At 32.0% G+C, this 57,671-nt stretch carries 68 protein-coding genes, 4 pseudogenes and 1 riboswitch; of the genes and pseudogenes, 62 read left to right on the forward strand and 10 right to left on the reverse strand.

Annotation, left to right across the window (positions count from 1 at the left end):
* Positions 1-430: 430 nt before the first annotated feature.
* The 7 genes from JOC75_RS03205 (at position 431) to JOC75_RS03235 (ending at position 5,119) form a co-directional block, all read left to right on the forward strand.
* Positions 431-832, forward strand: coding sequence for an Rrf2 family transcriptional regulator (locus JOC75_RS03205; protein WP_204952660.1), 402 nt, complete (start codon positions 431-433; stop codon positions 830-832).
* 30 nt (positions 833-862) lie between these two features.
* The gene (locus tag JOC75_RS03210; RefSeq protein WP_204952661.1) at positions 863-1,780 is read left to right on the forward strand and encodes an NAD(P)/FAD-dependent oxidoreductase; all 918 of its coding nucleotides are present in this window, start codon (positions 863-865) and stop codon (positions 1,778-1,780) included.
* Between the two features lie 17 nt (positions 1,781-1,797).
* Positions 1,798-2,370, forward strand: a complete 573-nt coding sequence (locus JOC75_RS03215) for a class I SAM-dependent methyltransferase (RefSeq protein WP_204952662.1) — start codon at positions 1,798-1,800, stop codon at positions 2,368-2,370.
* Positions 2,371-2,575: 205 nt separating this feature from the next.
* Positions 2,576-2,995, forward strand: a complete 420-nt coding sequence (locus JOC75_RS03220; protein WP_204952663.1) for a VOC family protein — start codon at positions 2,576-2,578, stop codon at positions 2,993-2,995.
* 243 nt (positions 2,996-3,238) lie between these two features.
* A complete protein-coding gene (locus JOC75_RS03225; protein WP_204952664.1) occupies positions 3,239-3,859 on the forward strand; it encodes a class I SAM-dependent methyltransferase in 621 nt (206 codons plus the stop codon).
* A 377-nt stretch (positions 3,860-4,236) separates the two neighbouring features.
* On the forward strand, positions 4,237-4,440 hold the full coding sequence (locus tag JOC75_RS03230) for a helix-turn-helix transcriptional regulator (protein ID WP_204952665.1): 204 nt from the start codon (positions 4,237-4,239) through the stop codon (positions 4,438-4,440).
* A 1-nt stretch (position 4,441) separates the two neighbouring features.
* Positions 4,442-5,119 (forward strand): DUF3169 family protein, encoded by a 678-nt coding sequence (locus JOC75_RS03235; RefSeq protein ID WP_204952666.1) that lies wholly within the window; start codon positions 4,442-4,444, stop codon positions 5,117-5,119.
* A gap of 644 nt (positions 5,120-5,763) precedes the next feature.
* Here the strand turns inward: JOC75_RS03235 and JOC75_RS03240 are convergent.
* Complete coding sequence (locus tag JOC75_RS03240; protein ID WP_204952667.1) at positions 5,764-6,207, reverse strand: GNAT family N-acetyltransferase; 444 nt, start codon at positions 6,205-6,207, stop codon at positions 5,764-5,766.
* Between the two features lie 104 nt (positions 6,208-6,311).
* Here JOC75_RS03240 and pdxR point away from each other — a divergent pair, with 104 nt between their 5' ends.
* From pdxR to JOC75_RS03310, 14 genes are all read left to right on the forward strand, one after another.
* On the forward strand, positions 6,312-7,718 hold the full coding sequence (gene pdxR, locus JOC75_RS03245; RefSeq protein WP_204952668.1) for a MocR-like pyridoxine biosynthesis transcription factor PdxR: 1,407 nt from the start codon (positions 6,312-6,314) through the stop codon (positions 7,716-7,718).
* 347 nt (positions 7,719-8,065) lie between these two features.
* Positions 8,066-8,428 carry a hypothetical protein gene (locus JOC75_RS03250; protein ID WP_204952669.1) on the forward strand — a complete coding sequence of 121 codons (363 nt, stop codon included), beginning with the start codon at positions 8,066-8,068 and terminating at the stop codon, positions 8,426-8,428.
* A gap of 517 nt (positions 8,429-8,945) precedes the next feature.
* Positions 8,946-9,356: a VOC family protein gene (locus JOC75_RS03255; protein WP_204952670.1), complete on the forward strand. Its 411-nt coding sequence runs from the start codon at positions 8,946-8,948 to the stop codon at positions 9,354-9,356.
* Between the two features lie 522 nt (positions 9,357-9,878).
* Positions 9,879-10,088 (forward strand): HXXEE domain-containing protein, encoded by a 210-nt coding sequence (locus tag JOC75_RS24160; RefSeq protein ID WP_204952671.1) that lies wholly within the window; start codon positions 9,879-9,881, stop codon positions 10,086-10,088.
* Positions 10,089-10,090: 2 nt separating this feature from the next.
* Complete coding sequence (locus JOC75_RS24165; protein ID WP_204952672.1) at positions 10,091-10,297, forward strand: HXXEE domain-containing protein; 207 nt, start codon at positions 10,091-10,093, stop codon at positions 10,295-10,297.
* 101 nt (positions 10,298-10,398) lie between these two features.
* Positions 10,399-11,100: a class I SAM-dependent methyltransferase gene (locus JOC75_RS03270; RefSeq protein ID WP_239589328.1), complete on the forward strand. Its 702-nt coding sequence runs from the start codon at positions 10,399-10,401 to the stop codon at positions 11,098-11,100.
* 452 nt (positions 11,101-11,552) lie between these two features.
* Entirely contained in the window at positions 11,553-11,969 is a 417-nt protein-coding gene (locus JOC75_RS03275) for a YrvL family regulatory protein (protein ID WP_239589260.1), read from the forward strand.
* A gap of 358 nt (positions 11,970-12,327) precedes the next feature.
* Positions 12,328-12,852, forward strand: coding sequence for a GNAT family N-acetyltransferase (locus JOC75_RS03280; RefSeq protein WP_204952675.1), 525 nt, complete (start codon positions 12,328-12,330; stop codon positions 12,850-12,852).
* A 192-nt stretch (positions 12,853-13,044) separates the two neighbouring features.
* Positions 13,045-13,548: a hypothetical protein gene (locus tag JOC75_RS03285; RefSeq protein WP_239589261.1), complete on the forward strand. Its 504-nt coding sequence runs from the start codon at positions 13,045-13,047 to the stop codon at positions 13,546-13,548.
* A 259-nt stretch (positions 13,549-13,807) separates the two neighbouring features.
* The gene (locus JOC75_RS03290) at positions 13,808-15,880 is read left to right on the forward strand and encodes a hypothetical protein (protein WP_204952676.1); all 2,073 of its coding nucleotides are present in this window, start codon (positions 13,808-13,810) and stop codon (positions 15,878-15,880) included.
* Positions 15,881-15,889: 9 nt separating this feature from the next.
* Entirely contained in the window at positions 15,890-16,747 is an 858-nt protein-coding gene (locus JOC75_RS03295) for an ATP-binding cassette domain-containing protein (protein ID WP_204952677.1), read from the forward strand.
* Positions 16,744-17,394, forward strand: a complete 651-nt coding sequence (locus JOC75_RS03300; protein ID WP_204952678.1) for a hypothetical protein — start codon at positions 16,744-16,746, stop codon at positions 17,392-17,394. Before JOC75_RS03295 ends, JOC75_RS03300 begins: the two co-directional genes overlap by 4 nt.
* Positions 17,395-17,603: 209 nt before the next feature.
* Positions 17,604-18,011 (forward strand): hypothetical protein, encoded by a 408-nt coding sequence (locus tag JOC75_RS03305; RefSeq protein ID WP_204952679.1) that lies wholly within the window; start codon positions 17,604-17,606, stop codon positions 18,009-18,011.
* A 186-nt stretch (positions 18,012-18,197) separates the two neighbouring features.
* Positions 18,198-18,704, forward strand: coding sequence for a MepB family protein (locus JOC75_RS03310; RefSeq protein WP_204952680.1), 507 nt, complete (start codon positions 18,198-18,200; stop codon positions 18,702-18,704).
* A gap of 54 nt (positions 18,705-18,758) precedes the next feature.
* Here the strand turns inward: JOC75_RS03310 and JOC75_RS24450 are convergent, their stop codons facing one another.
* Positions 18,759-19,214, reverse strand: a complete 456-nt coding sequence (locus JOC75_RS24450; protein WP_204952681.1) for a UPF0715 family protein — start codon at positions 19,212-19,214, stop codon at positions 18,759-18,761.
* A gap of 240 nt (positions 19,215-19,454) precedes the next feature.
* Here JOC75_RS24450 and JOC75_RS03320 point away from each other — a divergent pair, with 240 nt between their 5' ends.
* The 3 genes from JOC75_RS03320 (at position 19,455) to JOC75_RS03330 (ending at position 21,354) form a co-directional block, all read left to right on the forward strand.
* Positions 19,455-19,790, forward strand: coding sequence for a hypothetical protein (locus tag JOC75_RS03320; RefSeq protein WP_204952682.1), 336 nt, complete (start codon positions 19,455-19,457; stop codon positions 19,788-19,790).
* 212 nt (positions 19,791-20,002) lie between these two features.
* Complete coding sequence (locus JOC75_RS03325) at positions 20,003-20,902, forward strand: PhzF family phenazine biosynthesis isomerase (protein ID WP_204952683.1); 900 nt, start codon at positions 20,003-20,005, stop codon at positions 20,900-20,902.
* Between the two features lie 131 nt (positions 20,903-21,033).
* Complete coding sequence (locus JOC75_RS03330) at positions 21,034-21,354, forward strand: VOC family protein (protein WP_204952684.1); 321 nt, start codon at positions 21,034-21,036, stop codon at positions 21,352-21,354.
* Here the strand turns inward: JOC75_RS03330 and JOC75_RS03335 are convergent.
* The gene (locus tag JOC75_RS03335; RefSeq protein WP_204952685.1) at positions 21,341-21,790 is read right to left on the reverse strand and encodes a hypothetical protein; all 450 of its coding nucleotides are present in this window, start codon (positions 21,788-21,790) and stop codon (positions 21,341-21,343) included. The two genes, JOC75_RS03330 and JOC75_RS03335, sit on opposite strands and share 14 nt — an antisense overlap.
* Before the next feature lie 179 nt (positions 21,791-21,969).
* On the opposite strand from JOC75_RS03335, the pseudogene JOC75_RS03340 reads away from it, so the two are divergent.
* The 3 genes and pseudogenes from JOC75_RS03340 to JOC75_RS03350 all read left to right on the forward strand — a co-directional run bounded on the left by JOC75_RS03340 (position 21,970) and on the right by JOC75_RS03350 (position 23,120).
* A pseudogene (locus JOC75_RS03340) lies at positions 21,970-22,506 on the forward strand (ATP-binding protein).
* A 121-nt stretch (positions 22,507-22,627) separates the two neighbouring features.
* Entirely contained in the window at positions 22,628-22,903 is a 276-nt protein-coding gene (locus JOC75_RS03345; protein ID WP_204952686.1) for a hypothetical protein, read from the forward strand.
* A gap of 79 nt (positions 22,904-22,982) precedes the next feature.
* Positions 22,983-23,120 (forward strand): hypothetical protein, encoded by a 138-nt coding sequence (locus JOC75_RS03350; RefSeq protein ID WP_204952687.1) that lies wholly within the window; start codon positions 22,983-22,985, stop codon positions 23,118-23,120.
* 279 nt (positions 23,121-23,399) lie between these two features.
* Here the strand turns inward: JOC75_RS03350 and JOC75_RS03355 are convergent, their stop codons facing one another.
* A complete protein-coding gene (locus tag JOC75_RS03355; protein ID WP_204952688.1) occupies positions 23,400-23,855 on the reverse strand; it encodes a VOC family protein in 456 nt (151 codons plus the stop codon).
* A gap of 77 nt (positions 23,856-23,932) precedes the next feature.
* On the opposite strand from JOC75_RS03355, the gene JOC75_RS03360 reads away from it, so the two are divergent.
* The 11 genes from JOC75_RS03360 (at position 23,933) to JOC75_RS03410 (ending at position 33,638) form a co-directional block, all read left to right on the forward strand.
* Complete coding sequence (locus tag JOC75_RS03360) at positions 23,933-24,841, forward strand: helix-turn-helix transcriptional regulator (protein WP_204952689.1); 909 nt, start codon at positions 23,933-23,935, stop codon at positions 24,839-24,841.
* Positions 24,842-25,292: 451 nt separating this feature from the next.
* Entirely contained in the window at positions 25,293-25,655 is a 363-nt protein-coding gene (locus JOC75_RS03365) for a DUF5412 domain-containing protein (protein ID WP_204952690.1), read from the forward strand.
* 222 nt (positions 25,656-25,877) lie between these two features.
* The gene (locus tag JOC75_RS03370) at positions 25,878-26,840 is read left to right on the forward strand and encodes a helix-turn-helix transcriptional regulator (protein ID WP_204952691.1); all 963 of its coding nucleotides are present in this window, start codon (positions 25,878-25,880) and stop codon (positions 26,838-26,840) included.
* Positions 26,841-26,914: 74 nt separating this feature from the next.
* Positions 26,915-27,547 carry a type 1 glutamine amidotransferase family protein gene (locus JOC75_RS03375; RefSeq protein ID WP_204952692.1) on the forward strand — a complete coding sequence of 211 codons (633 nt, stop codon included), beginning with the start codon at positions 26,915-26,917 and terminating at the stop codon, positions 27,545-27,547.
* Positions 27,548-28,004: 457 nt separating this feature from the next.
* Complete coding sequence (locus JOC75_RS03380) at positions 28,005-28,562, forward strand: cysteine hydrolase family protein (RefSeq protein ID WP_204952693.1); 558 nt, start codon at positions 28,005-28,007, stop codon at positions 28,560-28,562.
* A 335-nt stretch (positions 28,563-28,897) separates the two neighbouring features.
* Positions 28,898-29,467: a GNAT family N-acetyltransferase gene (locus JOC75_RS03385; RefSeq protein WP_204952694.1), complete on the forward strand. Its 570-nt coding sequence runs from the start codon at positions 28,898-28,900 to the stop codon at positions 29,465-29,467.
* A gap of 655 nt (positions 29,468-30,122) precedes the next feature.
* Positions 30,123-30,608 (forward strand): hypothetical protein, encoded by a 486-nt coding sequence (locus JOC75_RS03390; protein ID WP_204952695.1) that lies wholly within the window; start codon positions 30,123-30,125, stop codon positions 30,606-30,608.
* A 262-nt stretch (positions 30,609-30,870) separates the two neighbouring features.
* Entirely contained in the window at positions 30,871-31,569 is a 699-nt protein-coding gene (locus tag JOC75_RS03395; RefSeq protein ID WP_204952696.1) for a polysaccharide deacetylase family protein, read from the forward strand.
* Positions 31,570-31,772: 203 nt separating this feature from the next.
* Complete coding sequence (locus tag JOC75_RS03400; protein WP_204952697.1) at positions 31,773-32,339, forward strand: P-loop nucleotide/nucleoside kinase family protein; 567 nt, start codon at positions 31,773-31,775, stop codon at positions 32,337-32,339.
* Between the two features lie 187 nt (positions 32,340-32,526).
* Complete coding sequence (locus JOC75_RS03405) at positions 32,527-32,955, forward strand: GNAT family N-acetyltransferase (protein ID WP_204952698.1); 429 nt, start codon at positions 32,527-32,529, stop codon at positions 32,953-32,955.
* A 77-nt stretch (positions 32,956-33,032) separates the two neighbouring features.
* The gene (locus JOC75_RS03410) at positions 33,033-33,638 is read left to right on the forward strand and encodes a hypothetical protein (RefSeq protein ID WP_204952699.1); all 606 of its coding nucleotides are present in this window, start codon (positions 33,033-33,035) and stop codon (positions 33,636-33,638) included.
* 945 nt (positions 33,639-34,583) lie between these two features.
* Here the strand turns inward: JOC75_RS03410 and JOC75_RS03415 are convergent.
* Positions 34,584-35,492, reverse strand: a complete 909-nt coding sequence (locus JOC75_RS03415) for a LysR family transcriptional regulator (protein ID WP_204952700.1) — start codon at positions 35,490-35,492, stop codon at positions 34,584-34,586.
* 131 nt (positions 35,493-35,623) lie between these two features.
* Here JOC75_RS03415 and JOC75_RS03420 point away from each other — a divergent pair, with 131 nt between their 5' ends.
* Together JOC75_RS03420 and JOC75_RS03425 are read left to right on the forward strand one after the other, a co-directional pair.
* Entirely contained in the window at positions 35,624-36,181 is a 558-nt protein-coding gene (locus JOC75_RS03420; RefSeq protein ID WP_204952701.1) for a flavodoxin family protein, read from the forward strand.
* A 1-nt stretch (position 36,182) separates the two neighbouring features.
* Positions 36,183-37,136, forward strand: coding sequence for a quinone oxidoreductase family protein (locus JOC75_RS03425; protein WP_204952702.1), 954 nt, complete (start codon positions 36,183-36,185; stop codon positions 37,134-37,136).
* Between the two features lie 655 nt (positions 37,137-37,791).
* Here the strand turns inward: JOC75_RS03425 and JOC75_RS03430 are convergent.
* On the reverse strand, positions 37,792-37,923 hold the full coding sequence (locus JOC75_RS03430) for an anti-repressor SinI family protein (RefSeq protein WP_204952703.1): 132 nt from the start codon (positions 37,921-37,923) through the stop codon (positions 37,792-37,794).
* A 27-nt stretch (positions 37,924-37,950) separates the two neighbouring features.
* A riboswitch (cyclic di-GMP riboswitch) is annotated at positions 37,951-38,034 on the reverse strand.
* 241 nt (positions 38,035-38,275) lie between these two features.
* Between JOC75_RS03430 and JOC75_RS03435 the strand changes: the two genes are divergently transcribed.
* The 15 genes and pseudogenes from JOC75_RS03435 to JOC75_RS03510 all read left to right on the forward strand — a co-directional run bounded on the left by JOC75_RS03435 (position 38,276) and on the right by JOC75_RS03510 (position 49,504).
* Positions 38,276-39,100, forward strand: coding sequence for an MBL fold metallo-hydrolase (locus JOC75_RS03435; RefSeq protein ID WP_204952704.1), 825 nt, complete (start codon positions 38,276-38,278; stop codon positions 39,098-39,100).
* 136 nt (positions 39,101-39,236) lie between these two features.
* Positions 39,237-39,686 carry a DinB family protein gene (locus tag JOC75_RS03440; RefSeq protein ID WP_204952705.1) on the forward strand — a complete coding sequence of 150 codons (450 nt, stop codon included), beginning with the start codon at positions 39,237-39,239 and terminating at the stop codon, positions 39,684-39,686.
* 152 nt (positions 39,687-39,838) lie between these two features.
* Positions 39,839-40,195 (forward strand): VOC family protein, encoded by a 357-nt coding sequence (locus tag JOC75_RS03445; protein ID WP_204952706.1) that lies wholly within the window; start codon positions 39,839-39,841, stop codon positions 40,193-40,195.
* A 980-nt stretch (positions 40,196-41,175) separates the two neighbouring features.
* The gene (locus JOC75_RS03455; protein WP_204952707.1) at positions 41,176-41,811 is read left to right on the forward strand and encodes an HAD family hydrolase; all 636 of its coding nucleotides are present in this window, start codon (positions 41,176-41,178) and stop codon (positions 41,809-41,811) included.
* A 631-nt stretch (positions 41,812-42,442) separates the two neighbouring features.
* Complete coding sequence (locus JOC75_RS03460) at positions 42,443-42,706, forward strand: metal-sensitive transcriptional regulator (protein WP_204952708.1); 264 nt, start codon at positions 42,443-42,445, stop codon at positions 42,704-42,706.
* 81 nt (positions 42,707-42,787) lie between these two features.
* Positions 42,788-43,015 carry a sulfurtransferase TusA family protein gene (locus JOC75_RS03465; protein ID WP_204952709.1) on the forward strand — a complete coding sequence of 76 codons (228 nt, stop codon included), beginning with the start codon at positions 42,788-42,790 and terminating at the stop codon, positions 43,013-43,015.
* 47 nt (positions 43,016-43,062) lie between these two features.
* Positions 43,063-43,542: a DsrE/DsrF/DrsH-like family protein gene (locus JOC75_RS03470; protein WP_204952710.1), complete on the forward strand. Its 480-nt coding sequence runs from the start codon at positions 43,063-43,065 to the stop codon at positions 43,540-43,542.
* 43 nt (positions 43,543-43,585) lie between these two features.
* A complete protein-coding gene (locus JOC75_RS03475) occupies positions 43,586-43,948 on the forward strand; it encodes a rhodanese-like domain-containing protein (protein ID WP_204952711.1) in 363 nt (120 codons plus the stop codon).
* 15 nt (positions 43,949-43,963) lie between these two features.
* Positions 43,964-44,260 (forward strand): annotated as a pseudogene (locus JOC75_RS03480) (rhodanese-like domain-containing protein).
* A 49-nt stretch (positions 44,261-44,309) separates the two neighbouring features.
* Positions 44,310-44,885, forward strand: coding sequence for a sulfurtransferase TusA family protein (locus JOC75_RS03485; protein ID WP_204952712.1), 576 nt, complete (start codon positions 44,310-44,312; stop codon positions 44,883-44,885).
* Positions 44,886-45,043: 158 nt separating this feature from the next.
* Positions 45,044-46,172, forward strand: a pseudogene (locus JOC75_RS03490) (MBL fold metallo-hydrolase).
* A gap of 30 nt (positions 46,173-46,202) precedes the next feature.
* Positions 46,203-46,436 (forward strand): sulfurtransferase TusA family protein, encoded by a 234-nt coding sequence (locus JOC75_RS03495; protein WP_204952713.1) that lies wholly within the window; start codon positions 46,203-46,205, stop codon positions 46,434-46,436.
* Positions 46,437-46,482: 46 nt separating this feature from the next.
* Positions 46,483-47,259, forward strand: coding sequence for a sulfite exporter TauE/SafE family protein (locus JOC75_RS03500; protein WP_204952714.1), 777 nt, complete (start codon positions 46,483-46,485; stop codon positions 47,257-47,259).
* A 1,075-nt stretch (positions 47,260-48,334) separates the two neighbouring features.
* Positions 48,335-48,862, forward strand: coding sequence for an SF0329 family protein (locus tag JOC75_RS03505; RefSeq protein ID WP_204952715.1), 528 nt, complete (start codon positions 48,335-48,337; stop codon positions 48,860-48,862).
* 87 nt (positions 48,863-48,949) lie between these two features.
* Complete coding sequence (locus tag JOC75_RS03510; RefSeq protein ID WP_338036544.1) at positions 48,950-49,504, forward strand: histidine phosphatase family protein; 555 nt, start codon at positions 48,950-48,952, stop codon at positions 49,502-49,504.
* 213 nt (positions 49,505-49,717) lie between these two features.
* Here the strand turns inward: JOC75_RS03510 and JOC75_RS03515 are convergent, their stop codons facing one another.
* The 3 genes from JOC75_RS03515 to JOC75_RS03525 all read right to left on the reverse strand — a co-directional run bounded on the left by JOC75_RS03515 (position 49,718) and on the right by JOC75_RS03525 (position 51,991).
* Positions 49,718-50,026 (reverse strand): hypothetical protein, encoded by a 309-nt coding sequence (locus tag JOC75_RS03515; protein WP_204952717.1) that lies wholly within the window; start codon positions 50,024-50,026, stop codon positions 49,718-49,720.
* A 144-nt stretch (positions 50,027-50,170) separates the two neighbouring features.
* Positions 50,171-50,377, reverse strand: coding sequence for a hypothetical protein (locus JOC75_RS03520; RefSeq protein ID WP_204952718.1), 207 nt, complete (start codon positions 50,375-50,377; stop codon positions 50,171-50,173).
* 213 nt (positions 50,378-50,590) lie between these two features.
* Positions 50,591-51,991 carry a PQQ-dependent sugar dehydrogenase gene (locus JOC75_RS03525; protein WP_204952719.1) on the reverse strand — a complete coding sequence of 467 codons (1,401 nt, stop codon included), beginning with the start codon at positions 51,989-51,991 and terminating at the stop codon, positions 50,591-50,593.
* Between the two features lie 384 nt (positions 51,992-52,375).
* Here JOC75_RS03525 and JOC75_RS24530 point away from each other — a divergent pair.
* Positions 52,376-52,468, forward strand: a pseudogene (locus tag JOC75_RS24530) (DUF6199 family natural product biosynthesis protein); the annotation flags it as partial.
* Positions 52,469-52,659: 191 nt separating this feature from the next.
* Here JOC75_RS24530 and JOC75_RS03530 read toward each other — a convergent pair.
* Positions 52,660-53,136: a DUF1648 domain-containing protein gene (locus JOC75_RS03530; RefSeq protein ID WP_204952720.1), complete on the reverse strand. Its 477-nt coding sequence runs from the start codon at positions 53,134-53,136 to the stop codon at positions 52,660-52,662.
* Between the two features lie 336 nt (positions 53,137-53,472).
* Between JOC75_RS03530 and JOC75_RS03535 the strand changes: the two genes are divergently transcribed.
* The 6 genes from JOC75_RS03535 (at position 53,473) to JOC75_RS03560 (ending at position 57,480) form a co-directional block, all read left to right on the forward strand.
* Complete coding sequence (locus tag JOC75_RS03535) at positions 53,473-53,778, forward strand: hypothetical protein (protein WP_204952721.1); 306 nt, start codon at positions 53,473-53,475, stop codon at positions 53,776-53,778.
* 38 nt (positions 53,779-53,816) lie between these two features.
* Entirely contained in the window at positions 53,817-54,734 is a 918-nt protein-coding gene (locus JOC75_RS03540) for a hypothetical protein (protein ID WP_204952722.1), read from the forward strand.
* 365 nt (positions 54,735-55,099) lie between these two features.
* The gene (locus JOC75_RS03545) at positions 55,100-55,339 is read left to right on the forward strand and encodes a helix-turn-helix domain-containing protein (RefSeq protein ID WP_204952723.1); all 240 of its coding nucleotides are present in this window, start codon (positions 55,100-55,102) and stop codon (positions 55,337-55,339) included.
* Positions 55,329-55,685: a DUF2178 domain-containing protein gene (locus tag JOC75_RS03550; RefSeq protein WP_204952724.1), complete on the forward strand. Its 357-nt coding sequence runs from the start codon at positions 55,329-55,331 to the stop codon at positions 55,683-55,685. The genes JOC75_RS03545 and JOC75_RS03550 overlap by 11 nt, the downstream gene beginning before the upstream one ends.
* 174 nt (positions 55,686-55,859) lie before the next feature.
* Positions 55,860-56,480, forward strand: a complete 621-nt coding sequence (locus JOC75_RS03555) for a class I SAM-dependent methyltransferase (RefSeq protein WP_204952725.1) — start codon at positions 55,860-55,862, stop codon at positions 56,478-56,480.
* Positions 56,481-56,514: 34 nt separating this feature from the next.
* Positions 56,515-57,480 (forward strand): quinone oxidoreductase family protein, encoded by a 966-nt coding sequence (locus tag JOC75_RS03560; protein ID WP_204952726.1) that lies wholly within the window; start codon positions 56,515-56,517, stop codon positions 57,478-57,480.
* Positions 57,481-57,671: the final 191 nt, after the last annotated feature.

Below are 57,671 nucleotides of genomic sequence, written 5' to 3' on the forward strand. Positions count from 1 at the left end.
AGAATTGCGGCATAATAAAAAGATGTCAGGGCAAAATTGTGGAGTAACCCTGCATCTCTTTTATATCTTTCTAGTTATTTATTTTCATTGGTTGTCTTCTTTTGTTCGTAATCTGGTATCATCAAAGGACCGATTATAACGAATAAGACAAAGCCTATCCAACGTAAGTACATGAAATCAGGTTTAAGAAACAAGAGATGAATTATAGAAATTAATGCGCCTAAGATAGTAAGGGAAATTCCTGCTGTTTTTCTTGAGAACATTTTCAACTTCCTCCCAATCCAATATTTTACATTCTATTATATATTAACAGAACTTTAAATAAATAGTATTGAACCACTTCTTTGACTTTCTTACTTTCTAGTGATACACTCATTTTATTAAAGACATTAAGAGTCTTTAATATCTTTTATAAACAAGGAGGTTATGTATGAGGTATTCAAACGCGACAAATTACGCATTGCATACGATGGTCCATTTAATGCTGCAGCCAGCGGACAGCTCGGTGGGAGTGCAGGAATTAGCCGAAATGCAGCATCTATCCCCGACTTACCTTTCTAAAATATTAACCAAACTTGCGAAAGCAGGTTTGATCGAGTCGACGCCTGGTGCAAAGGGTGGCTATAAAATCTCCAGAAAAAAACATGAAATATCCTTTTTAGATGTTATTCATGCGACTGAAGGAGATACTAGCTTATTTGACTGCTCCATTCATCATGAAGGCTGCTTGATTGAAAACGTAATGAGGCAGGCAGAGGAAAATATGAAAGCTGAACTGAAATCAAAGCTATTGATCAATATTGCTAAAGAGGCAGAATCCAAACAGAAATAACAATAAAGTAAATTTAAAGGAGTGAACAAGATGATAATAGACTGCGCTGTGATTGGTGGAGGTCCAGCTGGACTTAATGCTACATTAGTTCTTGGAAGATCAAGACGTAACACTGTCCTGTTCGATGACAACAAACCGAGAAATGCGGTTGTTTCAGAATCTCACGGGTTTATCACAAGGGACGGTATTGATCCTCAGGAATTCAAAAGGATTGCCCATGAAGAATTAAGTAAGTATCCAGACGTGAGAATCGAAAAACAACGGGTTCATCGAATTAATAAAGAATACACCTTGTTCCAGGTGGAGACAGAAAATGGGGAAGTATACAGAGCGAAAAAGATCATTATCGCAACTGGTTTTAAGGAAGTTCTTCCGGATATCCCACGAGTGAGAGAGTTCTATGGCAAGAGCTTGTTCAGCTGCCCTTTCTGTGATGGCTGGGAATTAAGAGATCGGCCGCTAGCAGTGATTGCAAATGATCAAAGGGCGCTTCATATGGCGAAAATGGTATCCAATTGGACGAATGATTTAATTATTTTTACCAATGGCAATAAGATACTTTCGCTTGAAGAACAAGAATTGCTCAAAAGCTATGGAATCAGTATAAATGAAAAGAAGATCGTCACTTTCATTGGAGAAGATGGAATACTGAATAAAATCCAACTTGAAGATGGTACAGCAGTGCTCCGTGAAGGAGGGTTTATAACTGCGGAATGGAAACAGGCTGCTTCTTTTGATTCAACACTTAAATATTCATTTAACGAGCATGGTGGAATTGAAACCGACAGCTGGCAACGCACGAATACGGAAGGGGTATTTGCTTGCGGAGATACGCGAATTGCCGGGCCGTCCCAATTAATTGTTGCAGCAGCAGAAGGCTCTTTGGCTGCCATGTCTGTGATTGCAGCACTGATAGAAGAGAAATTTAACCAGGATAAACACGCTTAAAAAAGAGGAGGATCTATATGCATCACCATAATGGAAAGCACAGTAAAGGAAAAGTATCGTACTTGGAAAGTCCCGAACGAAGAAAAGAATTCTCCCCGGAACAGCTGCTAAATATGATTCCTTTAAAGGAAACGTACAGCTTGTTGGACTTTGGCGCTGGTACCGGTTATTTATCCATCCCTGCGGCGAAAAGGATCAAAGGCAATCTATACGCGCTGGATATCGACTCTTCCATGCTAGAAATAATAAATGAGAAAGCCTTGAAAGAAAAGCTCACGAATATTGTTCCGGTTCAGGGAAGCATGGAGGAACTTCCTTTACCTGATGGCTCTATCGATTTGATAATTGCTTCTCTAGTGCTGCATGAAATACAGCCCCTAGCACCGCTGTTACATCAAATGAAAAATGTACTAAAAAAAGAAGGTTATTTAATCTGTCTTGAACTACAACCAAAAGGAAGTTCCGAGAAAGCACCGAGAATTACATTGGAAGGAATGGAGCAGGAAATGAAAGAAGCCGGATTTCAAGTAACAGAGAAGTTTTTCCTAGCGAAATCTCTATACATTCTCATTGCTCAGAAGCCTGATTAAGAGATTAAATTTCTGCTTAATTACAGATATTAAGTATCTTTAATGTATATAATTAAAGTTGATCTAAAGACGTGCATTTCTACAACAAGCGATGACTTTGTCTATGTAAATGATAATTTTAAAGAGATTAATTTAATAACTGGAAGGAAGAATGTATATAAAAAGAGAATAATTGGTATATCAGAAATTGGGGGGAGTTTATAAAATGGGTGAGAAATTATTGAGGGTTGGAACGACTTATATTCCAGTAACAAATGTACAGCTTTCAGCTGAATGGTATGTAAATAAAATAGGTGCAGAGTTATCTTATAAAGATGACGACAAAGCTATTTTAAACCTTGCAAATCAAAGTTTTTTTCTTGTGAAGTCAAATGAAAGTCAAAGTTCTAATTTTATTGATTTTTATGGTGCTGAATGTTTTTCTTTAACATTTGAAGTAAATGGTTTAGACGCATTGGAAGCACTGCATAAGGATTTTATAAATAATGAGATAAGAGTTGGAGATATTGAAAACAGGGGACACGCTGGAAGGAATTTTATTTTTTATGATTTAGATTGCAATAAATTTGATGTATGGAGTGAACTTAGCCCTATCTTCAAAGAGAAATATTTAATCTCAAAATAAAATCAAGATTTATTTTTTATTTAACTACCAAAAACTGTACCTTAAAAGCGGTGCAGTTTTTTTATTAAGGTAAATATAAAGTGAAGTAAGCAGGGATAACTCTGATTCAACAATAATAAATTATGTTTAGATCGTTTGCTATATAAGGCGCAGGATAGTTCAAGAAAATATAATATTTGAAGAGGGAATTATTATATTCACATTGAATATAAAAAGTTAACTTGAATATAGGATGTGTAGAATTTGATTTTTTTAAATCAGTTAATAGAACAAGCTAAGAATCCTAATGGAATCATAGGATCGATGATGTTGAGGATAATGAATACCGCTCATACTAATATGAACAAATGGGCTTTAGAGAAGATAAAAATGAAAGAAGAGTCGGTTGTGTTGGATGTAGGGTGCGGTGGCGGGAAAACAATACTATTATTATCAAAAATTAACACAAACGCGAAAATATTCGGTATAGATTACTCCGACCAAGCAGTTAAAGATTCTTTAAGAGCCAATAAAAACAATGTAGCGACTGGTAAAGTACATATTAAGCAAGCAAGTGTTACAGATATCTCGTTTCCAGAAAATACATTTGATATTATCACAGCATTTCAGACACATTATTTTTGGTCTGATTTAGAAGAGAGTGTTAATGAAGTTTGTAGAGTATTGAAACCAGGAGGATGTTTTTTAATTTCAGCCGAGTTATACAAAATAAATTATCATATGAAATCTTATAAAACAAAAGTGGAAATGGAGCAATTGCTTAAAAAGACAGGATTTGCTTCGGTTAGTTTTTATGAGCATGCAAATAAAAAATGGATTTGTATTAAAGGAATAAAAGAAAATAAATCTACTAATATTGGATAAGTATTATCCACAATCGGGCCTGAGTGTGAAAGATGTAATTTTTCATTTTAACTAATAAACATATTAAACGCTTCTCCAGTGGGATATAAATAATCAATAGATTTGAAGGTAGGGAGGAACTCTCTATTATTCTTAAAGTCTTAACTTCGTGTAAAATAGCTATTATCACAACTAAATTTAAATCGTTAACCCGTCTTAATTCCTTGATAATCATGGAGTTGAGACGTTTTTTTGTGAATTAGACTGTGTAAATGAGGCGTGAAGCAGAGTATAATCATCTTTTTTTGGAATAATGACCTATATATTTATCATTTTGACAAATATACTTGTCAAAATGATAAATATCGTTTACGATATTAGTGTGAGGTGATGTGAATATGAAAAGCAGACTGAAAGAGCTTCGTGCTAGAGAGGGGCTAAACCAAACACAACTTGCAAAGCTTGCAAAGGTTTCAAGGCAAACCATTAGTTTGATTGAACGTGAAGAGTTTATCCCGTCTTTATTAATCGCCGTTCGGATTTCCAGAATTTTTAGTGAACCTGTTGAGAATGTATTTTTAGTAGAGGAGGATGAATTATAACATGAAAACCTTGATACAACTCCTTTTTAGTGCGGTCATTGGATTTGTTGTTGTAACATTATTATTGAATGGCTTTACTTTTGATTTCACTAAATATGGAGAAACTATTGTTGTCGGTATGTTAGTACTTATTATCATATTGCTGGTGGTAAGCCTAGTAAAATACAGACAAATCATTAATTTGAATCGTAAAGAAGTTTATGGTGACGATGAAGACGAAGTAGATGTGCTGATTTATAAAAAGTTTACTGATTACTCATTTTGTGTTCAGGCTAGTCTTACTATCTCGCTTTTAGCTTTATGTATATCAGCTAGTATAAATACAACACTTATTCTCACAGTTATGGCGTCCGTAGGGATGATAATATGCTACCTTTTATCTATGCTTATCTCTCATCTAACACAACTAATTTACCCAGAGCGAGGTCTTCCGAAATTATCAGATGCAAATTATGCAGAAAAGCTGTTAGAAGCATCAGATGAAGGTGAACGACATGTTATGCTAATCGGATTCTATAAATCCTACAATTTACTCACTATATCTTTATTCATTGCCATTATACTTTCAACGGTTTATTCCATTACATCGGGTCAATCCCAACTATTTTCAATTATGGTAATGGGAGCAGTTTTACTGGTTGTCCATGGAAAGTATTGTGCATCGATTCGAAATAAATAAAAGGGTCACAAGAAATGTAACAGATGTTGTGCAGGCATGGTTATTCAAATCCGTTATTTCAGGGCTTTATACAGCTATTTTTTAGTGACTAACTATACAAATATTTGTTAAACCAATTTATTTAATGAAGTGTTTATAAACTAACGGAGCAGAATAATTCAGTAAGAAAACAAAAAACATTGGGCATATAACCCAATGTTTTTGTCTTTATTGTAGTTTTTCAAGGGCTAATTTCAACCCAAATCCAGTTAAGACCAGTCCTGTTGTTATGATACTTGGAATTTTAGTTGACATTAACAATTCTCGTAAATAGTTATGAAAAAAACATAAACAAAAAAACATGTTATTGATTGTAGGCTATAAATGATACCCATAGTAATGAGTTGAAACGTAACATTGTTTCCACTATTCACAAATTGAGGAAGAAAAGTAATGAAGATCATGGCAACTTTAGGATTTAAAACGTTTGATATTAACCTAGTTTAAAAGCTGATGAACTTCTACTTAGTTCATCCTAATTTCTTTATTAGGGGTCCGATTGTTCTTACTTGTAATAATAGAAGTAACACTAAGATAGATTAAAGAAGTTACTCCGATATAATTTTAAATGCAAAGATTCATTGGGTCTTTTTCTTCATTCCACTTTAAAATCTTTTTGAAAAAACATAGCTAACCTTGTCATATTCCATCTTATTTTCATAAAAGCGATGAGTATCTATTCGCTGTAATCCTGATGAGAGTGAAACCATATCAAAGCCATTTTCCTTTGACCATTTATGTACATAATTTAGAAGCGTTTCTCCATATCCTCTAGAGCGGCTATCGGCATCTGTAACTAAATCACAAACCCAAATAAACTTCCCATTGTATAATGTAATCATTGGCATATAGCCTGTTACTGCTACCATTTTTCCTTTATCATATAAAGCTAGTAGTTGATAATGCTCCTTTTCTGAAGCCTCTTGAATCAATTCAAGAAACTCTTCTTCACCCAAATGTGTCCTTAATTGTTTCATTACTGGAAAAGCTGCTTTCCATTCCTTCACGTTTTTCAGTTTCTTTATTAAAACAGATTCTTCATTTGCCATTAATATTCATCTCCTTTAATCCATATTAAAACACATCTGGTATAATCAAAAGTACCAGATATAAAGATTTTAATGGTACCAGATTGATTGTAGGAGAGACAAATATGATAGAAATAACACTTATTTTAGATAATAAAAACAGCAAACCAATGTACATACAACTTGCCAATCACATTAAACAAGAAATTTTGTGTGGAAGAATAAAACCAAATGAAAAATTACCCTCAAAGAGAAATTTAGCCAATCACCTTGGGTTAAGTATAAACACAATTCAGTCAGCATACGAGCAATTAAGTGCAGAGGGATATGTGGAAAGTAAACCCCGAAAAGGGTTATTTGTTACAACTGTTAACCATGATTTGAAAATTAACCAAAACCAAAGCTGTGAAAAGGTGGATTCAAAAACAAAATTAATACAAGAAAAACCAATGATCGACTTTAATTCAGGTAAAGTTGATTTACAACTATTCCCATATTCAATATGGAGGAAATTAACCCTTCAATCATTGTACGAGGACGAAGGAAAGTTGTTTTACATGGGAAATCCCCAAGGAGAGGTTAACCTTCGTGAGCAGATTTCAGCACACCTTTATGCTTCCAGGGGTGTTAGATGTTCTCCAGAACAAATCGTAATTGGTGCAGGAATTCAGGTGCTATTAGGATTATTGTGTTTAATTATCGGTAAAGAACATACCTATGCCCTTGAGAATCCTGGTTTCCATAGGACAAGAATTACTTTACAAGATTTAGGGGTACAAACTGTTCCTATATCTCTAGACGAAGATGGGATAAATATTACCCATTTAAAGAAAACAGATGCTAATGTTGTTTATGTTACACCATCTCATCAATTTCCAAATGGAATGATAATGCCTATCTCCCGAAGAATGGAACTGTTAAAATGGGCAGAAGAAAAGAATAGGTATATTATTGAAGATGACTATGACGGTGAGTATCGATATAAAGGGAAACCTATTCCTTCATTACAAGGATTAGATAAAAATGAAAAGGTAGTGTATTTAGGTACTTTTTCAAAATCGTTAATTCCTTCAATTCGTATAAGTTATATTGTATTACCATCCTCACTGTTGAATAGATACGAAGAACATTTTACTATATATAAACAAACAGTATCTCGATTACATCAAGATACTCTATTCCGTTTTATTAACGATGGACATTGGGACAGTCATCTAAATAAAATGAGGACACTTTATCGAAAAAAACATGAGACCTTAACCTCAGCAATTAAGAATCTTTTAGGAGAAAAGGTAAAAGTAATTGGACAGAAATCGGGACTCCATATTGTCTTGGAAGTGAAAAACAATATGAATGAAAACGAGCTAATTAGTAAAGCAGCCAGTAAGGGGGTAAAGGTTTATCCACTATCAATATATTATCAAGATGGACTTCAAAGCAAAGTTCATAGAATCTTACTTGGTTTCGGGGGATTAACAGAAACTGAAATCCATATAGGGATTAGGCTATTAAAAGTAGCATGGGAACTCTAACTAAGTTGATTGTATATTATTAAACTAATGGAATTCAGACATCTATCACCATGATAATCATCTAATAAAAGAAGGATTAACCCCCCTATTTAGTGGAAGTAATTCAAAGGACGGAGCAGATTTGTGGAACAATAAATTTTGGAAATAGTGGTAGAAAAGTATGAGTAAAAATATGCGATCTATATCTATCATCTTTTTAGGTAAATATATTCTTCAGGGCTCTTGCTACCGCATATAAAAGTGTGAATAAAGTGATATCAGAGCAAAGACAGAAAATGGAATTGGCAATTAAAGATATTACTGTGTTAATCAGTAATCAAAGATGAAGAATGGAGTAGTGTGAGTTTATGAGTGGAAAAATTGATGGTGAAAAAGAATATTTTTCATTTGAAAATATAAGGGTGGAATTAATTGATGATTTTAAGCAAAATAACACAAATGGCTTAGAAGATTGTGCACACTTTCTTATTGACTTTTATACTGAACACAGAAGCAGGTCAGAAGAAATGGAAATGACAATTTTCATTTTAATAGCTGAAGCTCTTATAGATAGAAAAGGTACTTCCCAATATGTTTTTAGAAAAGCACTAAATTATATAGAAAGCGGTAAACTACCCAAAATCTGGTCTAAACAAAGCATTAACAATATTGATATTAAACAAAGATTAGATGTACTACAAAAGGTAGAGAGCCACATTAAATTAATATAAATTACTTGAAGCTAGTAGTCGATAACAAGTTAGAAGACATGTTTAAATTTTGAATGCCTTTAGCCATTGAGAAGATAGATAATTATTATTCAATTTTGCATTAAACATCCTGTTATGAATCTGAAGTTATTTAAAACTACTATTTCCTCTTTAATTAGGTGACAGAAACCTAAAAACAACATCATAGATGGTTGAAACTTAAAATCGTCAGTAATTAACACATAACCTAAAAGCTAAATAGCAGTTATTGAAAAAATTCGCTAAATCTTGATGTTGGTAATGAGATAAGAGACTTTCAAAAGATCAAAAAGGTTACAGTTTGATATGTATATTTATTATTTAGATCAATCCAAAGTTTCTTATTGATTTAAAAGGGTCCTTTAGTTTAATAAGGAAGCCAGGAACTTATGTCGCTTAATTAATTCAGAAAAATAAATATATTCCTGGAAGGAATTAATTAGTGAAATAGAGAACTATAGTGTGAATGACTCACAATACTATAGTAAAGGTGAGTAGCATGAGTTTTCAGGCTGATAAGATATTCGTGAATTTAGCAGTAAAAAATTTAAATAAGACTAAGGAATTTTTCTCTAAATTGGGATTTGAATTCAATGCTCAGTTTACAAATGAATTCGCAGCAAGCATGATTATTAATGATAATATATTTGCTATGTTATTAGTTGAAGATCATTTTAAGACTTTTACGAAAAAAGAAATTGCGGATTCTACAAAAAGTAATGAAGTAATCTTGGCACTATCTGTTGATAGTAAAGAAAAAGTCATTGAGGTTGTAAATAAAGCTACAGAAGTAGGTGGAAAACCTTCAAAGGACCAACAAGACCATGGTTTTATGTTTGGATGGGGTTTTGAGGATATTGACGGTCATCTTTGTGAGCTTTTTTTTATGGATGAAAGTGCAATAAAATAATTTATCCTGATAATTAAGTGATTCATACTAAGGATTGTAGAGGTTAGCACATGATGTTTGCCTTTTTGATTACGTTAAGAAGGAATATGTAAAACATCGCTATAGTTGCCAAATAAAATTAAAGGGTGTTTATGTTCAAGAATTTATTTGCATCTGAGTCTCGATTTATTAATCGGAATATATAAGAAGATGTATAGGTTCTTTACAGAAGTTATAAGTAATAGTGAAAGTGAGATTTTAAAATCTTCAAAGTATGGGTCCAACTTCTTTACCGAAGCTTAATTCTGTTTGAAGGAAGGGCTATATTTGAGAGACTAAGGAGAGTTTCAAAGGATTCAACTATTAAACTAGTTTTAAAAGCTAGAAAACCATTATTTTTTTGTGAACAATTTCACTTAATGGGTGCAAGAGTTGAAGATCAAGACAAAGCAGTAGCACTTTTATGTTTATTGAAGTAAAGGGCAGTTTAATGCAATAAGAAGTCACATGAAAAATAAAAAGGTAATAAATTGGGAGAGATAAATGTTTCAAGTTGAACTGTATAATGTTATATGGTTATTTGTAGTAATATTTATGCTTCATGATTTTGAAGAAATTATAGCTGTAGAAAAGTGGTCAATGAAAAATAAAAACAAGATAACTGATGAAAGCAAATGGATACACAAACAAATCTGGAATTTTTGGAATGTCAATTCATATACCTTTGCCAAAAGGGATGTTTTTTATTTATAACAATGTCATTCATTACATTTTTGAAAATCCAAAACTTAGAAAGCTCATGGATTGGAGTAATGTATCTATCATTCTTAACATTTGTTTTACTACATAATGTAGCACATGTTATTCAGTCATGGTTATTAAAAACCTATACTCCAGGGCTTTATACAGCTATTTTTTTAGTGACTCCTTATACATTATATTTATTAAACCGATTAAATTAATAAAGTGTTCATAAACAAACTCTGCAGGTTATTTCAAGTAGGAATATCGCATTTTTTGTTTGAATTTAAGTAGTATGAATGGAGGGGAAGTTGTGAAAGAAATGGTTAAAGGAACATTTAATCAACTTGCAAAGGTTTACGAATATAATCTGGACACAACCAGCTTGTATAATAGTGAATATGAAAGACCATCAATGTTAAGTCAGTTGCCAGAAAACTTAAATGGTAAAGCTATATTAGATGCTGGCTGTGCTGCTGGCTGGTATACTTTCCAATTAGTCAGTAAAGGAGCTAATGTTGTGGCAACTGATATTAGTCCTGAGATGGTTGACTCTACAAAGAGGCGTATAGGAGAAAAGGCAAAGGTTATTTGTCTAGATTTAGAGGATGCATTACCTTTTGATGATAATTCTTTTGATTTTATTGTAAGCTCACTGACTCTACATTATTTAAAGAATTGGGATTATACCTTTAGTGAATTTCAAAGGATTTTGAAGCCTAAAGGTATCCTTTTGTTTTCGGTACATCACCCTATATCAGATATAAAATTACTCCAAGACCCTAAATATTTCTCAACTGAATTAATAATTGATAAATGGAATAAAGAAGGTAAATTATATGAAGTACCTTTTTATCGAAGACCTCTAAGTGATATTTTAAACACAACACTTAAATATTTTGCTATTAAAGAAGTTATTGAGCCCCAGCCTACAATGACATTTAAAGATAAAGCACCTGAAAACTATGACCGACTTATGAAAAGTCCACAATTTTTAATAATAAGTGCAATTTCAAAGTATTGATATAACTTCATAGAAGGAACGGGTGGCGAGTGTTCAATAGGAACAGTCGCTTTTTCACTAATTGTGCAGGGTAGTTCAAGAAGAAATTACTCACATGTATTGAAACTTTTTTCCATTTTAAGCGTATTAACATTAAATGGAAAAAAGTAGAGTTGTTAAGATGCAGAATACGAAGAAGGATATTTACGATATATTTTCACATTACCAAGATGAGGGATTTTATTATAAATATATTCCTGAAAAATGTTAAATTACATAAACACAAAAGATATGAAATACCCACTAATGGATCTATAATTGCATTTTAAATTGTGGATTTAATACTGGACTCTGTTTTACAGAGAAAGGAAAAGCGAAAGGTGGATTTTCTTGGAAGTTATTGAAGAAAATTTCAAATTGAGATAGATTTTTGAGGAAAGAAGAGTATTAAGATGAAGGAGTGTAAACAAAATTTGAAGCAAAAAATAGGAACCGTAGTGGGAGTAACACTTTTTATAGCAGTGATACTAGGCTTTATTATAGGGATTTACTTGTTTGGGATAGCGGGTATTTTTAAATTGCTTGGTATTCAGTACACTTCTGCTTGGTCATTGATTATTTTTGTTATTAGTTTTTTTATTCTCGCTTTTATTGTCGAACTGTTTTCTAAACCAATTTCTGAACTAATTACAGAAAAAATCACAGGGGAATTTGAAACTTTGCTTATCAAGTTTACTATTCAAAGTCTATCAAATTGGTTATCTCTTTCTATAGTTGATGTGTTTATGGGTGGTATTACTCTCACCTTGAAAACAGGACTTATAGTTGCGATATTACTGACTTCACTTGAAATGGTATTTGAAGATAAAGAAAATGAAAGTAAATCTTAAACAAGCGGGTGCTCTTCTAGGACTATGAAAAGGCGTGATTTCTTAAAGGTTCTCAAGTAAGAAGGTATATGTTTGGTATTGATAATGCATTTCGGTTCTTGTCAACGCGCAAACTTTAAAAAGGATGGGCACATTATAAGAGATACATAATATAAGGAAGGATTAACATAAAAGCATGCGTTTGTATTAGCCCTTACATTGATGTAATGGCTAAAGCTAATAACCATAGAACAATTATACCAAATCTAGTAGCAGCAACAATCTTTTAGAAAAGAGCCTTTTAATTAGTAATTGCATTTTTCATTTTTTGAAATAGAGATGCAGTTTAGCTGAACAGGCATCGTAGGAGGAGTTTTTTATGGAATTTTCTACTGAGAGATTAACAATTAGGACGTATCGGAGTGACGATATGCAAGATGTATTTCATATATACAATAATGAGGATACATGTAGATATCTCTTACATGATAATTGGACATATGAAAATATGCAGGAAAAATTTAATAAAAAGCTAAAAAACAGTGTACTCACAAAGGATACAGCTTTAAGTTTGGCAGTAGAAAGTCATAATCAAGTAATAGGTGATTTATCTGTGTGGTATACAGATATGAAAGATACTGTTGAAATTGGCTTTAGCTTTTCTGAAAAAGTTTCGGGAAGAGGTTACGCTTCAGAAGCAGTGAGTGGTTTAGTCAGGAAGTTATTTGAAGAGTTTTATGTGCATCGCATACAAGCCAATCTTGATGCAAGAAATAAATCATCACAAAAATTGTGTGAACGTATAGGTATGAGAAAAGAAGCGCATCTCATTCAGGATTTTTGGAATAAAGGTGAATGGACAGATAGCATTATATATGGAATGTTGCGTTCGGACTTAGACTAAAGCTGCAATATTTTAAAGAACCCTCCATGATTACATAGTAAAATAGCTATAAAAGAATAGGTCGAAGCAAAAGCAAGAGAAATTAGATAGACGTATACATGTTGTTAAAATATAATGTTATTTACTTTAAACATAATAGATTAATATCCTAGTTTTGTTGTTTTATATTGTTTATTAGTGAGGAGACTGAATATGAAATTATCAAAAAGAAAACAACACATTTTAATTATTTTCGTTATTGTACTTTTATTTTCTTTATCAGCTTGTTCTACTAATCTTGATTTTGATTTATATGATGGTAAATCTTTAAGCATAGCAGTTATTGGAGATCCACCAAAAATTAAAGAGGAACAAGTAAGATTCAGTGAAATTTCTTTTAATGATTTATCAAGTGAAAAGTTAGATTTATATGATGCAGTCTTTATTATGAAAGATAATCTCTACAAAGCTGCAGAAAGTGAATACTCAGATGTATACTTAGAATCCAATATCCCATTCTTTTTTATATCTACTACAAGTCATATTCCTTTTACTGAAAAAGATGTTGAATATGATGAGTCTTGGGATTGGACTCCTGGTAACAGCTATACTGTAGGGGTTCTTAAATCTGAAGGAGATGACAATATAAAAGTTTGGGAGTGGGGTTGTATAATGATAGAAAGGGAGAAGATACTATACAAGATATGTATTCGATGACCTTCAAGAAAATAGAACAATTTGAACTTTAACAAACTAATGGTTCTACAAAAAGGCGCATTTAACGAAATGCGCCTTTTTTCATAGAATCTAAAATTGTAAATTTCTAGTATAACTTTATTGGATAAATATGTTAAAGTATAATGAGTCTTATAAAACTATAAAAATTTAGTAACAAGAAAATAGTTGATTATCCTTTTGTTTTCTATTATCTAAATCATCAATATATAAAGGTTTATATAGTCATAGAGGTGCAATAATGAACTTTAGTAAAACCATACAAACAGCATTGTTTTCAGGAAAGCTAGTGCTTAGAACTAGGTTAATTCCACTCGTATTTATCCTATTACATAGTTATATATTTTATATATTCTACTTATATCGATATGACACTTTTTCTCCACCAAGTGCTTTAAATACGTCGAGTCAGTTGGTCATCGCGGGGATGTTAACCTACTTATTATTTGGTATTTGGATGATTCGTATAGAAGAATCTAGTAGTATGGAGGAGTTATCTACCATTATCCATAAGGGTTATTTCACGATGTTTATAGGTAAATGCCTGGTTGGAGTAACCTTTATATTACTAGGTCAAATAAGTATTTTTGTAGCCTATCTGCTCTTTTTTTATGGACAACCTATATTAGAATATTCTTATCTTAGATCTGTATTCATCTACATAGGTCTTTTTTGGAGCGGATCCTTTTTTATTTCTTATTTAATTGGAATGCTTCTTGCAAGTTTGATAAGAGGGAAATTTATTTATCCACTATCATTAGTTGTTTATTGTATGTTAATCCCTATTAATTATGTTTTTTTAGAATCCTTAAACAGGTTTTTTCATGTACCTTTAGATAAATGGTTTAATTTAGGTGAACCTAATCCACATAGTAATTATCACGCTTTATACGGATTCTCACTAGAACCTGCTCATTTTTGGAAAAAACTACTTTTGATTACTTTGATTTTTCTCATATTTTTGATGCTTTTTATTAAGAAAAAAATAGTTTTTGTAAATAAAAAGCTTATTCTAACAGCGGCTATTTGTGTAATTATTGTTATTGCTTCCACTTTTGGATTAATGAAAGAGAAGCAACTCTTAGTCGATGACACAATTAGAATAATAGACTACTATCGGAAATATGATACTGATATTCGAATTGAGATGCAGAATATAAAGCTAGAAAATGTAAATATTCTTTTAGAACCAAAGGAACAATTACATTTAGAGGTTGATATTGAGGTACTAAATACGGGAGATAATAACTTAAGTAAGCTTTTCTTTACCCTCTTTCATGAATTAAAAGTAAATCATATAGAAATTGATGGGAAAATTGTAGAATTTCTTCAGGATGGAGATAGAGTTGAAATTCGTTTAAATAAAGAGCTTGGTATAGGTCAGAAAGTTAAGGTTACGTTTGATTATGAGGGGCTTCAAACAGATCTATATTTTGGCAATCAACAATCAATATATTTACCAAATCACTTAGCGTGGATTCCTAGTATCAATTATGCACCTGCTTTTGACATTGTTACCAAACAAAATGGCTTACATAGAATTTCCCATAAATATATGCAAGAGACGAACTATCAACTAACAGTCAATTACAATAAAAAAATCTATACTAATTTAGACAAGAAAGAAAAAAATAAATGGAGCGGAAACAGTTCTTCTGGAATAACTGTTATTTCGGGAATGTTAAATGAAAAGAAATATCAGGATGTAACGATCATATATCCTATCACTTGGGAGGATTCAATCCACGGTTTTGGAAAATTTGAAACCTATGTTAACAATGTATACACTCATTTGAAAAAGGGACTTTCTATAATAGATGCGAATAAACCAAAGCAAATTTACTTTCTTCCTACAACTAATATTAGTGATTCTTTAGTTGGGGAAAGTGCTTTCATTGATCATGAAAGCATTATAATAGGAACTCCAATATATCTAGATATAGATCGTGATTTTTTCAATCTCTTTTTAGATGAATTAACTTATGAAATCGTCCCTGCTTTTACAACAAGGGATTTACCTTACGATAAACAGCAATATGAATTTAACACCTTGTTCAATCTTATATATGCACGACTATTAAATAAACAAATGAGATTAAATGATGATACTGACCATGTTAATAATTTTATAGAACATAAATTAACAATTAATGAAAAGGTAAACTCTGTATTAGGGAAATTGAATACATGGCTTAAAAAAGATGAAGCAAATAATAGTCACCACCCTCTCTATAAAGAATGGTATAAACTAGTTCGAGAAGGACAAGGCTGGGCTGAATTAAATACATTGTTGAATAAGTACAATAATATGTGAGGTGAATTTATGGATACAATCGTACTTAGCCATATACATAAAAACATTAAAGGAAAAGAAATATTAAAAGATGTGAATTTAGAAATAAAAGGTTCGATTGGTTTGCTGGGGCCAAATGGAGCTGGGAAAACAACTTTAATGAGGATTTTAACAACACTTATAGATCCAAGTAGTGGGACAATTCGCGCTGGTCAACTTTTGTGGGAAAATAAAACAGAAGTTAGGGAACATATTGGCTACTTGCCTCAACACTTTTCAATGTACAAAAATATGACGATTATGGAATGCCTCAATCATTTAGCCTTACTAAAGGGAATTGATAAAGGAATTAGGCAGGATGTTATCCATTCAACGTTAGAAGAAGTCAATTTACTTAATGTCCAATCAAATAAAATTAGACAATTATCTGGTGGGATGCTCAGAAGGGTTGGAATAGCACAAGCTTTATTGGGTAACCCTAAGCTGCTTGTCGTAGATGAGCCGACAGTAGGTCTAGATATTGAAGAAAGAGTACGCTTTAGAAGCTTGCTTAGAAAACTAGGTAAAAACCGTAATATTGTTATATCTACACATATCGTTGAAGATATTGAAACAACTTGTGATCAAATTTGTATTTTAAAGAATGGTAAAGTAATTAAATTTGGGACGAAAACCGAGATATTGAGTTTAGTAAGAGGTAAAGTAGCAGAAAAATCATTTCTACTTGATCAAGTAGATTTAGATTCTTTAAGAGTAATCTCTACAAAGGAAAGTGGAGATAAGTATATCGTCAGGTACTTTACAACAAAAGGTGAAGATGAATATATTGTAGAACCAAGTCTTGAGGATGCTTATTTATACTTTATCCAAGAAGAGAAAGAAATATGAAGAGTATAAGAAAAATTGATTTCTTCTTTGAAATCAAATCAATGGGGCTATCAGCCATTCTTCCACTACTAGCCTTACTTTTTTTGGTTTTCTTTAATTACTCTGAGCTAGGACCAGAAATCGCAAGAAAGTTATCTATATTTATTGAATTTGTCATATGTCCACTTGCAGCATGGTGGTGTATGTATTTGTTTATTGATTATTATGAGGATAATATGGGAGAAGTACTGTTTACGTATCCTGTGTCTATTTTCTTTCATGGAGTACTACGTGCTCTAATGTTTCTATTGTGTTTTTTGGCTTTATTTATAATTTGTTTGTTCCTTATATCTCAAAGACATGAAGAAATTTTATTTAGTATACAAGTTTTACAATATATTCCCCAAAGCATTCTTTATGGTGCGCTAGGCTTTTGTTTAATAGTCTTAACAAGAAATATTGTCATCCCAATTCTATGTATTGTAGGTTATGTAGCAGGTAAATACTTTACTGGTGGATCTAAGTTAATGCCAGTTTATAACATAATGTTTTTTGATATAGAAAGCTCCTATCAATTATTACTAGAAAAGGCTTTAATAAACATTGTTTTCGCATTTTTACTTTTTGTATTGAGCCATTTTATATTAGCGAGAAGAACTCTTATATAATCTTTCAGGTCCACCATATAAACTAATAGAATTGATAAAGTAAACACTTTGTTGTCAGCTTTAATATAATTACCATTATGTAAAGTTGAAGATTGACTTTTTAAGTGAATAATAAAACTTTAAAAATATAATTGGATATTTTTGTTGATGTATTCGTAAGAGAATAAGTTTCCTATCATCTCTATTAAAATAAAGAAAGGAGATTTAATTTGAGGAAAGTTATTTTTGGGGTTCTTCTTCTACTATTAGTTCTAACAGGATATAGCATCCTTAATAAAGTTCACCATAATGTAGAACTGGAGAAATCAATATATTCTATAGTAGAAGATATAAATAATACTGAAATACGTATTAAAACATTAGCTAATTTTGATTGGGATAAAGGTTTCCTTTTTAAACCTTATAGTTCTCAGAAGCTTATAGATGAACAATTAAATGTTCATTTTAGGGATCCTAGTAATATTGATTGGAGAGACGATATATATCTTTTGGTTTTCATGAAAGAGAATGAAGTAGTTCAATATGCAGAGATAGACCGTCAAGGCGCTGATTTTAAATTGAGTGAAAAGGAGTATCTTACTCCTTCCGATGATGTAGTAATTATAGAAAGATATTAGGAATATTTTAGTTACAAACGAAGTTGTATAGCAAGACTACTTTATGTGCTACAGAAGCAAGTTCTAGAGAGAAAGCATTAAAGATTCAAAGGAGTACTTTATGTTGGTAAAGGCAATGTTTGAAATTAGGATAATCTTACTTTAATAGAGCATTAATCTTGTTCATAAAAATAAGGAGTATAAGTAGTGAATGAATTTTACGAGGCGTTAACATATGTAAATAAAACATATTATGAGCCAAATTACTTCATTATAAAAAATATTCGAGAAGAAGAACAAAATTCTGACTACGGAGCGGGTGTATTTCAGTTAAACTCGAAATCGGTTAGGTTTAGAGTAGCAAAGAAAACACCTACTAAAATAGGACAGTTTGTTGCTTTTTGGGAAAAAGATAGGAATCATAAAAACCGAGCTTTTTCGTATGAACAAGCTATTGATTTATTGGTTATCAATACATTTACTAGTAATAATAAATATGGACAATTCGTTTTTCCAAAGAAAGTTCTAGTGAAACAAAAAATCCTTAACACAACTACTACAAAAGGGAAAATGGCAATTAGAGTATATCCTATATGGGAACAACCTACTAGCAAACAGGCTATTGAAACACAAAAATGGCAATTAGACTATTTTGTTGAGTTGAATAATCCGAATGATTTACCAATACAAAGACTATTAAAGTTATATTCTTAATAGTCTATCAAAAATTATACTAAAATCCCCATTAAGTAAGAAATTAAGCTGTAGCTAATCACGAGCACTATGGAGTTTGTTACTAGCTATAACTTTAGTTTGCGAAAAGATAGAATCCCAAAACCAAAAAATAAGAGCTATGGAGAAACTAAATTTGTAATATCCTGCCATTTTTAATAAGTCAATTGACGATATTGTAAATAACACTATAGATATTATAAATAGAGCCACAAATGAACAAATAGTATAAAAGAAGAGATAAAATAAATTGAATTTCTTTGGATTACTATTTAGAAATATTTGTAAAGGTATTGCAAAAATTGAATATATAATAACACAGTATAAAGGAATTAAATTAGTGCTAGATAATAATAGGAAATAAAGGTATTCACCCTCTAGAATACTAATTAAAAGGTAGAAACAGAAAGAAGAAACTACTAAAATTAATAAACAAAGGGGAAATATTTTTACAATTTTAGTTATTATTTCATTAGACATTTTTATTGCCATTTCATTCTCCCTTTCAATTGCTATCGTTTTATAATTTAATTAATTTATTTATTTTGATTTTCTATATCGCTCACTAATATGACGATTCCTTTTATTATACCTTAATTTACCTTTTGCTATGATTTTAGTATGAAAATTTATGATAATGTGAAGTCAATCACTTAAATGCGGGAGGCTTGTTCAAGAGAAGTGCACAAAAATGATAGAATTATTTTATAGAGAAAGAAAGGTGGTCTGTGAGTGAGATTTATTATAAAAAAGTTAGTATCTCTAACATTAATAATGATTATCTCGGCCATTTTGGTTTTTTCCACTGCTTTCATTGACGGTAAAATGATAAATACATATAACGAGTTAGAAGAGAGTTTCCCTATGGAAATAGGATTTCCCGTAGGATTTGTTGAGCTGACTTGGGTTAAAATTGACCCACCTTTACCTTATTTTTATGGAATTAAGTGTTGTGGAACAATATGGCATCATGAGAATTTCTTACTTTCAATTTTAATAGTATTTCTCCTTTTATCCCTCTTATATTTAGTTTCTTATTTTGTGTTATCCAAAGTGAAAAAAAACTAATCTTATTTCAACTAAAGGGAACGAGTGTGAGAACAGTCGCTTTTTCTCTAACGGTCCAGGTTAATTGAACAATTAGACAACAAAGAAGGTGTTTCTGGAACAAGTAAAAACTTTTATTTTTTATTGAGATTGGACTATTTTTGACCAAGAAATTAAATCTAAATGGTAAAATAATGAAATATATATAATTTGATCTAAGGGGGGAATTGGTTATGAAGTCGATAACGGTTTATCATTATGATGCTTTTAGTAAAGAGCCTAACAAGGGAAATCCTGCGGGAGTAGTTTTAAACGGTGATGAATTGACAGATTTAGAAATGCAAGAGATTGCTTTCAAAGTTGGCTTTAATGAGACGGCTTTTCCAGTTAAATCAGATGTAGCTGACCTTAGAATAAGATTTTTTACACCAGGTCATGAAATGAATTTATGTGGTCATGCCACAATGGCAACTGTTTATGCTTTAAAAAGTAAAGGTTTATTGGGAGATAAAACAGAAATAACAATTGAAACAAACGCTGGTATTCTACCGATTAAAATTAGCACATCTGTTGATAGAGAAATAGTTATAACGATGAAACAGGCTTCTCCTCAATTCAATGAATTTACAGGTTCAAAAGAAGAATTAGCAAACTCAATAGGATTAAAAGAATCAGACCTTCATTCTGATTTGCCTATTCTTTATGGAAGTACAGGTACTTGGACTTTGCTAATTCCGGTAAAACAACTTTGTGCTTTTCAAAAAATGGTACCGAATAATAAACAATTCCCTGAAATTTTAAAGGAAATGCCTAAATCATCTGTTCATCCTTTTTGTCTGGAAACATATGATCCCAAAGCTGATATGCATGCTCGACACTTCTCTTCACCCTATTCAGGTACTATTGAAGATGCAGTAACTGGTACTGCTTCAGGAGTAATGGGGGCTTATTATGCAAAATACATAAAAAATAGTTTTATAGAACCTCTGAATCTTATAGTTGAACAAGGTCATGAAGTTGAAAAAGATGGTCGGGTAGTCGTACAAGTTTCCAAAAATAGTGAATCATTTGAAGTTCAAATTACTGGAAATGCAGTTTATGTTAAAGATTTTCAAGTGATGTTAGAAAATTAAAGTTTGTGTAATCATTGTACTTAAACAAAAGAGTGCGAGTGTTCAGTAAGAGCATTCGCTTTTTCACTAACCGTGCAGGATACTTATAAAAAGCTAGATCTTAAACTATTATTATGAAAGGAGAAGCTTAGATGGAAATCAAATCAATGACTTTACAAACAACTAAATTAACTGAAATGAAAGATTTTTATATTAACAAATTAGGATTCAATTTGACTGAAGAGAGTGATAACAGCTTTAGGCTTGCTGTCGGTAGTAGTGAATTAGAATTCACTTCAAATAGAGTAATTACAAGTAATCCTTACTATCATTTTGCCTTCAATATTCCTTCAAATAAATTTATTGAAGCTAAAAAATGGATAAAGGAGAGAGTAAGCTTAAATTTAGAAGAAGGACAAGATGAGATACATTTTACTAAACTGCAAGCCCACTTAGAAATCACTGAATACTGATATTCCCAACATATTGGGCATTTCCTTTATCTGTATTTAAGTCGAGCACTAAGGTGTAATCACCAATTTCCTTTGGTAGTGAAAAGGTCTGAACATCCTTTAACTCTAATTCAGTTTTTTGATCATTCTTCCACACTGAAATACTTATTCCTTTTCCACTCGGATTAAAATGACCATTCTCTAAGCTATATGAGGCTTCATCACCAGCTTTTAAATATAATGTATCTTGTTCCTTTGCAAATGAATAGATATTTTCTGTTTCTTTGTTATATTTACTGTCATGATACCAATCAATATTAGCTTCTGCTAACTCTATGGTTTCATCTTGACCATTCATTACAGTCACTGTCGGCGGAGAGAAGTCATAATCCTCCCCAAAACATCCCGTTAAGGAAGATACAATAAACAAACCTAAGATTAACATAATAACTCGCATTTCATTCACTCCTAAATCCATTTATCAATGCTTTAAATACTCCATTAATTTCATTTTAACAAAAATACAAGATTTTCCTATAGATATAATTAAAAACAGAAAATTGTTAAAATAAAGAGCGGAAGAGTAGGAGAAGCATATAGTTTTTTGTTACAAAAAAGTACCTTAGGAGGAGAACAATGAAAGAGAAAATTCACATAATGGGAGCATCGGGGGCTGGAACTTCGACACTTGGTTCTTCATTATCAAAAGTTTTGCCTCATACTCATCTTGATACCGATGATTTCTTTTGGACAACTAAATTCACTAAACAAAGAGAAGTACATAAAAGAAGACGGTTGCTTGAAAAAGATTTATCACATAATGAAAACTTTATTCTTTCTGGTGCAGTGTGTGGTTTGGGTGATCACTTTAAAAATTATTTTGACCTAGTTATTTTTTTATGGCTTCCACAAAATATAAGGCTTGAAAGGCTACAACAAAGGGAATTTCAACGTTATGGAAATGAAATATTAGCAGGTGGTAGTAAATATGAACAATCAAAAAGATTCTTAGAGTGGGCCTCTTTATATGATAGTGCGGGAATGGAAGTTGGAAGTAAATCTTTACACGAATAATGAATGGCAGACTTATCTTGTCCAATATTAAAAATTGAAGGGGATTATTCAGTCAATGAAAGAGTTGATATTGTATTAGATTATCTAAATACTAATTGAACTAAAAGGTGCGTAACTGAAAAGGTAACACAGATTTCGGGTAGGTTTTGACAGAAGGATGTTATTAATTCAACTTTGAAGATAAAGTCATTTCGATTATTAAAAGCCTAGGTGGTAGATTATGAATTTTGGTGCGTGGATTTTTTTCATTGTTGTAGTAGTAGGATTAATATGGTCTGTTAAAAACAAAAGGATTACAAAATTGGGCATGTCATTATTCCTTGTTATTGTCCTTGTATATTACTTAATTGCTTATATATTTAACAATGAAATCCTAAGTCCTTTTATCTTCAAAGGTGATAGTTTCACCATTAGTTTCGTAGGTGTTATTTTGTTATTTGGTACATATCATCTATTAAAATATGTAATAAATAAATTTTGGGAAATTAGTGGTTGATCTTCAACTAACAAAGTAAGAGTGTTCAATAAGAACAGTCGCTTTTTCACTAACGAAACAGGTATCGGGGGAGAATACGTTGAGAAAAGATAAAGATAAACCTGAGAAAAGTAAAATTGATACTGATGATGGATGGAATAGAGCGGTTTATGGAAGCCCAACAATAGGTGGATTTATTGTTGTTGTAGCAGTTATTTTATACCTGGTCTTCAAATAATTAAATTTAATTAACGGTAAGCGAGTGTTTAATAAGAACAGTCGCTTTTTCACTAATGGTTTTATGTTATACTGCAGTGTTTAGTACTCATTCCTACTATAAATTAATTTTCCTTGTCCAATTACATCCCTACTTCTAATAAAATTTCAAACTAAAATAAAAATAAAACAAGCCCTGCAATCACCAATCATAAAGGTAATTCAGGGTCTGTTAATAATGGATTAGAGTGGGTGTATCGTATTAAAATATTGCCGGGACACCCACTCTGATAATTCAAAATTAATCTACGAAACTATCTAGAAATTTACTCGCATCACTATTAAATTTCCACATTACATCAAATTTGTCGACTAACATTCCAAAACTTGCTGACCATGGGGTAGAAGATATCGGCATAATCACATTACCACCTTCCGAAAGCTTTTCGAAACATTGTTTATTCATTTCTGGATCAGCATCAATAATACTAATTAAGACGGTATTCCCTGTTGTGATTTTGCCTGCTGCAGCTTGCATAAAAGGCGGAACATCAGAGATCATTAAACTATTCCCCGAAAACTCAATACGAGATTCCATAATCATGTTTTGTTCTTCTTCCGTTAATGGAGCATTTGGATCTTGACCTAAAGCACCAAATCTCACCATTTTAACATTTGTTGCTTGTAATGCTTTTCCATAAAAGGCTATCGCTTCTTCTGCTCTTCCACCAAATTGTAGATAAGATATTGCTTTCATAATTTAATTCCTCCTTTTCATATTTGAAGTATAATAGGACATAGGCGACAACAGTATGTCGTATATGGGAGGGGAATATGAAAAAAATTGAACGACTTATCTCGATAGTGATGATCTTGTTACAAAAAGAAGTTGTGTCGGCATCAGAATTTAGTCGACTTTTTAATGTAACGAAACGAACGATTCAACGTGATATGGAAGCATTAAGTTATTCAAACATCCCTATTTATGCGGAATATGGTGCTGAAGGGGGATATGCGCTAATGGAAGGATATAAATTCGACAAACGATTACTAAATCACAACGATATTGAAAATATACTCATAGCTTTAGGTGGTTTTGAGGGACTAATTACGAATCAAGAGGTTAAAACCACTATTCAAAAAATCAAAGGAATGGCTAGCAAAGATATTTTTCCAAAACTTAATTTATCTTTTTATGATTGGGTTGGAAGAAGTGAAATTAAGGAAGAAATTTTATTTATCAAGAAGGCAATTGAAAATAATTGGTTAGTAAAGTTTGAGTATGTAGACCAAACAGGAAACATAACTTATAGAGTCGTAGAACCCTATAAATTACATTTAAGTGAGATGCGGTGGTATCTTATTGGTTATTGTGTAGAACGGGAGGATTATCGAACGTTTAAATTGACGAGGATAATAAATATCCAAAAAGACGGTTTTTTTGTCCCAAGGTCTGAAAAGGAATTTAAGGATGAAAAAAAACACAATGTACAACAAAATGTGGTTAGTGTACAACTAGCGATAGATGTTTCTGTAAGAGATCAATTTATCGAGAGGTACGGAAAAAATGCCGTTACAAAGGTAAATAAAAGAAGTTACCTTGCGACAATTGAATTGCCAGAGAATCAATTTGCCTACCAATTTATAGCTGGATTCGGTAATAAAGTTAAAATTATGAAGCCAAAAGGTTTTGTTTCTAAATATTTAAACTTTCTAGAGGACGCAATGAAACTTTACAAATAAAAATGTTATAGGTCAGTCAGCTTTTAAGATTCATGATGGATATCAGAAGGTCCAAATTCAATTTCCAACCTTTCCTCAATTATGAATTAAGTGACCACTATCATTCCACTATTTTCTCAATTTGTTCACTCATGCTTACTTTTACCCAACAAAACCTTGCTGTATTTGAAGTTTCCTCAAGTAATCTGTCAATTCCTCCTTTGTTTGAACTTTAATTAAATTCTAAATCCCCACTTTTGAACTTATCCTTTCGAATACAATATGAGTGGTTTCGCACATAGTAAAATGTAAGCGATCAAATAAGTGAAAATAAATGTTTACGGTCTGAAAAATCAGGAATCGTTGCAATAAGCGTTCCTGCATAAAGACAGGAGAGCTTTTTGTATATTAAATAAAAGGAAATTAATGTTAAAATGAAAGGGTAAGACTAGTTCCATGAGGAGAGAGTTTAATGAAAAAGGTTTTTAAAACGCTTATTACGGTCTCATTTTTATTTATTGCATTGGTCGGTTATGTTATTTATTGGGCCTTTTTTGATATGAATAGGTTACCAACAGGAGCATATCTAACAGAAGTTACCTCACCTGATGGAACATATACCCTAAAAGCTTATGTCGCTAATGGAGGTGCAACAACTTCATATTCAATTCGTGGTGAATTAGTTTTTAATGAAAGAAAAAGTAAAACTAAAAATATCTACTGGAACTATGAAGAAGACACTGCAAATATTTCTTGGACAGACGATGATACAGTAGTGATTAACGGACATTCATTAGATGTACTTGATGAAAAGTATGATTTTAGACGTGAGTAACTGCTAATTAAAATAAGGGATGTATTCCTTCTATAAGGAGTGCTTTTTTCTATGTTAATAAAAATAAATGTGCAGTTTAGTGAGAAGAGAAGGTATTAAACATTTACTAATTTGTCTAGCTCCTCATTATATAGAAAGCTATCAGAAAGGTACAGTTAATGAGTTATACCAATAATCGGAAATATATAATAGAAATTAAATTTCATATAAAGGTGGAATTATATGCCTAAAATTGACAATATGTTAGCAATTTTATGGATGCTTCGTTCAGGTGAAAAAATTACTGCAAAACAAATTTCAGAAAAGTTAGAGATGAATATAAGGACTGTGTATCGTTATATTGATACAATTTCAACAAGTGGCGTACCTATAATTTCGGAACCAGGACATAACGGTGGATACACTTTATTGAACAATTTTGTTGAGGCACCTCTTTTTTTTGATTTTGAGGAGCAAACTTCACTATTTCACGCTGCTGTTTTTGCAGAAGAAGCCGGATATTATGGAGGTGAAGCATTAAATAGGGCCATTTCAAAACTAAGTAAATACTCAAATCAAGAGCAGGAAACAAAGATAAACCAACATTTAACAAGTCTTGAAGTAATAAGTCGATTAAGTTCTCTCGCTATGGAACCTTTTTTGAAGGAGTTGGAGCTGGCCGTAACTGGCGGGTACTCAGTAAAAATTATGTACCATAAAAGTGGCGAAAAGCAATTAAATGATAGATTGATGAATCCGTACAGAATTATCTATTGGAATAATAAGTGGTATGTGATTGGATTTTGTCATCTTAGGAATGATATACGTAGTTTTAGAGTAGATCGAATTGAAAGTCTAATGCTAACCGAAAATAAGTTTAACCGACCAGAAAATTTTTCAGCACGTGACTTTTTTATGAAAAATCTTCTTCCAACTATAGAAGATAATGAAGGGTTTATTTCTTTGGTTATTAGTGGTGATAAAAATGTATTGGCTGATATTTGCCAACATTGGTTTTTAGGACATTATTTACAAGAACGGACTTCAAATCAAGCAGTTTTTCTTCTTGAGAAAGATATGATACATACATATGTACCTTATTTACTTTTACCGTACAATAAATCTATTAAAGTTATTGAGCCAATAAGTCTTAAGAAAAGACTTATTGAAGTTCTGTCGGAATTAATAAAATTTCATCAAGAATGATAACTTCCCTGACGTTAGCTGTCAGGGAAGTTTTATTATAATAGCTATATCAATTGTGATTGGAGTGTTATTGGATGCAAACAAAAAAAGTTTTTCTATATGTTTTTAATACAATGTCGGACTGGGAATATGGATATTTAATTGCTGAACTAAACTCAGGGAGATATTTCAAAAAAAATTTAGCACCTTTAAAAGTAATTACAGTAGGAGCTAATATAGAAATGATTACTACTATGGGAGGACTGAGCATAAAACCAGATATTTCCCTTGATGAATGTACTCTTGAGTGTAAAGATCTTTTAATTTTACCAGGAGGGACTACTTGGAGTGAAGAAATTCATAAACCTATCTTGGAAAGAATTGGCCAAGCTTTAAAGCTTGGCACTATTGTTGCTGCAATTTGTGGTGCAACTGAGGGCCTCGCGAATATGGGATACTTAGATACTAGAAAGCATACAAGTAATAACTTAGAATATACAAAAATGGTATGTCCTTACTATAAAGGAGAAAAGCTTTATGAGATGAGATCTGTAGTATCTGATGTGAATTTAGTTACTGCATCAGGAATAGCTCCTCTGGAATTTGCAATGGAGGTACTGAAAATAATGGATGTATTTACACCAGATGCATTACATTCATGGTATAACCTAAATAAGACTCATAAACCTGAATACTTCTTCCAGTTAATGGATTCAATAAATAGTTGATCTAAAAAAAGTAGCTTAGCAGATTCATATTAGTTTAAATAATAACCATGCTTTAGACAATGTCAAAGCATGGTTATTGAATATAAATTAAAAATGGTTATGGAGAAATGAAAAAGCCGAATTTCTCTTTTAATTAAAGATGAATTTGGGCTTTTTAGTATTGAAAATTTCTTAACGTTGCAAATCCGCATCTTCTTGATGGTACCCCAACAAGAACAGTCGCTTTTTCACTAACGGTGCAGGATAGTGAAATAACTAATTGACGATATGAGGTGTTATTTCAACTATAATATGTTAATATTTAACTGCCTTAAATTTCAACACTCAATTAGAGGAGAATCTTCGTGTAGGAGGTAGATATTATGAAAATGGAAAAATATATCGACGTTATAAACATTAAGGGGAAAATGTCAAATTAAATAAAAACGTTTCCCTAAATTTGAGAGGGGAAAATTATTTGAAGCAAATATTGTTAATCATTGATGCCCAGCAGGAGTTAATTGAAGGGAATCAAGAAGAAAGTGCTGTTTACAAAAAGGAACAACTTATCACAAATATCAATGTAGTGATTGAAAAAGCAAATAATTCTAATGTTCCTATTGTCTTTGTAAGGGACTTGGAGGTTGCAGAAGGAATAGGTAAAGGTTTTCAAGTTCATAAAAAAATTAATGTACCTTTAAATGCAACTTTCTTTGAAAAAACTGCAACGAATTCGTTCCATGGTACAGGACTTCTAAATCACTTGAAATCTCAGGAGATTGGACATGTTGTTGTAATGGGATGTGCAACTCAACACTGCATAGATAGTGCAGTCCGAACTGCAACTATTAATGGAATGGACGTCACCTTAGTTGGAGATGGACATTCTACAACAGACGGTGATGTTTTAAGTGCCGAACAAATTATAAATCATCATAACGAAACTCTTCATGGACATTACAATGTTGAAAACTTTTCCATTGTAAGAAATACAGAAGAAGAGTTATTTTATACAACACATAATTCATATAGGTAATAATTGAGTAGTAGAACAATATCCCAATTTCTTAGTTCGATTTAAGAAATTGGGATATTATCTTTGATATTACTTATTAAGGTAGAATGGAATATCATTTAAAATGTTAAAGTATGTGAACTATTACACTTAAAGTAACGGATGCGAGTGTTCAATAAGAACAATCGCTTTTTCACTAACCGGCAGAAAAGTTTAAATATATTATAAATACATAATAGTATTATATTTATATAACTTAAAGAAAGGTTTGATGTCTTAAGGCATATAAACTATATCAATTTAAAAATAGTAGGTTTTGCCATTAGGACCAGGTCTATACAGAGGAGAATGTCACATTGAAATTGACAGAAGGAACATTTGAGATTGTTTCAGAAACAGAAAGATTAGTAATAAGACCATTACAGAAAGCCGATTATGAAAATTGGCTAAATGAATTTGAAAACCGTTATCCATCTCAATATCGATACGATAACGGAAAAATAGATATGAGTGAGTGCACTCAGGAATGGTTTCATAATCTGGTGGATAAACACCAAGAGTTAGCACTTACAGATACTGCACACGTATTTGGAGTGTTTAGAAAAGAAGATGGTAGACATCTTGGCATGGTGGATTTTTCAACCTTAGCAAGAGATGACTTTCAATGGGGTAGGATAGGATACACAATTCATAATCAGTATTGGAGAAAAGGGTATGGAAAAGAAGCGGTAGAAGAAGCACTTAATGTTGCTTTTAATCATTTGAAATTCCACCGTATAGAAGCCCATATCAATTTAGATAATTCTGCTTCATTGAATTTAGCAGAGAGTGTTGGAATGAAGTATGAATGTACTAGAAAAGGGTTTATTTTTGAATTTGGAGAATGGACAGATAATCTCATTTATTATAAGAATTCTATTGAGTAATTTTCAAAAAAACTGACAAGGCAATTGTTCATTAAGAACAGTCGCTTTTCATTAACGTAGCAGTTTTCTTCAACGTAGATTTATAATTATAATTATTAAAAAACAAGAAAAGTTGGTATTAAGATGAAACTCGAAAACTTTAAAGAGACTATATTTGTAATTGGAACCTATACTTTTCTGCTTCTGTTCTTTTATAGTTTTATTGATACAAATTGGAGTAATGAGAAATTAAATTATTTCAAGCCATATATAGGTGCTCTCGGTTTGCTTGTTGTTGTTGGATATATGGAAAGGTCTTCAACAGTTTTATCAAAGAAAAATTATTTTTGGATTAAGATTTTCTCCATATTCTTTAGTGTGCTATTACAAGTGTCGTTTATATCTCGATAGAAATATAAACGTATGCTTATTGAACTAACGGTGAGCTTGAGTTATAACGGGAGTTTTTATGGACAGCTCCTGTTCGTTGGATCAATATCAAAAAGGTTAAAAAAAACAAAAATTCTTAAAACTAAAAAATGTGTCGATCTAGGAGGGATTGATGCTTTTTTTATTGAATTTCCTTATTTAGCTAAAGATGTAATTCGTGGAGGAAGTGAATAGTCTTAGGAAATTTGTAATGAAAATCAACGTTGATTAGAGAGAAGTGATAAATGTGGATTTAAAGCAGAGGGATTTTTCAGAAAAAGCACTGAACCATTTATTTGTCGGTAGCCAATTAGATGGAGTGAAATTCGGAGTAGGGCCTGGTTCTATTTTAATCAAATTTATGCATTATACATCTAATCAAGATCCTGATGAGCTTTGGATTAATATTGAGTCAAAATGGACGGTTTTTTCTACAGATATTAAAGATTTTCCTGTTACAGAAAACCAAATTGAGGATTTAACTGAAGATGAGGAATACAACTTAATCTTTAAACTACGAAGGGACAAAGTTGTAGAAGTTAAATTAGGTGAAACAATACCACATTTAATAATGACTTTCCAATCTGGTCTAACTTTGTTTGTAAACGGTCATCACGATTTTTATGAGTGTTGGCAAGCTGGAGATGGTGCTGGATTTGGTGGCGACCACTGGTTAATAGTTGCAACTCCTGGTAATGATATTGCTATTTGGGCACCTGATAGCTTTCAATAAAAAGATTCGTTATTATATTGCATTTCAACAATGCAGGTTAGTGATGAAACAAAACTCTCGAATACGAATGAATAATATTAACAGAGAGGGATTTGCTTGGAGGAATTTTCAATGGTAAGGGAAATCTTGGTTCACGAGGAAATAGATGAACAGGAGTTCGTTGGAATAATCAAGGGTATTGGTCAGGCTACTTCAATAAAGCATTTGTAATATATTAATCTGCAAGCGTTAAAAAATAGTCTTTGAAAGAAAGGAAACACGGATGAAAAAGAAATTAATATTTTTTAGCATTGGATTTTTGGTTATGGTTCTTTTATTCATAGGAACTTTTAAAGTTACAAAGTTAACAACCTTTCAATTTTTTGGAGGGTTAACATACCAAGTTGAAACGGAAGACAAAGTTATTGCTTTAACATTTGACGACGGTCCGACAAAGAATGTGGATCAGATTTTGCCATTATTAGATAAATACAAAGCAAAAGCAACTTTTTTCCTTATCGGAAATGATATTGAAAAATACCCTGAAGAAGCAAAGAAGTTGGTAGAAGCAGGGCATCAAATTGGTAATCACACCTATTCACACAAAAGAATGGTTTTAAAATCTCCCTCTTTTATTAAAGAAGAAATTGAAAAAACAGATGAGCTGATTAGAAAGTCTGGATATAAGAGCGAAATCGACTTTCGACCTCCCTATGGGAAAAAATTAGTGGGATTACCTTATTATTTAAATAAGCACAATAGAGAAACGATTATGTGGTCTTTAGAACCAGATACATATTACACCATTGCTGATGAAAAAGTTAATTATGTAGTGGAGAACATTAAACCAGGATCGATAATCTTGCTGCATCCCATGTACGATCAAACAGGTGTGTCAATAGAAGTGATTGAAGATATATTAAGAGATCTTACAAACAAAGGGTATAAATTTGTGACGGTGGACGAGCTTCAAGAATTATAAGTTAGCAATAAAATTAATTTAGCTTAAGCCCTTTCGTTCGGAGAGATATAGTAGGTAAAACAAGGATGATTGTTATATAGCTCTGTATCCCTTTTTCCTTCTTAAAGTAAGTGGCGTTACTACATTAATTGGTGACGCTTTTTTTCGTAAACTATAGAAGCAGTTTAGTGAAATTAACAATTAAATCAGAAGGGAAGTAATATATGATTATTTTAATAAGTGCTGTAAGTGCTACTGGTAAAACCTTGATGGCTCAAAAGTTACTAGAAAAATATCATATCTCTTATCTCTCTATAGACCATTTGAAAATGGGCTTGTATAGAGGAGATAAGAATTGTGGATTCACACCACTAGATAGTACCGAAGTCATTGGAGATAAGCTCTGGCCAATATTAAAAGGGATTATTATGACAAATATCGAGAATGAACAACATATCATTATTGAAGGATGCTATATATTGCCACACTATATGAAGAATTTTGAGATCAATTATTCAGAAAAAATCATTCCAGTATTCTTAGGTTTTTCGACGAATTATATTCGCGAAAACTTTGAAACAAAAATAGTAAAACATAGGAATAAAGTTGAACTCCGTAATTGGCCGGAAGACAGAACAGTAGAAGAACTAATCAGGGAACATAATGAATTCAAAACAAAATGTTTACAAGCAGATGTTAGGTATTTTGAAATCGAAAACGACTATGACAAAGAAATATTGAATGTTTATGACTATATAGAAGCTGAAAAATGGAGAATTGAATCTTTATAAATTGGAGCTCTCAAGTTATAGTTATTGAACTAAAGGGTGTGCGCGACAAGTTCTGCTATAAACGCTTTTGAGCGTGAAATGAAGGGAATACCTTCTAATAGATTCCAAGATTACAACCAAAGGTCAGATTGATGATGAAGAAGAATAAGCTATAATTTACATATTACTTATTAGAAAGAGGTTCCTTATGCAAGAAAATATTCAGGAATTAACATCACAAGAACAATGGATTGAGGCATTTCCAGTCCTAAACCAGCTTCGGACTGATTTAACCGAAGATTCCTATTTGAAGTTACTTCAGGAAATGCAGAGAGACGGTTATGTGTTATTCGCTCTTTATAATAATAATAGAATTGTCTCAGTGGCTGGGTTAAGTTGGAGAGTGAACTTCTATAATAAGAGACATATTTTTATCTATGATTTAGTAACAGATATAGAATATCGATCATTTGGATACGGTGAGAAATTACTATTATATATACATAGTTGGGCAAAAGAGCAAGGAGCAGAGTATGTTGCATTGGAATCTGGAATTAAACGAATAAATGCTCATCGATTTTACGAAGATAAATTTAAATATGATAAATGGTGCAATTCATTCAGAAAACCACTTTAGCGATAACTCTGTTGATACAGGGAGTTTGCACTCTATTTTGTTGAACTTTTTGTATTAAAGGAAAAAGGGGGTTCACAATGAGAAATTTATGTTACATATTATTATTTACCAGCTTTTTTTTATCAATAATGATAATAAACATTACAGTTTCTGCTACAAGTTGGGTTGGATTAAAACCACAAGACGTTGTTGAAAGAGCTGAAGTTATTGTTACTGGTAAATATGATTTTTCAACTAAGCCGAAACCAAGTGATTTTGTTTTTCAAGGTTTAGATTTCAATGTTATAAATGTTTATAAAGGGGATATTTCTAAACAATTTATGGCAGGCATTGACTATAATGATGTTGGATGGGCAGAGGAATTCCAAAGTAAAGGTGGCGAATTCCTTTTATTTTTAGAAAAAAGTGAGGATGCTGATTTCCTAATACCAGTTGGAAGTCCCAACGGTATGGTTCAAGTTACCAATGATAAAGTTGAACACCCAGATGAGGAAAGAAAGACCTTTTTCGAAGATTTTCTAAAAGCACAACCAGAAAAAACAAGTGTTTCCAAACTTGACGCCCATAAACAAGGTCAGAATGATGAGTCTTATATACTTTTATATGTTGCTACAGGTGTTTTAGTTGGTATAGGAGTAGTTTTCTTACTATATCTCTACATAAGGAAAAAAATTTTCCACTAACCGGGGCTTTAACTGAATATCTAATCTAATTTTAATGCTTCTTCAGTTGGATATAATTAAGAACAGTTTTGAAGATAGGGAGGAAACTCTCTATTATTTTTAAAGTCTTAAATTCGTGTAAAATATCCTTTTACACAACTGGAGTAAAAGTAGTTAAAACGTCTCAAATCCTTAATATTATTGGGTTGAGACGTTTTTTATTAGAGAAAGAATGAAAGGTAAGTGTTATTAATACGTCTTAGGGGATGAAGCTCCAAAGTCTATCTCTCTCTTCGCAAAACTAGAGAAACTCATTTTTATTGCATAGTAGACTCTTGCTTTGCCTTAAATAGGATATTAATTTTCTTATGATTTTGCATAGGCTTTTAAAAGGAAATATACAGGAAGATAGTAGTAAGGGCCAATATTTATTAAAAATTATTAACATGAATATCGATTAATGCAATCGATTTTTCAGTTTAGATGATGAGTATTTTTCTTGTTAATAACAGTTGTGTATGAATTATACTCTGGTTTGATTAAACGAAAAGGAGCTAAAACATGACTGCTAAAAGGTTACAAAACAAATGGGGGGATTTACGCCTGTTGGTGCTACATTTTTATGGGGAAGTGTTTTTCCATATTTCACATTAAGCTATGTAGCTTTATATATCCATCAAAATATGTTGGTGAACAGGTATTGTTTGCTGGGTATCGTTTTTTTCTAACATCTCTATTCGTTAAATTTTTCTAATGGCAACAAAATAAAGAATAGATTTTAAAAAGGGAAATTTTAACCCATTAGTATTTATTGGCTTTTTTCAAACCTTTCTTTAATATATTTTGTTCTACACTGGTCTAAGTTTAAGTACCGGTATTCAAGGTTCAATTATTGCGGGAAAAGTTAATCGAGAATAAAACAGAGAGCCCTAATCGTTTGGGCACTCTTCTTCTTTTCACATGAAATTAACGAGTGTTATTTTGAAATTCTATAAATGTATTACGTGTGAGTTCAATAAAAGCTCTTAATGGTGAAGTGACCCATTTATCTTTATGCCATGCAATTTGTGTGTGTATAGTAGATTCTAAACTCATCCAAGCTATTTCTTGCATTTTTCCTTCTTTAATCTCTTTTTCAACTACCATTGCAGGTAAAACTGCAATGCCAAGCCCTTCATTTACACATTGTTTTATGGCTTCTATACTTACAAACTCAAATTTATTTAAAATCGATAGAGTAGCAGTATGAAAGGACTCCTCTAATATCGTTCGGTAAGAGCACCCCTTTTCTGTAAGTAAAAATGTTTCATTCTCATAGTGAAGGGGAAATAGATAATTCTCTTTTGGTAACGGATAATCAGAAGCTACAACAACCTTGAGTTCTTCTTGAATCAATGTTTCAATGTGCAATGAATCAACAGGTCTTATCTTATCCATAATAAAAGCAATATCAAGCTTTCCCTCTAATAATTGTTCTCTCGCTTGCTCATTTGAGTAGGATTGTTTAAATACGATTTTTACTTTAGGAAACTGGTTTTTGAACTGTTTTAAAAGTAGAGGTATTCGATACGTACACTGACTCTCTTGAGCCCCAATGGTTAGCGTACCAGTTGGTTCTTCACCTCCCTTCACCACTTGCTTAGATTCTTCAGAGATCATAATCATCTTTTCAGCGTACTGCTTAAATTGCTTTCCGGATTCAGTCAAGATTAAGCGTTTACCCAAACGTTCAAATAAAGGTGTGCCAAGCTCTGCTTCCAGTGATTTTATTTGACCTGTTACACTCGACTGGGCAAAATTAAGAATTTTTGCCGTGTGCGTAAAGTTAAGAAGATCTGCTGCTGTTTTAAATGTAATCAATTGCTTTGTATCCATCTATTCACCTCTTTAATCGTTAAAAGCGATTGAGTCAATCGGAATTATTCGCTTTAATGATTTGGAAATCCATTATATGCTAAGTATAGCAAATAGTGAAAAAAATACGAGGTTTAAGGGGTGAAGATAGTATGTCTATTGTAGTTTTACATGGGAGTACTCGAAGAAATGGAAATACTGAAACCTTAACAAATCAAGCAGTATTAGGAGTGAAGGTTGAACACATTTATTTGCGTGATTATGAGATCAAACCAATTGAAGATATGCGTCATGAACAAAGTGGATTTGGTCATGTAAATGATAGTTATAACTCCATTATTGAACGTATCATGTCGCATAACATCTTAATTTTTGCTACACCAATTTACTGGTACAGTATGACAGGGAAAATGAAGAACTTTGTTGATAGATGGTCACAAACAATAAGGGATAAGAATATTCAAAACTTCAAGAGGCAAATGGAAAGGAAGAAAGCTTTTGTCATTGCAGTCGGTGGAGATGAACCCAGTATTAAGGGGCTTCCATTGATTCAACAATTTAAATATATTTTTGATTTTATAGGAATTGACTTTTCAGGATACGTATTAGGAAAAGGAAATAAACCAGATGATATTCTAAATGATCATCAAGCAATGTGTACAGCCTCTGTTTTAAATAAAACATTATTAGAACTAGAAAGGAAGGAGTAAGATGAAAGCACTTGTGATGGAAGGATTTGGTGGGGCAGAAGTGCTTAAGTATAAAGAAGTTCCTTATCCAGTTATAGAAAATGGTGATATTCTCGTTCGAACAGAAGCAATTGGTTTAAATTTTGCGGATATCTATAGAAGGAGAGGTGGATATAAACTGGAGGGAAATATTTTAGGGTATGAGGGTGCTGGAATTGTAGAAAAAGTTGGGGAAGATATAACCGATTATAAAGTAGGAGATCGTGTGGGATTTGCAGATGTTCCCTATGCCAACGCTGAATATGTAAAAGTCCCAAAAGACCAAGCAATACCACTTCCAAAGCATATATCATTTGAAACCGCTGCAAGTATATTGCTTCAAGGATTAACAACAGACTTTTTAATTCATGATAGTTTCAAAGTTCAAGAGAAGCATACTGTCGTGATTCACGCTGTTTCTGGTGGAGTCGGTCAGCTTCTACTTCAAATGGTGAAAAATAAAGGTGCAAAGGCTATTGGGATTACATCAACAGAAAAGAAAAAAGAAATGGCATTAAACTTAGGGGCTGATGCTGTTTTTCTTAGATCAGAGGAATGGAAAAATCTTATTATGAAATGTAATAATGGTGGTGCAGATGTTGTCTATGATGGAATTGGGAGTACATTACTAGATAGCTTATCCATCGTAAAACCTGGTGGTACGGTTGTCTTTTACGGAACGGCTGGAGGTGACCCTGCCCCAATAGATCCTAAAATGCTTATTGCGCAATCAAAGACACTTGCGGGTGGTGACTTGTGGAAAATGGTGACAGAGAGCGAGGATAGAATAAATAGATCAAATCGTCTTTTTGATTTGATAACAAGAAATAAAATTATCCTTTCTTCCCCAACGATATTTCCATTACCACAAGGTTCCGAAGCACATCGTTTTTTAGAAAGTGGACAGAGTACAGGTAAGGTGTTACTCATACCTTAACAGCAGATAGTTATATTTACATTTTCATTCTTAATACAACAAACATAGGTTGTTGTATTTACACCTTAAGAATTTAATTCTACCAATTTAGTAAGGTAAGAAAAATCTAAGGCTTATGCTATTAGGACTATAAGTAAAACCAAGTTCTTTCTATGTAAATAGTAATTCAATAAAGGAAGTTGAACAAGAAATAATTGATTTTAGCTATTTCTTTGTTGCGCAGTACAACGTTATTATGTAATCGAAAAATGCATTCAACAATCCGAAGGGTGAGATATTGGAGTTACTATTTCACAATATTCTTAACCTAAATAGATGCTTATCAGTTAGATATGATAGCAATCAGTTTTAAAAGAAGGGGTGGAAACTCCCTAATAGTTTCGAAGATTAACTTCGCGTTAAATATCTATTAACACAACTAAATAAATGTAGTTAAAACGTCTCGAATCCTTGATATTACTAGGGTTGAGACATTTTTTTATTAGGAAAGAACGAAAGATAAGTGTTATTAACACGTCTGGTCCGATGAAACCTCATAGTCAGTCCTTTATTTTTCTTCCGCAAACAGATCAAATTGTTTAGTAACGTGTATAATTCGTAGTAGAAATAAATTGCGACATAAAAAAATAGCTAAGTTGCACCTGAAAAAAAGACCTTAAGAAGGTCTATAAGAATTGTTGAGAAAATCTTTAATTTCTTCAGCGGAAATTCCCAATTCTAATGCAATTAATATTAAATCAACCCATTCTTTGTCTAGGTTATTTGCGCTTACTAAAGAACTTAACATCTTTACCTCCTAAAAATAATAACTATTTTAGGTAGTCCAGCAATCATAGTTCTACACCTTAGATCTGTAACTTTGCGTCCCGTTCTTTCGAAAGGTTTGCCTTTATCTGTTTAAAATTGTAAATAGTATAGTTGAATATTACTGTATTTAATGGAAGAAATAAACAAATACAAAGTGACATAAATCTACAATATTAAACAATTTAAGTCGCTTTTCGCGAAATACTTGAACTAAATAGCCTTGTTAAACTAAAGTGCAGGATTATTAAAGATGAGCATTTAATTTCAAAAAATTACCTATTTCTAATATGATAGTTTAGTAAAGTTTTTATTTATGATAAGGGGGAAACGTTTTGAATAACTATATTTGTGAGACTTGCGGAGTTCAATATGCAAGATCTACACAAGAACCAACTAAATGCATAATCTGTGAGGAAGAAAGACAATACGTTAGTTCTAAAGGGCAATCTTGGACTACATTAGAAACGATGATTGAAGGTGGTACATATAAAACTCTGGTGAATTCTGAAGAAGAAAGTCTTTATAGTATTAATACGAATCCAAGTTTCGGGATTGGACAAACAGCTTATTTAATACAGAATAATGAATTTAATTTGCTGTGGGATTGTATTACATATTTTGATCAAAATACCATCAAAACGATTAATGAACTAGGTGGAATTGATGCGATTGCCTTATCACATCCTCATTATTACTCTAGTCAGGTTGAATGGGCGGAAACTTTTGATGCTCCGATCTATATACACGAAGATGATAAAGAATGGGTGACAAGAAAAAGCGAAAAAATCATTTTCTGGTCAGGTGAAACCCTTGAATTAAATAAAGGCCTTGTTCTTCAGAGAATTGGTGGACATTTTAAAGGCGGTACCGTATTAGAATGGAAAAATGGCAATGGGCAAAACGGAATTCTACTTTGTGGAGATATTATACGTGTCGTAGCTGATCAAGAATGGGTAAGTTTTATGTACAGCTATCCTAACTTCATCCCATTGCCAAGTGCGACTGTTGAGAGAATCTCTAATAGGATGAATGAATTTAAGTTTACTCGCTTATATGATGCATTTCATCGCGTCATAAGAGAAGATGCCGCTCAACGTATACATAGATCAGCAAACAGGTATGTTGAAGCAATAAACGGAAAATTGTTTAATACATAAAACTTAGTTCCAACCTTTTTCTGCTTCAACTAAAGGTAGGTATGTTATATCTAACCTAATACTCCTGATGGGAACGAGTGTTTCTGTCCAGTCTTTTAGTATATAACTACTTATTATTTTTATAAGGGAGAAAACCATGAATAAAACTTTAAATCAATATGGTAAAACGATTGATGAAGTTTTGAAATTAAAAGAAACTTCTAGAACAAAGCTATGCGAAGCTATAAGTGAAGGGAAATGGTCAATTAGAGAGATCGTGGGTCATCTATATTATTGGGATAAATTCAATCTAGAAAAGATGGTGCCGTTAATGGTTCAAGATGCCGATTTACCGAAGTTCCCCGACCATGACCAGCATAATGGAGAGGCTATGACCTTTCTTAAAGATTACTCAGTTGAAACGATCATAAATCATTTTGTTCTTACTCGAAAGGTATTATCTGAAATATTATCTAGTATAGACGGGGATATTAGGTTTACTATTGGTGGTGGTAAAAGAAAGTTCTCAGGAGAAAGCTTTGTGAAAATTTTCGTAAAACACGATGCTCACCACTTAAAACAAATCAATGAAAAATTAGATAGTTAATTGTAGTGCGACCTATGTTGATGGCTAACGGTGAGCTTTATTTTTAAAAAAGGTCATATAAGTGAGAATTTAGAGATTGATAATTTAAGTTATAGTTAACCAAAACAACATACTGTGATTTGGTGGGTTAAAATTTTAAGGGATTTGATATTATGAGTAGTATTTCAAGTAAGGCTGGAGCAATATTTATTCCTGTAAGTAACGTTTTACATGCACGAGATTGGTACTGTTCCATACTAAACCTAGAACCGAATTATGAAATTATAGCTGGTCATTTATGTTGTATTCCATTTGATAATAATGGATTGAACCTTGTTCTAGACAGTAAGATATATAACAAAGAATCGCTATATAAAAATCCGGCATTCCATTTCAACACAGACGATATACATAAGGCTTATCAATCTCTCAAGAAACATAATGTGGAATTTGTTACAGATATAGAGAACGGACATTGGTTTAATTTTAAAGATCCTGATGGGAATTTATTAATGGTATGCAAATGTTAGGAAACACCTATCGATAATAAGAACAAAAAAGTATTAAAACAAAGCTAAAAGCCTGACTGTTGATTTTAGCGACGAAAATTTGATTGATAATAGAAGATTAAAAGTGTTTGATCATGTTTTGCAAACTATCTTAGATACATCAATTCTACTAAATTTTCAAAAAGCTGTTCAAAGTTTATAACCGCATCTAATTCCGATTAAAGCCTTTGCTTATGATTCTTGGGATGATATTGTATTGCCTTTATTTTATGAAATGGTTTACAATACTTTTACTTTTAAATATGGCATAGAAATTAATTGGAATGAAACCCATATCTATATGTTTTCATTAAGAAGTTATAGAGGGATAAATCATATTGAATGCATACCAAATACTTATTCATTTGGAGTATTAGTAAATGGAGAGTGGGCTGAGATGGATAATAATGATTTAGAAGAAAGTTACTTGTTTTTAAGTCATTTGATGACGGTGTACACTCTTTAACAGGGGGACTTGATATCGAAGCGGCTCACAATGTAAGTTTTAACCTTGTAGAGGTTGATATTGTTTCGGCAAGAACAGGTATTCCATCTAAAACAAGTGTATTTATTTAAAGAACAGCTAGACTTTGTATATGTTGCCGAAACATATGATGACAATATTCAACGTTAAGCTCTTACTATGCTAATGGGTGCTTTTCTAAGGAAGAATTAATGCCTGAAATAATTATGAGGGATATATATGTTCAAAGAGTTGAAAGACAAGCGTTATTGGATATTACTACTACCATTTTTAATGATTGGAATTTTACTACTTATTTATTTACCTCAAAATTTAAAACCATTTTCAATACTTTTAGGGTTGCTTTTTTGGATAGTTTATTATATTTGGATTCATTTGAGTATAAATAAAGATGTTAGAGGACGAAATGAATAAATGATAGTTTTTGATACGTACGGTTGCTACTAAGAAACTTTATTTTGTTAAAGGGTGTGTAGTTATGAAAGCAATAATTTTTGATTTTGATGGTACACTTGCTGATACTTTGCCAGTATGTTTTTATGCATTTCAAGCAGTATTTAAGGACTTTGACAACATAGAAGTTACTACAGATGAAATAAAGGCAATGTTCGGTCCATCTGAGACTGGAATTATTAAACAAAATCTTATGGATTCAAATCATGATAAAGCAATTGAACTATATTATGAGAAATATAGTGAAAAACACAAAGAACTTGTACTTGAAAATGAAGAGATTAACGATTTACTCCTGTTTTTAAAAAGAGAAGGTTATAAATTGGGGATTGTCACAGGAAAAGCTAGCAGAAGTTTACTTATCTCTTTAGATTGCCTCAAGATGAATGACTTATTTGATGTGATCATCACTGGTGATGATGTTTCTAGACCAAAGCCTCATCCAGAAGGGTTAAACAAGGCATTGGCACAGCTTAACATAAAAAACATAGAAGCTATATTTTTAGGTGATAGTGACGCTGACATCTTGGCTGGTAAACAAGCTAACGTACATACGATTGGAGTACAGTGGTTACCCAATTATCAGACAGTAGAGTTTGGTGTTCAACCAGACCAAATATTAAGTAATATAAATGAATTCATGGAAGCACTAAAAATTTGAGGTGTTAACAAGAGTAATGGTATGGTAACAAATTAACCTAATTCAACTAACTGGTGCGAGTGATCCATAAGAAACTTGCTTTTTTACTAATGGATCAGGTTTATTTAATTATTATTTTCTTTATTATATTTAAAGGAGGAATTGGATATGGAGAAAGTTATAAACTAAGGTAAAAACATTATTAATAAGTTGTTGACAACATACCCTAGGTGGTATATTATGAATCTTGTAAGTTGTTCCTTTCTATAAATTAGGAAGGAGCCTGTTATATGATTATTTTAAGTAATATGTATCATCAATTTCTTGTTATCGAGGTATTATCCTATTTATGGATTACATGATATAGATAAGAGATAGAGTATAGATAAAGGGATTATAACGAAGCCTATAATGATCCTGTATATCTAGGAATAAACATTCCAATTGCATACCTTAAAAGATACTACAGCGAAATTCCAAATAAGGATCTAGTAGTCGTTGCCTCAAATTGAATGGAAAGAAATGTTGGGGTTTGAATTCTTCGTAAAAAAGGATTTATAGTTATTGGGTATTCCATTCCTTCCTAAAAGGAAAAAAAGAGTAAAGTAAAAACAAATAAGCAAAGAAAGGTATTGTTATAGGGGGTAAGAAGATGGAGTATAATGATCAAATGAAAAATAGAGTAAAGCGAATTGAGGGACAACTTAGAGGTATTCTAAGAATGATGGAAGAGGGAAAAGATTGTAAGGAAGTTATCACGCAGTTATCTGCAGCAAGAACGGGAATTGATCGTACTATAGGCGTAGTTGTGAGTTCAAATTTAGTAGAATGTGTTCGTAGAGCTGAAGAAACTGGAGAGCACAGTACAGAAGAATTAGTGAAAGAAGCAGTAAATCTTCTGGTTAAAAGTAGATAAAAATGGGTTGACACCCACTTTTATTTACATTAATATATACCCGTAGGGGTAACGGTAATTAAGAATTAGGAGGAGTAATCCATGATTATAGATAAAGTGTTAGATGCAAAAGGCTTAGCATGTCCAATGCCAATCGTTAAAACAAATAACGCAATGAAAGAGCTAGAAGCTGGTCAAATATTAGAGATTCATGTAACAGATAAAGGTGCCAAAAATGATTTAACTGCATGGGCTAAAACAGGTGGCCATGAGTTTTTAAAGCATGAGGAAGAAGATCATGTTTTAAAATTTTGGATTAAAAAAAGATAAAAAAATTTAGATAATTATATACCCGTAGGGGTAGAGGAGGAACTACTATGACAGAAAAGAAAAAGACAACGATTGTATTATTCAGTGGAGATTATGACAAGGCTATGGCAGCTTATATTATTGCAAACGGTGCAGCTGCGTATGATCATGAAGTAACAATCTTTCACACATTTTGGGGATTAAATGCTTTACGTAAAGATGAAAATATACAAGTGAAGAAAAGTTTTATGGAAAAAATGTTTGGCAAAATGATGCCTAGAGGTGCAGAAAATATGGGATTGTCTAAAATGAATTTTGCTGGCTTTGGTCCAAAAATGATCAAAGATGTGATGAAGAAGCACAATGCAATGCCTCTTTCAAATTTAATTGAAATGGCACAAGAACAAGATGTGAAACTAGTAGCGTGTACGATGACAATGGATTTATTAGGTCTTCAACAAGAAGAATTATTGAACAACATTGAGTATGCAGGAGTTGCAGCATACCTTGCAGATGCTGAAGATGGAAACGTGAATTTATTCATTTAAGTTTAGTAGGGGAAATTCGCCTAAGTATATAGGAGGAGATACAATGGAATACATTAACTATATCGTCATCGCTCTTTTCGTATTTTTTATCCTGAACAGGATCATCCCAGCTAAAGGAGTAAATCATATCTCAACAACTGAACTTAAGAATGAATTAAAAGATAAAAATAAGCAGTTTGTTGATGTTAGAACTCCAGGGGAGTTTAATGGGAATCGTATTAAAGAATTTAAAAATATTCCATTACATGAACTTAGTCAGAAAGCAGTGAAGGAATTATCAAAAGAAAAAGAAGTTATTGTAATTTGTCAGAGTGGTATGCGTAGTCAAAAGGCTAGTAAAACGTTGAAAAAATTAGGATTCAACAATGTAACAAATGTTAAGGGCGGTATGAGCGCCTGGAGATAAAACGAGGATATTAAGATGAAACAATTTACGGCAAAAGAAGTAGAAAACATGTTAACTCAAGGTCAAAGTGTAAACATGATTGATGTGAGAGAAGTAGAAGAGGTGGATGCAGGAAAAATCCCGGGTGCCCTTCACATTCCATTGGGTTTATTAGAATTTCGTATGAATGAACTAGATAAATCAAAAGAATATATCATGGTATGTCGTTCTGGTGCAAGAAGTGGTCGTGCTTATTAATTTCTTGAAAGTCATGGATATAATGTAATCAATATGACTGGTGGAATGCTTGATTGGGAAGGCGAAACGAACTAATTTTTTTAATAAAAAATATACCCTATTGGGTAACTAGGAGGAATTATGAATGAACTTAATAAAAATAGATTTATTAGTAGATGCAAAAGGTTTAGCATGTCCTATGCCAATTGTGAGAACAAAAAAATCGATGAATGAAATAGTAGCAGGGCAAGTTCTAGAGATTCAAGCAACAGATAAAGGTTCAAAGGCTGATATGCAAGCATGGGCAAAAAGCTGTGGTCATCAATATTTGGGTACAATTGAAGAAGGAGATGTTCTTAAGCACTATCTGCGTAAATCTTCAAATGAAGAAAATATTGAAAGAAAACACCCTTATGTAACAAGCAACGAAGAACTTGAGAAAAAATTAGAAGCAAGAGAAAACATTGTTGTATTAGATGTAAGGGAATCGGCAGAATATGCTTTTAATCATATTCCAAAAGCAATCTCTATTCCATTAGGTGAATTAGAAGAACGTGTAAGTGAATTAAATAAAGATGATGAAATTTATGTAGTGTGTCGAACTGGTAGACGAAGTGATCTCGCGTCCCAAAAACTAGCTGAAAAGGATTTCACTAAAGTAAAAAATGTTGTACCTGGTATGAGTGCATGGTCAGGAATAACGTCTACATTAAATAAATAACAAATAAATCAATATTAATAACTTGGAGAACTTGAAATAAGTAGAAAAGTAGCAATTATCGCAAGCAATGGTGGCTTATTTGAAGCATACAAAGTCTTTTACTTTCTAAATAAAAATTATTTTTTTAAACTTAAATATACCTTAGGGGGTAATTGAAAATGGCAGTGAAAGCAATGAATTCTAAAGAAGTAACAAAAAAGATTTTTAACAAAGAAGGATTATTTATTTTAGATGTTCGTAATGAAGGTGATTTTCAAGATTGGAAAATAGAAGGAGAAAATTTTGATTATCTAAACATCCCGTATTTTGAATTACTAGATGGTGTTGAAGAAATTTTAGAAAAGCTTCCTTCTGAAAAAGAAGTATTAGTGGTGTGTGCAAAAGAAGGCTCTTCTATCATGGTTGCAGAAATGCTTTCAGAACAAGCTGTAGGTGTTTCTTATTTAGAAGGCGGTATGAAGGCTTGGAGTGAACACTTAGAGCCAGTGAAAATTGGAGATTTAAGAGATGGTGGGGAGATTTATCAGTTTGTTCGCATTGGAAAAGGTTGTTTATCATATATGGTTGTTTCAAATGGAGAAGCAGCGATTATTGATTCAACTAGAATGACTTCAACTTATCTGGACTTTGCACAAGAAATTGGCGCTACTCTTACTCAAGTATTTGATACTCATCTTCATGCTGATCATATTTCAGGTGGAAGAGTGATTGCAGCTCATACTGGTGCAACATATTGGTTACCACCAAAGGATGCAACAGAGGTGACATTCGAGTATAGTCCACTAGAAAGTGGCAATACAGTGACAATCGGAGATACAGCTATTGATATTCATGCAGTATATTCACCAGGTCATACAATTGGCTCAACTTCATTTGTTGTTGATTCATCATACTTGTTATCAGGAGATATTCTCTTTATTGATTCTATTGGAAGACCAGATTTAGCAGGAATGGCAGAGGATTGGGTAGCAGATTTTGAGAGAAAGTTTATATTTACGCTATCGTGAACTTTCAGAAGATCTAATTGTTTTACCCGCACATTTCATGATTATTGACGAGTTAAATAAAGATGGTAGTGTAGCAGAAAAATTAGGAACTTTGTTTGCAAAAAATCATGGTTTAAACATTGAAGATGAGAGTGAATTTAGAAAACTAGTTACAGAAAATTTACCACCACAACCAAATGCATATGAAGAAATTCGTGAAACAAATATGGGGAAAATCACTCCAGATGAAGAAAAACAACGTGAAATGGAAATTGGACCTAACCGTTGTGCGGTTCGTTAATCAATATATAAATTTTTAGGAGGTTATTAAATGGAAGCAACAAAAGTATTAGACGCAAAAGGATTAGCATGCCCAATGCCAATCGTAAGAACAAAAAAGGCAATGAATGATTTAGCCTCAGGTGAGATTCTAGAGATCCATGCAACTGATAAAGGAGCTAAAAATGATCTAGCTGCTTGGGCAAAATCTGGTGGTCATGAATTAATAAATCATGAAGAAACTGGTGGTGTACTAAAGTCTTGGATAAAAAAGGCTGAAAAATAAAGGGAACCGACTTTAGGTTCCCTTTTCTAATAGGGGGGTAAAAGACATGGAAATAGGTTTTATTATTACAATCTTCCTAATCGGATTTATAGGTTCGTATATTTCAGGTATGTTAGGAATTGGCGGATCTATTATTAAATATCCAATGTTATTGTATATTCCACCTTTATTTGGGGTAGCAGCATTCAGTGCTCATGAAGTGTCAGGTATTAGTGCTATCCAGGTATTTTTTGCGACAATCGGTGGTGTTTGGGCATATCGAAAAGGTGGATATTTAAATAAAACACTTATTACTTATATGGGAGCAAGTATATTAATCGGTAGCTTTATTGGTGGTTATGGTTCTAAATTAATGTCTGAAGGAGGCATTAATCTTACTTATGGAGTGTTAGCTTTAATTGCTGCAATGATGATGTTTATTCCTAAAAAGGGAATTGATGATATTCCACTAGATCAAGTGAAATTTAACAAGTGGCTCGCAGCTATTTTAGCACTAATTGTTGGGGGAGGTGCAGGAATTGTAGGTGCAGCAGGAGCTTTTTTACTAGTACCAATCATGTTAGTTGTATTAAAAATTCCAACTCGTATGACGATTGCTTCATCTTTAGCTATCACTTTTATCTCTTCAATTGGAGCAACTATAGGAAAAGTCACGACTGGGCAAGTAGATTATGCTCCAGCAGCAATTATGGTTATTGCGAGTTTAATTGCATCACCACTAGGAGCAATGGCAGGGAAAAAGTTAAATACTAAGATTCTGCAGGTTATACTAGCATTATTAATATTTGGAACAGCAATAAAAATTTGGCTTGATATCATTTGAGAAATAATACCCATGAAATTACTGATTACGTTTATTTGTGGTTATAGTAGACATCTCTCTATTATTCTTAAAGATTGAACTTCGTTTGAAATATCAATTAAAACAACTAAATAAATGTATTTAAAACGTCTCGAATCCTTTATATTAATAAGGGTTCGAGACGTTTTTTAGCTGGGAAACTAAAAGATAAAAGTTATTAACACATCTTTAGGGATGAAACCTAAGACTCTAAACATCTTTCTTTCTTCAGTAAAGAGCCTTGATTGAGAGTGACTAATAGTTACGTAGTATACTGATTTTATGCAGCAATGATTTACATAAATGTGGAAAAATATGAACAATAATTCGTTATGTTTTGGTATGATTTTAGTATGAAGATTTGTGATAAGTGAAGTTATTCAAATAAAATAACGGTGCAGTTTAGTTGAGGAGATGATTCTTTGGTTAGTTTATTAGAAAACGTATTCCAAATATCGGCAATAATACTACTCCTATGTTCATACTTTTATTACAAACACTTTAAAAAAATGAAGAAGGAAAGAAAACTAACCTTACTTGAACGTATAGTCTATATATCAAGCCAAGTAGCAATTTATCTTTGTGCAGGTAGTTATGTACTCTTGTTTTTGGATAGGAATTTTGGTTAGAAATTATTCAACAAACGATTGCTATGTTTTAACAAGACAGTGCTTGTCTTATTGCGCTAACGTTAACGGAGTAGAATCTTGAACAAGAATTGTTGGAATAAATGGTACATATACTAACGAAATTTGAGATTCAACAATATTATTCAATATTTATTTTCATTATCGGTTTTGCTTTTCTCTACTTACTTATTCGCAAAGATGTAGATAGGAGAAGAAGATGACGAAAAAAGGTTTTTGGAATTTTTTGGATGATTTTCCCTACTATTTGTATTTACAATATTTCTTATAGTTATGATTGAAAGGTAAACCTATCTTAAGAACAATGATATCACTTTAAAGCAGAATTACGTGTAATAATGGGTTGTTAAGCAAAATACCTTAAAATAGGAATCTATAGGTTTTTGTATCACAATTAGGGGGCGAAAAATTTGCGGAATCAACAATGGAGCAAGATAAAGAAAAAGTTAGACAATTTTAAATGTGATTCTCTAAAAGAAAGAGTACAGTTCACAGTAACCAATTACAGAAGGGCTCACGATCAATTGGGAAGAGCTTTTATTACTGTTGATAAAAAGGAAGTCCTCAATATGTGTACAATTACATCAGAGACGACTTTAAACCGAAGAATATATGAAATCAAAAGTGAGAAACAAATTCCTTATACTGATTACAGCCAAGAACCAAGTATCTGGGAAGAAGCACATGAATGGGTATTAGAGGAAGGTATTTTTGCTCAGTATGACTTTTATGATGCTGTCGAGGAATATTTTCACCAGCCTATTGAAAATTCATTAAAATCAAATAACATGCTGATTAAAATATTTGCTTTGATAGATAGGCGAATAGGGAAAAGGACTTTAGTAAAAATGAAGGAGTCCTTTATTGATGAGAAAGAAATTGTCCAGTATTTTTATAAATTGCGATGTAATGCTGAAGGAATAAGTACTCATAGTTAAATTATAGCTCCGATTTATTTATTAAACGTTCGGAATCTTTGAATCTACTTTATTCGTCATTATATCTTTAGTATAAATAAGATTGGAGTGATTTTGTTGAAGAAAATTTATATTATAAGGCATTGTGAAGCTGAAGGACAACCAGCCGAAGCACAACTTACAGATAGAGGTTTTAAACAAGCATTAGAAGTATCTGAATTTTTTTCCGAAATTAAAATCGACCGGATTATTTCAAGTCCATATAAGCGAGCTATTCAATCTATACAACCACTTGCAGAGCAATTAAATCTCAAGATAGAGATTGATAGGAAATTAACAGAACGTGTACTAAGCAGTGAAAATCTTTCTGACTGGCTGGAAAAACTGAAAACAACATTTGAAGATATTGAACTTAAATTTGAAGGTGGAGAGTCCAGTAAAGAAGCGATGAAACGAATTGTAGAAGTTGTTGAGGAAGTTTTTAACGGTGAATTTGAAAATACAATCATTGTTACACACGGAAATCTAATGTCATTACTTTTAAAATATTATAATGGGAATTTCGGATTCGATGATTGGAAAAATCTAAGTAACCCTGACATATATCTTTTAAGAAATACTGATAATAAAGTATTTTTTGAACGGTTATGGAAACACAACTAGTACAAATAATAAAGTAAAGGAAACGAAACGAGTCTTTAAAAAGACAGTCACCATTTACGAATGTAATAGGACAATCCAACACTTAAATAGCAGACAAGAAGAAAGCATACAAATTTACTTTTTCAAAGTTTTAAATCTCAGAGTACAAGTTGAAATCATCTTATTTTACAGTTTAAGTTTTTGAAAGATTGTCCTTTACAAATATACACTTTATTAAGGAGATACAATTATATTTTTAAGTTGTTGAATTAAGTATTCTTTTTTTACTTTATCATCTGACTGAAATTCTTGTGGGTAACATTCAGGCTGGAAAATCTCAGCACCGTCTTCAACCCATTTATTTCTATAGATAGTATGAGTTTCTTCTCTTAACATAAATACTCCATCACTTATCTCTACGTCATCATCTACTCCAAATTGAAATTGGCAGCAGGGGCAGATTTCATATGAAGCTTCGTTATATTTATTGTAGGCGGGTTCATCTAATTTATCAAATCCACATACAGGACAAACATAGTGCATCAATTTCACCTCATTTTTACTGTCTTTGAAAATATCTATAGGAGTGCTTGGGTTACATATCATTCTCTTGCAATCAAGCCTAAGTGTTATATATCAATCTATTACTTCAATTTCAGTAGACGAAAAACAGAAATGAACCTTTTATTATAGGTCCATTTCTGATCTGATCTTCTCGATTCTTTGTACACCTATGTTTAATATCATCGCAATCATACTCCAAATAAGAAGCATTGTAGAAATGATTAAAATTGTCCAGTGGATGAATGGAGATAGACTGGCAGTTGTTACGATCGTTCGCAAACTAAGACCTAGAAGAAATAGTGCTAGTATGAATGGTAAGTTCTTAATCAATAGTTACACTCTATATATTTTTTTGTTAAATTATAACATATTAAATTGATTATTTTATAGCTTTATTTAAATTTGTTTTTTGTTCATAACTTAAGACTTCTTTTCTTTTTTATATAAAAAAGTAATTTATCAAATTTGCATAATTAAAGTAAGGAATCATTATTTAATAACTTCTCCATTAGATGCATAGAACCTTCCCTTTGTTTTAAATAATCAAGGGATAATTTCAAATACAGTTCCTTGATTCAAGTCTGTTACATTCATCGAGTCATATACCCCTAAATAAAGATTTGTTTGAGCAAGGTTTGTTCCTAAACCTACATAATAAGCTGGTTGTGATCCAAAACCATAAGAAGGTTCAATCACACCGAAATCATTAAGCTTTCCATCAAACCTGTTTCTGGTATAAGCTAAACCGCCCTTTGGAGATTCTGATTGTTTATTCCGAGCCATATCGGAAAACACAATGCTTCCTGTTAAATCTGGTATTTTGTTACTCATATATGGTTGGACTCCGGTAAGTGCAGTGCCTTCAAATTTATTAGGTCTAGAATCTTGATGAAAATAACTCGTTAAAGGAGGAAGACGATTCACAGAATCTTGTATGGCTTCCTTGTAATAAGCAATCGACTTTTTATACAGAGAAGAATTTTCTGAGCAGTCCTCCAAAATCGAGGTTGGAAAAGCTCCTTCCCATCCTCTCCAACCGAAGTTAATCAAGCCCTTAAGCTCTGAGTTCGTTGAATAAGACTGAACCAGTTGAGTAACAGGGATTCGCTGATACTGCACATATGAAAAGATAGATTCTACTAAATCTTGACCGACATTTCCTACATACTTAATATACTGATTACCATACCTTTGATATGAAATACCAGGGTTATTACGAACTCCTTTGGCGACCACCGTTAATGCTTCCTGAATAGAAACTGGAAGTTCATTAAAACGAGTGACAGCGGCTAAATCATCGGGAAAACTTTTAGTCACGTCAATTTCAATAATCTTTCCGGGTATTTCCATATTATCCTGACTTAGATTAAAAGGGTCATAGCCTGATCCACCATCTCCAGTAGTTAAAACAAGATTACCTGTTTCAGGTGAGAAGTTTAAGCTATTAAAACCATTATGATTAAAAAATGGCCTTTTAAGATTAAGTAAAGTTCTGCGTTTTTTCGGTTGTCCGTTTGTTTGTAGTATCCACTCTTCCACAGTATCAATATGATCGTATTGATTATTTCTATCTTCCCATTTCAAGTTTAAGGTACTTGGGTCACACGGATCAGGAGTAAAAGAATTAGGGAGAGCACCTGGACCTTGAGTACCAGCGACTGAAAAATGAAGATAAAAAACACCATTATAATAAAATTGAGGATGAAACGCTAGTCCTAGTAAGCCTCGTTCATCATATCCGCCAGAAGCACCCAATTTTATAATTCGTGAACGAATATCTAACAATGTTCGAACTTCACCATTTCTTAAGAAAAAGACCTCTCCTACCTGAGTAGCAATAAACAACCTTTCCACTGTATCTCCAGGAAGAAACGCTGTTTTCAACACAGTGGGTAAATTGATGTTCTTCACAAGTGGGCGTAAACGAACATTTACATTTTTCACCTTTTCTCACACTCCTTTAATGGGTTTCTTTTTTACTAAGTAAGATATGATGGGTCCTATTTTATTTAGTACTTGAAAGGAGAAACACCGCGGAAAGAGGGATAAAATATATTAAAAATATCACATAAACTGAAGGTTCAGCATTTCTATCCCTCAGCAGAAGGAAATAAATGTTAAACTTACTGTAGAGCAAGATCTTTCAAGAATAATTAAAATCCTAAAAACAATAAAAACGTAATGATTAATAAAAGTAATGAAATAAAATAAGGGAACTTCAAAATGGGTATACTAGGAATACTTCTAATAACTACTGGTGTCACAATGATTGTAAAACCATCTATTTTATGGATATTAACAGAGAGCTAGAAATCAACCGATGGTACTGAACCATCAAGCTTGTATAAATGGTCTACTCGTTTTGGTGGTATTATGATCACTATCGCAGGTATTGGTAGTGTAATAGTTTATTTTCTTTAGAAAAAAAACGGAGGCATTCCTGGCAAGAAGGGGGTGCTTTTTTGATGCTAATATAAAAGAATTAATGTGATCTTAGCAGCTAGAAACTAGCATAAGAAGAATTTCTGAAGTGTTTTAAGTAAATTTACAGGGCAATAGATTTTGTTCACCCTAATTTGATAATAGTTCTACTGGTAAAATAGGTAGATCGTTTATTCTTTTAATCTAGCTGCCCATATTAAATTATAAAAAACTGCCAACAACATAATTGCCGTTAAAATCAATGGGAAGAAATTCAAAACGCTGTTTTCAATACCTACTGAATATCTTATAAAAGATTCATTAGCTAATATAGAAATAATTAATACTAAATGTTGAATGAAAATCATCATTTTTTTCGACATATTATATTGTTTCTCACGATTTTTTTCTGTTAAGTTAATGTAATTCAGTTTTTCAGGATGCTTAGTAAATAATCCGATTAACCACCATAGCAAAAGTCCTATAATTGGCATAATTAGCACAAAAAACTTTGAACCCCAATTATCTGGTTCACCATTAGTGAAGTGAATCGCAATACGATCTGGAATATCTGGCCAAAATAAAAACAAATTTATTAAATGATACACTAAAATACCCACAGAAATGAAACTGAGTAGGAACTTAAATGATTTTATTTTCACTGACATATCACCCTCATTTTCCAATAATATATGATCTATTTTACCAAATTTATGAAAAATGAAAAGTAAATACGTTAGCAAAATTTGGATAAGTAGGTTTTACTGCCAATAGGTAATAAAAGAAACCATCATTCAAAAATTAAAAGAAGATTAAAATGTAAGTATGCTAGTACATTTTTATTTCAGTAAAGAGTGCATTCCTTAAAGAGGGATTTTTTTATGTAAAATAAATGGAAATTAATGTTAAACTATAGAAGCGGTTTGTTGAATAAAGCGACAATCTCAAATCAATATAAAGGTACAAATCTATAAAACATCTACATTTATCCAAGGAGGGAAGAAATGTTAACTGTATCAATAGTCTTAATGGTTTTAGGTGTAGTAATAGTCATTGTTGGATTTTCCGTCAATCGAAAAGGGAAAACTTCATTCATTGCAGGTAATAATGAAATGTTTGTCCCGAAAAACGAAAAGAAATTAGCTGAGCGAATAGGTTTTGTGATTATGTTATTTGGCATTGAGACAGTGTTATTCCCAGTCATATATAAATATATTCATGGTGTTGAGGGTTATCATTTTGCAGTAATAGCTGTTTTTCATATTTTCGCTGTGTTTGTGTTCATGTTATTAGACCAAATGGAAAGGTAAGGCTAAAGTTAAGTGAAGCTTATAAGGATTTACTCATTATGAACAAACGTCTGAAATTAATTGTAGGAATGCTTTTTATTTTTGTTCTTACAGGGTCCTTTGGCGAGGATTATGATGTTGGTGTTCCAACTGCCCATTTACATTTAGAAAATAGTTTGCAAAATAAACAAATACAATTAACAAAAGCAAATATTAGCTGGAGTTCATATAGTGGAGATGTAGAAGAAACAATAGATAATATCGAAAAATTAGGATTAACACAAGATGAGATTAGGGTTTTCCCAAATCAAGAGGCTTCTTTGGAATTTAAAGAGAAAGAAGAAAATGGTGGGGATATTTGGTCCGACCCAACATTAACAGCTACTTTATGGAAAAATGGTGAACAAATCGACATCGAATTGGACGATAATAGAGAATTTCAATTCCCTCTTAAAGAAGGAACTTATGTATTAGAAGTTAAATTTATTGATTCTGAAGACAGTGCTCAATATGTAGCAAATATCGTTATTGAAAAAACAAGTAAGCACACAAAAATAACTGATGGCAAGCTTCCAGAGTTCACACTTATGGAAATGCCTTCGATTAAAAAAATCCAGACAACTGGGGATCCTGGTGTTATCTTTGATAATAGTTATTCCAAAGTATGTTGGAATGATTGTACAGACAATAGAACATATAATTACCCCGATATTCACTCTGGGGATGTTGAAGTAGGCGATGAATTACATATTGATTGGCATAACATGAAACCAGATCCTACTGAAATAAATTTACTTCAAATAAATCCAGAGAATTATGAAATAATAGAAAAGGAAAGTATAAGCATTACTAATACAACGTTAGGATTAAAAGTTGATGAAGAGAATATTGGTGTTTATTATTCTTTAGAGTTTTTATGGAAAGAAGGAAATGATATAAAAGGAAAAAGCATAATGAATTTTAAATTAAATAATTAGTGAAAAACGATAATTAAATCTGGTTTAAAGAAATTAAATTCAAGCTAATTATATCTGATAGAGCTAGGAATTCTATACATTAGTAACAACCTTTGTTCTTTAATGATGCGAGTGTCAATAAGAGCAACGACTTTTTCTTATGTCAGGTGAGTTTAGAAGAATTCGAATATCGTAGCGGAATTTAAGATCGTATTAAAAAAGGTTAGTATCTAAAAAATTTAGATACTAACCTTTTTTATTGCAATGAAAATTAAAATGAAAACTTTACAAAAGTAAAACTAATTATGTCTTTTGTATAAGTTTACTTTACTTTTACATAATAATAATTTATTATAACATTATAAGTAAAAAGGAAGGTGCTGGAAGTGAAAGAGAAATTCGGAGATTTTATTAATAACAAAGTGTATGAACACAGGGTGTTAAAAAGAATGTCACAAAAGGAGTTGGCTGATGCTGTTGGCGTTTCAAAACAAACGATTTTTGTTATGGAAAAAAATAATTATTCGCCTTCTCTTGTATTAGCTTTTCGAATAGCTGATTTCTTCAACGTAGATGTTAAGGAGATATTTACTTATGTGAAAGGATCTGATAAAAATGAGAATTAAATCTATAGAAATATCAAATATGTTTTTTAATCCTTTAAAAACCTGGGCAGAAAAATCAACTGAAAATTGGAATATGCTAGTTGGAAGCAGTTTATTATTGCTTTTAGTCGGAGCGATTCTTGTATACGTATATCAAAGAAAATTGGGTAAAGCTGACGAAAGAACAAATCAAATATATTTTAAAAGCGCCTTAATTATGTTATGTGCAATCATTTTTGGCGATTTAATTTTCCCGAAAGAATATATGTGGCAAATTTTCTTCCTATTTAAATATTCTCTTGCATTCTTAGCATCAGGAATATATCTAGCTATTCGATATAAAAAAGACTTTTCACAATTTATTTAATTATATATGAAAGATTAGAATAGTTTACTAGGTAGGAGCTGCCGAACCAATCTTCAACGATAGGGTGCATTTCTTTAAAAAGGAATGCATCTTTTTATGTTAATGAAAAGGAAATTAATGTTAAAATATAGAAAAAGTCATCTTGAATTAGATACATCCTTAATGAGGTGAAAAATGGGCAATCGTTGGAATGAAATCATATATAAAATTTGGTCTCCTGTGTACGATAAGTTTTTTAATTCTGGGGTGTTTTTAGAAGCTCGAAAACAGATATTTCATGGAAACAAGTTTATTGCAAATCAAAAAATCCTATTCGTGGGTGTTGGTACAGGTGCTGATTTGGAACTAATTAATCATAGGGAGTTAACTATTACTGCAATAGACTATTCGAACGAAATGCTTGAAAAGGCAAAATTGAAATTTGAAAATTCCTCAATTCATTTTTTGAAAATGGACGCTCAAAATATGAATTTTAATGAAAATCAATTTGATGTTGTTATAGGAAGTCTTGTTTTATCTGTGGTGCCTGACGCAGATAAATGTATTAAAGAAATGATAAGGGTTTTAAAACCGAATGGAAAGATGATTATTTTTGATAAATTTTCACCTAAAGGAATGAAGCTTTCTGTTTTGAAGAAAACGTTTAGACCATTAGTCAAGTTGTTAGGTACTGATATTGGTGTAAGTTTTGAGAGATTGTATGAGAATAATAAAGAAACTATTTTTATACAAGAAGACACTCCAGTAATATTTAATGGTATGTATAGACATATAGTTGTCATCAAAAATATATAGCTATTAAATATATTAATTAGGTAGGAGAGAGAAAATGAAAGCTGTCATTCAAAATGAATTTGGAGATACTAGTGTTCTTACATACACAGATGTTGATTTGCCGAAAATAGATGAAAATGAAGTATTAATAAAAGTGGCTTATACCAGTGTTAACTATGCAGATATAAAAAAACGAAAAGGAAATAAAGGTAAAGGTGATTTTCCTTTAACCCTCGGACTGGATGTAGTGGGGACTATAGAAGAGGTCTCTCCTAAATCAAACTTTGCAAAAGGTGATAGAGTAATAGCTTTCCCTAAAGCAGGCTCCTATGCAGAAAAAGTTGTAGCAAATGAGCGACTAGTATTTAAAATTCCAGATACTCTAACATATGAAAAAGCTGCAACAATGCCTACGGTTTCGATATTATCTTATATATTATTTTATGAAATTGGACAAGTTCGAAAATCAGATACTATTGTTATTCATAGTGCAGCTGGTGGAGTAGGTTCAATGCTCGTCCAACTAGCCAAACTACTCGGCGTTCAAAAAATTATAGGAACAGTTGGAAATCTAAATAAAGAAAATTATGTGAAGAATTTAGGAGCAGATATCGTTTGTTCCTACGATACATTTGTAGAGGAAGTTTTAAAGCAAACAGATAACTTGGGAGCAAATATTATCTTTGATTCCGTTGCTGGTGATGTGACTAATAAGAGCTTAGAGTGTTTAGCTTTGTATGGTACGCTCGTGCAATTTGGCAATAGCAGTGGACAACCTGGTTGTTTTAAAACAAGTGATGTGCATAGTAGCTGTAGAAATATTAAAGGTTTTAGCTTAGGTACAACTAGAAAACATCATCCAGAGCGATTAGCACCTGTTGCAGAACAGGTTTTAAATCTGTTTGCTTCAAAGCAATTGACTCTCCCTATTGCAAAAGTATTCAATTTAAGTGATGTAGCTAATGCACACAAATTAGTTGAAAGCCGTCATTATGAAGGTAAAGTGTTAATTAAAGTTTAAATCATACTTGCTACATTATTTTATTTACTCAATTTTATCTTCTAGTAATCTTAGAGAAAACAGATGGACCAGTATATATTGCAATTTTAGATGAGAAAGAAATACCATATTTAAAAATGCTTTAAGGTTAATTGTTATTCAACAAATGGTTAGCAATTGTTTCATGCAAAAGTTGTTTTTTCACTAACGGT

Origin of the sequence: Metabacillus crassostreae (assembly GCF_016908395.1) — a bacterium.
Lineage (GTDB): Bacteria > Bacillota > Bacilli > Bacillales > Bacillaceae > Metabacillus > Metabacillus crassostreae.

Coding starts and splice junctions, on each gene's coding strand:
- JOC75_RS03205 (WP_204952660.1), top strand. CDS start 431: ATGAGGTATTCAAACGCGACAAATTACGCATTGCATACGATGGTCCAT.
- JOC75_RS03210 (WP_204952661.1), top strand. CDS start 863: ATGATAATAGACTGCGCTGTGATTGGTGGAGGTCCAGCTGGACTTAAT.
- JOC75_RS03215 (WP_204952662.1), top strand. CDS start 1,798: ATGCATCACCATAATGGAAAGCACAGTAAAGGAAAAGTATCGTACTTG.
- JOC75_RS03220 (WP_204952663.1), top strand. CDS start 2,576: ATGGGTGAGAAATTATTGAGGGTTGGAACGACTTATATTCCAGTAACA.
- JOC75_RS03230 (WP_204952665.1), top strand. CDS start 4,237: ATGAAAAGCAGACTGAAAGAGCTTCGTGCTAGAGAGGGGCTAAACCAA.
- JOC75_RS03235 (WP_204952666.1), top strand. CDS start 4,442: ATGAAAACCTTGATACAACTCCTTTTTAGTGCGGTCATTGGATTTGTT.
- JOC75_RS03240 (WP_204952667.1), bottom strand. CDS start 6,207: ATGGCAAATGAAGAATCTGTTTTAATAAAGAAACTGAAAAACGTGAAG.
- pdxR (WP_204952668.1), top strand. CDS start 6,312: ATGATAGAAATAACACTTATTTTAGATAATAAAAACAGCAAACCAATG.
- JOC75_RS03250 (WP_204952669.1), top strand. CDS start 8,066: ATGAGTGGAAAAATTGATGGTGAAAAAGAATATTTTTCATTTGAAAAT.
- JOC75_RS03255 (WP_204952670.1), top strand. CDS start 8,946: ATGAGTTTTCAGGCTGATAAGATATTCGTGAATTTAGCAGTAAAAAAT.
- JOC75_RS24160 (WP_204952671.1), top strand. CDS start 9,879: ATGTTTCAAGTTGAACTGTATAATGTTATATGGTTATTTGTAGTAATA.
- JOC75_RS24165 (WP_204952672.1), top strand. CDS start 10,091: ATGTCATTCATTACATTTTTGAAAATCCAAAACTTAGAAAGCTCATGG.
- JOC75_RS03270 (WP_239589328.1), top strand. CDS start 10,399: ATGGTTAAAGGAACATTTAATCAACTTGCAAAGGTTTACGAATATAAT.
- JOC75_RS03280 (WP_204952675.1), top strand. CDS start 12,328: ATGGAATTTTCTACTGAGAGATTAACAATTAGGACGTATCGGAGTGAC.
- JOC75_RS03285 (WP_239589261.1), top strand. CDS start 13,045: ATGAAATTATCAAAAAGAAAACAACACATTTTAATTATTTTCGTTATT.
- JOC75_RS03290 (WP_204952676.1), top strand. CDS start 13,808: ATGAACTTTAGTAAAACCATACAAACAGCATTGTTTTCAGGAAAGCTA.
- JOC75_RS03295 (WP_204952677.1), top strand. CDS start 15,890: ATGGATACAATCGTACTTAGCCATATACATAAAAACATTAAAGGAAAA.
- JOC75_RS03300 (WP_204952678.1), top strand. CDS start 16,744: ATGAAGAGTATAAGAAAAATTGATTTCTTCTTTGAAATCAAATCAATG.
- JOC75_RS24450 (WP_204952681.1), bottom strand. CDS start 19,214: ATGGCAATAAAAATGTCTAATGAAATAATAACTAAAATTGTAAAAATA.
- JOC75_RS03325 (WP_204952683.1), top strand. CDS start 20,003: ATGAAGTCGATAACGGTTTATCATTATGATGCTTTTAGTAAAGAGCCT.
- JOC75_RS03330 (WP_204952684.1), top strand. CDS start 21,034: ATGGAAATCAAATCAATGACTTTACAAACAACTAAATTAACTGAAATG.
- JOC75_RS03335 (WP_204952685.1), bottom strand. CDS start 21,790: ATGCGAGTTATTATGTTAATCTTAGGTTTGTTTATTGTATCTTCCTTA.
- JOC75_RS03345 (WP_204952686.1), top strand. CDS start 22,628: ATGAATTTTGGTGCGTGGATTTTTTTCATTGTTGTAGTAGTAGGATTA.
- JOC75_RS03355 (WP_204952688.1), bottom strand. CDS start 23,855: ATGAAAGCAATATCTTATCTACAATTTGGTGGAAGAGCAGAAGAAGCG.
- JOC75_RS03360 (WP_204952689.1), top strand. CDS start 23,933: ATGAAAAAAATTGAACGACTTATCTCGATAGTGATGATCTTGTTACAA.
- JOC75_RS03365 (WP_204952690.1), top strand. CDS start 25,293: ATGAAAAAGGTTTTTAAAACGCTTATTACGGTCTCATTTTTATTTATT.
- JOC75_RS03370 (WP_204952691.1), top strand. CDS start 25,878: ATGCCTAAAATTGACAATATGTTAGCAATTTTATGGATGCTTCGTTCA.
- JOC75_RS03375 (WP_204952692.1), top strand. CDS start 26,915: ATGCAAACAAAAAAAGTTTTTCTATATGTTTTTAATACAATGTCGGAC.
- JOC75_RS03395 (WP_204952696.1), top strand. CDS start 30,871: ATGAAAAAGAAATTAATATTTTTTAGCATTGGATTTTTGGTTATGGTT.
- JOC75_RS03400 (WP_204952697.1), top strand. CDS start 31,773: ATGATTATTTTAATAAGTGCTGTAAGTGCTACTGGTAAAACCTTGATG.
- JOC75_RS03405 (WP_204952698.1), top strand. CDS start 32,527: ATGCAAGAAAATATTCAGGAATTAACATCACAAGAACAATGGATTGAG.
- JOC75_RS03410 (WP_204952699.1), top strand. CDS start 33,033: ATGAGAAATTTATGTTACATATTATTATTTACCAGCTTTTTTTTATCA.
- JOC75_RS03415 (WP_204952700.1), bottom strand. CDS start 35,492: ATGGATACAAAGCAATTGATTACATTTAAAACAGCAGCAGATCTTCTT.
- JOC75_RS03420 (WP_204952701.1), top strand. CDS start 35,624: ATGTCTATTGTAGTTTTACATGGGAGTACTCGAAGAAATGGAAATACT.
- JOC75_RS03425 (WP_204952702.1), top strand. CDS start 36,183: ATGAAAGCACTTGTGATGGAAGGATTTGGTGGGGCAGAAGTGCTTAAG.
- JOC75_RS03430 (WP_204952703.1), bottom strand. CDS start 37,923: ATGTTAAGTTCTTTAGTAAGCGCAAATAACCTAGACAAAGAATGGGTT.
- JOC75_RS03440 (WP_204952705.1), top strand. CDS start 39,237: ATGAATAAAACTTTAAATCAATATGGTAAAACGATTGATGAAGTTTTG.
- JOC75_RS03445 (WP_204952706.1), top strand. CDS start 39,839: ATGAGTAGTATTTCAAGTAAGGCTGGAGCAATATTTATTCCTGTAAGT.
- JOC75_RS03455 (WP_204952707.1), top strand. CDS start 41,176: ATGAAAGCAATAATTTTTGATTTTGATGGTACACTTGCTGATACTTTG.
- JOC75_RS03460 (WP_204952708.1), top strand. CDS start 42,443: ATGGAGTATAATGATCAAATGAAAAATAGAGTAAAGCGAATTGAGGGA.
- JOC75_RS03465 (WP_204952709.1), top strand. CDS start 42,788: ATGATTATAGATAAAGTGTTAGATGCAAAAGGCTTAGCATGTCCAATG.
- JOC75_RS03470 (WP_204952710.1), top strand. CDS start 43,063: ATGACAGAAAAGAAAAAGACAACGATTGTATTATTCAGTGGAGATTAT.
- JOC75_RS03475 (WP_204952711.1), top strand. CDS start 43,586: ATGGAATACATTAACTATATCGTCATCGCTCTTTTCGTATTTTTTATC.
- JOC75_RS03485 (WP_204952712.1), top strand. CDS start 44,310: ATGAACTTAATAAAAATAGATTTATTAGTAGATGCAAAAGGTTTAGCA.
- JOC75_RS03495 (WP_204952713.1), top strand. CDS start 46,203: ATGGAAGCAACAAAAGTATTAGACGCAAAAGGATTAGCATGCCCAATG.
- JOC75_RS03500 (WP_204952714.1), top strand. CDS start 46,483: ATGGAAATAGGTTTTATTATTACAATCTTCCTAATCGGATTTATAGGT.
- JOC75_RS03515 (WP_204952717.1), bottom strand. CDS start 50,026: ATGCACTATGTTTGTCCTGTATGTGGATTTGATAAATTAGATGAACCC.
- JOC75_RS03530 (WP_204952720.1), bottom strand. CDS start 53,136: ATGTCAGTGAAAATAAAATCATTTAAGTTCCTACTCAGTTTCATTTCT.
- JOC75_RS03535 (WP_204952721.1), top strand. CDS start 53,473: ATGTTAACTGTATCAATAGTCTTAATGGTTTTAGGTGTAGTAATAGTC.
- JOC75_RS03540 (WP_204952722.1), top strand. CDS start 53,817: ATGAACAAACGTCTGAAATTAATTGTAGGAATGCTTTTTATTTTTGTT.
- JOC75_RS03550 (WP_204952724.1), top strand. CDS start 55,329: ATGAGAATTAAATCTATAGAAATATCAAATATGTTTTTTAATCCTTTA.
- JOC75_RS03555 (WP_204952725.1), top strand. CDS start 55,860: ATGGGCAATCGTTGGAATGAAATCATATATAAAATTTGGTCTCCTGTG.
- JOC75_RS03560 (WP_204952726.1), top strand. CDS start 56,515: ATGAAAGCTGTCATTCAAAATGAATTTGGAGATACTAGTGTTCTTACA.